Annotated in this window: 52 protein-coding genes, 1 tRNA gene and 1 pseudogene (1 of these 54 running past the window's edge); 22 read left to right on the top strand and 32 right to left on the bottom strand. The window is 62.3% G+C overall.

All coding sequences use genetic code 11. The annotated features are described in order from the left end of the window. From fabD to KY459_13765, 4 genes are all read right to left on the bottom strand, one after another. Positions 1 to 850: the 5' portion of an ACP S-malonyltransferase gene (gene fabD / locus KY459_13780; GenBank protein ID MBW3565784.1), read on the bottom strand. It extends 98 nt beyond the left edge of the window; only the first 850 of its 948 coding nucleotides appear in the window; the start codon lies at positions 848 to 850; its stop codon lies beyond the left edge, outside the window. Then, positions 847 to 1,869 carry a phosphate acyltransferase PlsX gene (plsX, locus tag KY459_13775; protein MBW3565783.1) on the bottom strand — a complete coding sequence of 341 codons (1,023 nt, stop codon included), beginning with the start codon at positions 1,867 to 1,869 and terminating at the stop codon, positions 847 to 849. Before plsX ends, fabD begins: the two co-directional genes overlap by 4 nt. Positions 1,870 to 1,938: 69 nt before the next feature. Continuing rightward, positions 1,939 to 2,127: a 50S ribosomal protein L32 gene (rpmF, locus tag KY459_13770; protein ID MBW3565782.1), complete on the bottom strand. Its 189-nt coding sequence runs from the start codon at positions 2,125 to 2,127 to the stop codon at positions 1,939 to 1,941. A gap of 15 nt (positions 2,128 to 2,142) precedes the next feature. Next, a complete protein-coding gene (locus KY459_13765) occupies positions 2,143 to 2,682 on the bottom strand; it encodes a DUF177 domain-containing protein (GenBank protein ID MBW3565781.1) in 540 nt (179 codons plus the stop codon). A gap of 319 nt (positions 2,683 to 3,001) precedes the next feature. Here KY459_13765 and recN point away from each other — a divergent pair, with 319 nt between their 5' ends. Together recN and KY459_13755 are read left to right on the top strand one after the other, a co-directional pair. Further along, positions 3,002 to 4,771 (top strand): DNA repair protein RecN, encoded by a 1,770-nt coding sequence (gene recN / locus KY459_13760; GenBank protein ID MBW3565780.1) that lies wholly within the window; start codon positions 3,002 to 3,004, stop codon positions 4,769 to 4,771. Further along, on the top strand, positions 4,768 to 5,394 hold the full coding sequence (locus KY459_13755; protein MBW3565779.1) for an L-threonylcarbamoyladenylate synthase: 627 nt from the start codon (positions 4,768 to 4,770) through the stop codon (positions 5,392 to 5,394). Before recN ends, KY459_13755 begins: the two co-directional genes overlap by 4 nt. A 246-nt stretch (positions 5,395 to 5,640) precedes the next feature. On the opposite strand, the gene KY459_13750 is transcribed toward KY459_13755, so the two are convergent. Further along, complete coding sequence (locus tag KY459_13750; protein MBW3565778.1) at positions 5,641 to 6,765, bottom strand: YihY/virulence factor BrkB family protein; 1,125 nt, start codon at positions 6,763 to 6,765, stop codon at positions 5,641 to 5,643. 63 nt (positions 6,766 to 6,828) lie between these two features. Here KY459_13750 and KY459_13745 point away from each other — a divergent pair, with 63 nt between their 5' ends. From KY459_13745 to KY459_13720, 6 genes are all read left to right on the top strand, one after another. Then, complete coding sequence (locus KY459_13745) at positions 6,829 to 7,107, top strand: hypothetical protein (protein MBW3565777.1); 279 nt, start codon at positions 6,829 to 6,831, stop codon at positions 7,105 to 7,107. Between the two features lie 19 nt (positions 7,108 to 7,126). Beyond that, on the top strand, positions 7,127 to 8,248 hold the full coding sequence (locus KY459_13740) for a D-alanyl-D-alanine carboxypeptidase (GenBank protein ID MBW3565776.1): 1,122 nt from the start codon (positions 7,127 to 7,129) through the stop codon (positions 8,246 to 8,248). 245 nt (positions 8,249 to 8,493) lie between these two features. Continuing rightward, positions 8,494 to 8,754, top strand: coding sequence for a hypothetical protein (locus KY459_13735; GenBank protein MBW3565775.1), 261 nt, complete (start codon positions 8,494 to 8,496; stop codon positions 8,752 to 8,754). Positions 8,755 to 9,055: 301 nt separating this feature from the next. Further along, positions 9,056 to 11,143, top strand: coding sequence for an ATP-dependent helicase (locus KY459_13730; GenBank protein ID MBW3565774.1), 2,088 nt, complete (start codon positions 9,056 to 9,058; stop codon positions 11,141 to 11,143). A 174-nt stretch (positions 11,144 to 11,317) separates the two neighbouring features. Beyond that, positions 11,318 to 12,679 (top strand): sigma-54 dependent transcriptional regulator, encoded by a 1,362-nt coding sequence (locus tag KY459_13725; GenBank protein ID MBW3565773.1) that lies wholly within the window; start codon positions 11,318 to 11,320, stop codon positions 12,677 to 12,679. Positions 12,680 to 12,738: 59 nt separating this feature from the next. Next, positions 12,739 to 12,814: transfer RNA gene (locus KY459_13720), tRNA-Gly, on the top strand. Positions 12,815 to 12,854: 40 nt separating this feature from the next. Here KY459_13720 and ispE read toward each other — a convergent pair. From ispE to KY459_13705, 3 genes are read right to left on the bottom strand one after another with little or no spacing between them, the layout of a single operon-like run. After that, positions 12,855 to 13,700, bottom strand: coding sequence for a 4-(cytidine 5'-diphospho)-2-C-methyl-D-erythritol kinase (gene ispE / locus KY459_13715; GenBank protein MBW3565772.1), 846 nt, complete (start codon positions 13,698 to 13,700; stop codon positions 12,855 to 12,857). Then, complete coding sequence (locus tag KY459_13710) at positions 13,697 to 14,428, bottom strand: hypothetical protein (protein MBW3565771.1); 732 nt, start codon at positions 14,426 to 14,428, stop codon at positions 13,697 to 13,699. The genes ispE and KY459_13710 overlap by 4 nt, the downstream gene beginning before the upstream one ends. Beyond that, positions 14,425 to 16,353: a tetratricopeptide repeat protein gene (locus KY459_13705; GenBank protein MBW3565770.1), complete on the bottom strand. Its 1,929-nt coding sequence runs from the start codon at positions 16,351 to 16,353 to the stop codon at positions 14,425 to 14,427. The genes KY459_13710 and KY459_13705 overlap by 4 nt, the downstream gene beginning before the upstream one ends. Positions 16,354 to 16,422: 69 nt before the next feature. Between KY459_13705 and KY459_13700 the strand changes: the two genes are divergently transcribed. Beyond that, positions 16,423 to 17,862 (top strand): DUF4388 domain-containing protein, encoded by a 1,440-nt coding sequence (locus KY459_13700; GenBank protein MBW3565769.1) that lies wholly within the window; start codon positions 16,423 to 16,425, stop codon positions 17,860 to 17,862. A gap of 128 nt (positions 17,863 to 17,990) precedes the next feature. Continuing rightward, positions 17,991 to 19,304: a glycosyltransferase family 39 protein gene (locus KY459_13695; GenBank protein ID MBW3565768.1), complete on the top strand. Its 1,314-nt coding sequence runs from the start codon at positions 17,991 to 17,993 to the stop codon at positions 19,302 to 19,304. Positions 19,305 to 19,660: 356 nt separating this feature from the next. Here KY459_13695 and KY459_13690 read toward each other — a convergent pair whose 3' ends face one another. From KY459_13690 to KY459_13670, 5 genes are read right to left on the bottom strand one after another with little or no spacing between them, the layout of a single operon-like run. After that, positions 19,661 to 20,293 carry an alpha/beta fold hydrolase gene (locus KY459_13690; protein MBW3565767.1) on the bottom strand — a complete coding sequence of 211 codons (633 nt, stop codon included), beginning with the start codon at positions 20,291 to 20,293 and terminating at the stop codon, positions 19,661 to 19,663. Beyond that, positions 20,290 to 20,580 carry a Rieske 2Fe-2S domain-containing protein gene (locus KY459_13685; GenBank protein ID MBW3565766.1) on the bottom strand — a complete coding sequence of 97 codons (291 nt, stop codon included), beginning with the start codon at positions 20,578 to 20,580 and terminating at the stop codon, positions 20,290 to 20,292. The genes KY459_13690 and KY459_13685 overlap by 4 nt, the downstream gene beginning before the upstream one ends. Before the next feature lie 37 nt (positions 20,581 to 20,617). Then, positions 20,618 to 21,409 carry an enoyl-CoA hydratase/isomerase family protein gene (locus tag KY459_13680; GenBank protein ID MBW3565765.1) on the bottom strand — a complete coding sequence of 264 codons (792 nt, stop codon included), beginning with the start codon at positions 21,407 to 21,409 and terminating at the stop codon, positions 20,618 to 20,620. 21 nt (positions 21,410 to 21,430) lie between these two features. Continuing rightward, positions 21,431 to 22,579 carry an alanine racemase gene (alr, locus tag KY459_13675; protein MBW3565764.1) on the bottom strand — a complete coding sequence of 383 codons (1,149 nt, stop codon included), beginning with the start codon at positions 22,577 to 22,579 and terminating at the stop codon, positions 21,431 to 21,433. A 47-nt stretch (positions 22,580 to 22,626) separates the two neighbouring features. Then, the gene (locus KY459_13670; protein MBW3565763.1) at positions 22,627 to 23,013 is read right to left on the bottom strand and encodes a hypothetical protein; all 387 of its coding nucleotides are present in this window, start codon (positions 23,011 to 23,013) and stop codon (positions 22,627 to 22,629) included. Between the two features lie 66 nt (positions 23,014 to 23,079). Between KY459_13670 and tyrS the strand changes: the two genes are divergently transcribed. Beyond that, positions 23,080 to 24,330: a tyrosine--tRNA ligase gene (gene tyrS / locus KY459_13665; GenBank protein MBW3565762.1), complete on the top strand. Its 1,251-nt coding sequence runs from the start codon at positions 23,080 to 23,082 to the stop codon at positions 24,328 to 24,330. Here tyrS and KY459_13660 read toward each other — a convergent pair. The 3 genes from KY459_13660 to KY459_13650 are packed head-to-tail and all read right to left on the bottom strand — an operon-like array spanning position 24,314 to position 27,107. Next, positions 24,314 to 25,648, bottom strand: a complete 1,335-nt coding sequence (locus tag KY459_13660) for a hypothetical protein (GenBank protein ID MBW3565761.1) — start codon at positions 25,646 to 25,648, stop codon at positions 24,314 to 24,316. The genes tyrS and KY459_13660 overlap by 17 nt on opposite strands. Continuing rightward, complete coding sequence (locus KY459_13655) at positions 25,645 to 26,079, bottom strand: hypothetical protein (GenBank protein MBW3565760.1); 435 nt, start codon at positions 26,077 to 26,079, stop codon at positions 25,645 to 25,647. Before KY459_13655 ends, KY459_13660 begins: the two co-directional genes overlap by 4 nt. Beyond that, positions 26,076 to 27,107 carry a deoxyguanosinetriphosphate triphosphohydrolase gene (locus KY459_13650; GenBank protein MBW3565759.1) on the bottom strand — a complete coding sequence of 344 codons (1,032 nt, stop codon included), beginning with the start codon at positions 27,105 to 27,107 and terminating at the stop codon, positions 26,076 to 26,078. The genes KY459_13655 and KY459_13650 overlap by 4 nt, the downstream gene beginning before the upstream one ends. 201 nt (positions 27,108 to 27,308) lie before the next feature. Between KY459_13650 and KY459_13645 the strand changes: the two genes are divergently transcribed. Beyond that, entirely contained in the window at positions 27,309 to 27,794 is a 486-nt protein-coding gene (locus tag KY459_13645) for a BON domain-containing protein (GenBank protein ID MBW3565758.1), read from the top strand. 2 nt (positions 27,795 to 27,796) lie between these two features. Here KY459_13645 and KY459_13640 read toward each other — a convergent pair whose 3' ends face one another. Next, positions 27,797 to 28,990 (bottom strand): hypothetical protein, encoded by a 1,194-nt coding sequence (locus KY459_13640; GenBank protein MBW3565757.1) that lies wholly within the window; start codon positions 28,988 to 28,990, stop codon positions 27,797 to 27,799. Between the two features lie 146 nt (positions 28,991 to 29,136). On the opposite strand from KY459_13640, the gene KY459_13635 reads away from it, so the two are divergent. Both KY459_13635 and KY459_13630 read left to right on the top strand, forming a co-directional pair. Next, positions 29,137 to 30,555: an OmpA family protein gene (locus KY459_13635; protein MBW3565756.1), complete on the top strand. Its 1,419-nt coding sequence runs from the start codon at positions 29,137 to 29,139 to the stop codon at positions 30,553 to 30,555. Positions 30,556 to 30,706: 151 nt separating this feature from the next. Next, positions 30,707 to 31,321 (top strand): thymidine kinase, encoded by a 615-nt coding sequence (locus KY459_13630; GenBank protein ID MBW3565755.1) that lies wholly within the window; start codon positions 30,707 to 30,709, stop codon positions 31,319 to 31,321. A gap of 72 nt (positions 31,322 to 31,393) precedes the next feature. Here the strand turns inward: KY459_13630 and KY459_13625 are convergent, their stop codons facing one another. Further along, entirely contained in the window at positions 31,394 to 32,029 is a 636-nt protein-coding gene (locus tag KY459_13625) for a hypothetical protein (protein MBW3565754.1), read from the bottom strand. Positions 32,030 to 32,033: 4 nt separating this feature from the next. Beyond that, the gene (locus KY459_13620; GenBank protein MBW3565753.1) at positions 32,034 to 33,197 is read right to left on the bottom strand and encodes a PilT/PilU family type 4a pilus ATPase; all 1,164 of its coding nucleotides are present in this window, start codon (positions 33,195 to 33,197) and stop codon (positions 32,034 to 32,036) included. 91 nt (positions 33,198 to 33,288) lie between these two features. Here KY459_13620 and ruvX point away from each other — a divergent pair, with 91 nt between their 5' ends. The 3 genes from ruvX (at position 33,289) to KY459_13605 (ending at position 36,886) form a co-directional block, all read left to right on the top strand. Further along, the gene (gene ruvX, locus KY459_13615) at positions 33,289 to 33,693 is read left to right on the top strand and encodes a Holliday junction resolvase RuvX (protein MBW3565752.1); all 405 of its coding nucleotides are present in this window, start codon (positions 33,289 to 33,291) and stop codon (positions 33,691 to 33,693) included. Further along, on the top strand, positions 33,668 to 34,777 hold the full coding sequence (gene mltG / locus KY459_13610) for an endolytic transglycosylase MltG (protein MBW3565751.1): 1,110 nt from the start codon (positions 33,668 to 33,670) through the stop codon (positions 34,775 to 34,777). Before ruvX ends, mltG begins: the two co-directional genes overlap by 26 nt. Positions 34,778 to 34,861: 84 nt before the next feature. Continuing rightward, positions 34,862 to 36,886 (top strand): TonB family protein, encoded by a 2,025-nt coding sequence (locus KY459_13605; GenBank protein MBW3565750.1) that lies wholly within the window; start codon positions 34,862 to 34,864, stop codon positions 36,884 to 36,886. Here the strand turns inward: KY459_13605 and KY459_13600 are convergent. Then, the gene (locus tag KY459_13600; GenBank protein MBW3565749.1) at positions 36,883 to 37,938 is read right to left on the bottom strand and encodes a DNA topoisomerase IB; all 1,056 of its coding nucleotides are present in this window, start codon (positions 37,936 to 37,938) and stop codon (positions 36,883 to 36,885) included. The two genes, KY459_13605 and KY459_13600, sit on opposite strands and share 4 nt — an antisense overlap. Positions 37,939 to 38,144: 206 nt before the next feature. Continuing rightward, positions 38,145 to 39,830 (bottom strand): glycosyltransferase, encoded by a 1,686-nt coding sequence (locus KY459_13595; GenBank protein ID MBW3565748.1) that lies wholly within the window; start codon positions 39,828 to 39,830, stop codon positions 38,145 to 38,147. Between the two features lie 80 nt (positions 39,831 to 39,910). Here KY459_13595 and KY459_13590 point away from each other — a divergent pair, with 80 nt between their 5' ends. Next, positions 39,911 to 40,924 carry an endonuclease/exonuclease/phosphatase family protein gene (locus KY459_13590; protein MBW3565747.1) on the top strand — a complete coding sequence of 338 codons (1,014 nt, stop codon included), beginning with the start codon at positions 39,911 to 39,913 and terminating at the stop codon, positions 40,922 to 40,924. A gap of 4 nt (positions 40,925 to 40,928) precedes the next feature. On the opposite strand, the gene KY459_13585 is transcribed toward KY459_13590, so the two are convergent. From KY459_13585 to KY459_13565, 5 genes are read right to left on the bottom strand one after another with little or no spacing between them, the layout of a single operon-like run. Beyond that, entirely contained in the window at positions 40,929 to 42,152 is a 1,224-nt protein-coding gene (locus tag KY459_13585) for an ABC transporter permease (protein ID MBW3565746.1), read from the bottom strand. 3 nt (positions 42,153 to 42,155) lie between these two features. After that, a complete protein-coding gene (locus tag KY459_13580; GenBank protein ID MBW3565745.1) occupies positions 42,156 to 42,815 on the bottom strand; it encodes an ABC transporter ATP-binding protein in 660 nt (219 codons plus the stop codon). 14 nt (positions 42,816 to 42,829) lie between these two features. Continuing rightward, on the bottom strand, positions 42,830 to 44,104 hold the full coding sequence (locus KY459_13575) for an efflux RND transporter periplasmic adaptor subunit (GenBank protein MBW3565744.1): 1,275 nt from the start codon (positions 44,102 to 44,104) through the stop codon (positions 42,830 to 42,832). Further along, a complete protein-coding gene (locus KY459_13570) occupies positions 44,104 to 44,919 on the bottom strand; it encodes a YIP1 family protein (protein ID MBW3565743.1) in 816 nt (271 codons plus the stop codon). The genes KY459_13575 and KY459_13570 overlap by 1 nt, the downstream gene beginning before the upstream one ends. A 24-nt stretch (positions 44,920 to 44,943) precedes the next feature. Then, positions 44,944 to 46,578, bottom strand: a complete 1,635-nt coding sequence (locus KY459_13565) for a TolC family protein (protein ID MBW3565742.1) — start codon at positions 46,576 to 46,578, stop codon at positions 44,944 to 44,946. Between the two features lie 164 nt (positions 46,579 to 46,742). On the opposite strand from KY459_13565, the gene KY459_13560 reads away from it, so the two are divergent. The 4 genes from KY459_13560 to KY459_13545 are packed head-to-tail and all read left to right on the top strand — an operon-like array spanning position 46,743 to position 50,914. Continuing rightward, positions 46,743 to 46,988 carry a hypothetical protein gene (locus KY459_13560; GenBank protein MBW3565741.1) on the top strand — a complete coding sequence of 82 codons (246 nt, stop codon included), beginning with the start codon at positions 46,743 to 46,745 and terminating at the stop codon, positions 46,986 to 46,988. Then, positions 46,909 to 49,005 (top strand): S9 family peptidase, encoded by a 2,097-nt coding sequence (locus KY459_13555; GenBank protein MBW3565740.1) that lies wholly within the window; start codon positions 46,909 to 46,911, stop codon positions 49,003 to 49,005. Before KY459_13560 ends, KY459_13555 begins: the two co-directional genes overlap by 80 nt. Positions 49,006 to 49,015: 10 nt before the next feature. Beyond that, positions 49,016 to 49,870 carry a class I SAM-dependent methyltransferase gene (locus KY459_13550; GenBank protein MBW3565739.1) on the top strand — a complete coding sequence of 285 codons (855 nt, stop codon included), beginning with the start codon at positions 49,016 to 49,018 and terminating at the stop codon, positions 49,868 to 49,870. Positions 49,871 to 49,915: 45 nt separating this feature from the next. Continuing rightward, positions 49,916 to 50,914, top strand: a complete 999-nt coding sequence (locus KY459_13545; protein ID MBW3565738.1) for an oxidoreductase — start codon at positions 49,916 to 49,918, stop codon at positions 50,912 to 50,914. 131 nt (positions 50,915 to 51,045) lie between these two features. Here KY459_13545 and KY459_13540 read toward each other — a convergent pair whose 3' ends face one another. From KY459_13540 to selD, 6 genes and pseudogenes are all read right to left on the bottom strand, one after another. Further along, entirely contained in the window at positions 51,046 to 52,008 is a 963-nt protein-coding gene (locus tag KY459_13540) for an aldo/keto reductase (GenBank protein ID MBW3565737.1), read from the bottom strand. A 158-nt stretch (positions 52,009 to 52,166) separates the two neighbouring features. After that, on the bottom strand, positions 52,167 to 53,015 hold the full coding sequence (locus KY459_13535) for a phosphoribosylaminoimidazolesuccinocarboxamide synthase (GenBank protein MBW3565736.1): 849 nt from the start codon (positions 53,013 to 53,015) through the stop codon (positions 52,167 to 52,169). A 47-nt stretch (positions 53,016 to 53,062) separates the two neighbouring features. Then, the gene (locus KY459_13530) at positions 53,063 to 55,321 is read right to left on the bottom strand and encodes a hypothetical protein (protein ID MBW3565735.1); all 2,259 of its coding nucleotides are present in this window, start codon (positions 55,319 to 55,321) and stop codon (positions 53,063 to 53,065) included. Positions 55,322 to 55,367: 46 nt separating this feature from the next. Continuing rightward, on the bottom strand, positions 55,368 to 55,535 hold the full coding sequence (locus tag KY459_13525) for a hypothetical protein (protein MBW3565734.1): 168 nt from the start codon (positions 55,533 to 55,535) through the stop codon (positions 55,368 to 55,370). Beyond that, positions 55,532 to 55,927, bottom strand: coding sequence for a DUF2007 domain-containing protein (locus KY459_13520; protein ID MBW3565733.1), 396 nt, complete (start codon positions 55,925 to 55,927; stop codon positions 55,532 to 55,534). The genes KY459_13525 and KY459_13520 overlap by 4 nt, the downstream gene beginning before the upstream one ends. A gap of 22 nt (positions 55,928 to 55,949) precedes the next feature. After that, positions 55,950 to 56,966: pseudogene (gene selD / locus KY459_13515) on the bottom strand (selenide, water dikinase SelD). Positions 56,967 to 57,386: the final 420 nt, after the last annotated feature.

The raw sequence follows: 57,386 nt of genomic DNA, 5'->3' as shown, positions 1-57,386 counted from the left end.
GACCGGTCAGTACGTTCCCCGGCCCGATCTCGACGAAGGTCGTCGCACCGGCGGCGATCATCGCGCGGACCGATTCGATCCACCGAACCGGAGCGACCACCTGATGCACGAGACCTTCGCGAACGTCCTCCGCTTTTCGAACCTCGCGGGCGTCGTAGTTGCGGACGAGTGGAACCTCGAGATCCGTGAACCCGGCGTCGCGAAGGACCGGCACGAGCTGTTCTTCCGCGGGAGCCATCAGCCCGCAATGGAACGGAGCGGATACCGGAAGGGTGACGGCTCGTCGCGCGCCGAAGTCCCGCGCGATGGCCACCGCGCGATCGACTGCTTCCTTCGTCCCGGCGATCACGATCTGGCCGGGGGCGTTCATGTTGGCCGGCGAGAGGACATCTCCGCCCGAAGCGGCTTCGCAGAGACGCTCGACGGCGTCCGGCTCGGCTCCGAGGATCGCGGCCATGGCGCCCTCGCCCGGGGGAACGGCTTTCTGCATGAACCGGCCGCGAAGCTGGACGATCGCCGCCGCCTCTGCCGGGTGGAGTCCGCCCGCGGCGCAGACCGCGCTGTACTCGCCGAGCGAGTGGCCGGCGACGAGTGAGGGCCGGACTTCGGACCGTTTCGCGATGACGGCCATGAAGGCACTCGACACCGTCAGGATCGCCGGCTGCGTATTCTCGGTCAGCGCGAGATCCGATTCGCTCCCGTCGAAACAGATGTCGCTGATCGAGCGGCCGAGCGCTTCGTCCGCTTCTTCGAAGACCTCCCGCGCCTCGCTGAATTCGTCATGGAGATCTTTCCCCATGCCCGGCTTCTGGCTTCCCTGTCCCGGGAAGACGAACGCGTACGTTTTCATTCGACCGCTGCGACCTTTCCGGACCCGTCGTCGAGACCCTCGGCGCGCTCCTCGGTGTGAAGCGTTCCGATCCGCTCACGGATTTTTTCGTTGACGCGGAGCGCGACGAAGTCGTGCGCGACACGGATCGCGTTCCGGATCGCCCGACGATCCGACCGGCCGTGACAGATGATGCAGCCGCCCTGAACTCCGAGAAGAGGTGCACCGCCGTACTCGGCGTAGTCGATCCGTTTCTTGAGACCCTTCAAGGCCGGCTTCGCGAGAAGCCCTCCGATCTGTCCGCGCAGCGAGCGTTCGAGCTCCTGCCGGATCGCAGAGATCATCGACTCGGCAAGCGACTCGCACGCCTTGAGGACGACGTTGCCGATGAAACCGTCCGTGACGATCACGTCAAAGTCCCCGCTGAACAGATCGTTTCCCTCGGCATTGCCCGCGAAATTGATTCCGGTGGCACCGAGGACGTGGAAGGTCTCCTTGGTGAGGACGTTCCCCTTGCCTGACTCCTCGCCGTTGGAGAGAAGGCCGATCCGCGGATTGTCGATCCCCATCAGCGTCTGGGCATAGAGGTCACCCATGACTGCGAACTCCCGGAGATTGTGAGGGCGTGAGTCGACATTCGCGCCGACGTCGAGAAAGACGGTGAATCCCTCCAGACGGGGGATGACCGCGACGAGCGCGGGCCGGTCGACCCCTTCGACCATTCGAAGGAGGCGGCGTGCAATGGTCCAGATCGCGGGGGTGTTGCCGGCGGAAACGAACGCTCCCGCGCGGCCTTCGGTGACCAGTCCGGCGGCGACGTGAATCGACGAGCCGCGCTTGCGGAGAATCGAACGGATGGAGGAGTCGTCCATGGCGATGACCTCGTCGGCGTGGACGATCTCGATGAGCGGGGAAAGCCTGGATCCGGCGATGCTGCGGAGCTTCGCTTCGTCGCCGGTCAGGATGACGGGGATCTGATCGGTGGTCGCGGCGAGGATCGCGCCGTGGACGATTTCTTCAGGTGCGTGATCGCCACCCATCGCATCGATGGCAATCGGTCGAACCTGAGAAACTGAGGCGGTCACCGGTTGAGGTTTCCTGACCGGGGGTTAAAACTGCGCGTCCTTGACCTCGATGACTTCACGGCCCTTGTAGAACCCGCACTTCGGGCAGACGCGATGCGGCAGCTTCGCCTCGTGGCAGTTCGGGCAGGTCGACAGCGACCTGGTGGTCAGCGCGTCGTGCGCACGGCGCGAGCGTGTCCGGGCTTTCGAATGTCTTCGTTTCGGATTCGGCATTTCCTTACTCCCTGTTCATTCGAGGGTTTCTCGAATCTTCCTGAGTGCTTCCCAACGCGCGTCCATCGTTTCGGACTCGCAGGCACATTCCTCGTCATTGAGGCTCGCACCGCAACTGCCGCAGAGGCCGCGACATTCCTCGCGGCAAAGCGGCTTCATCGGCAATGCCAGCCCGATCTGCTCGGCGACCAGGTCTTCGATCTCGATCCTGGGCTCCGCGTAATACTCGACGTCGAGGTCCCCCTGGGCGATCTCGACCTCGTCATGATGGCCTTCCGCCTCGGGTCGCGGTGCGTATCGTACCTCGAACTCCGACTTCCCCTTCAACGGGATCGGATCGAGACAGCGCGCGCATACCAGCTCGCCCTTGATCTCGAGCACCCCGCTGACGAGGAACTCGTCCGGATAGTCGGACCGCTTCCCCTCCAGCTCGGCGACGACCTCGACCGGCCCTTCCACCTCGTCGGCATCGAGCCGGTCGGGAGGAATGGTGATGGTCTCGTGGTAGCGCTGGGGGCCCTTCTCGGCGATCTCTTCGAAATTGATGAAGCTCATGACTCCGCCTTTCCGGCTCCGCCCGCGAGCCCGTTCAACGCCTCGGGAGCGGGAGGTATTTCGATTAGAAGCAGGGATTAGGGGTCAGGAGACAGGATTCAGGAGACAGGAGCCAGGAGACAGGGATCACGGGTCAGGCATTAGGGATCAGGAAAAGCAGGAATCAGGGGTCAGGGGGTAACAGCCGGAGACATCCTTTACATCAGACCGGAGACCCTGGCTCCTGGATCCTGAATCCTGGCTCCTGATCCCTGATCCCTGATCCCTAATCCCTAATCCCTGATCCCTGATCCCTGCGTCATCCGCTATGCTTCGAGCGGTGATCAGTTATCTTCGAATCGGCAATCTCGCGATCGTCGACCGGGCGGAAATCGAACCGGGAGAGGGGCTCAACGTCCTCACCGGCGAGACGGGAGCGGGAAAGAGCCTTCTGATCGATTCGCTCCAGTTTCTCTCGGGCGCCCGCGGCTCGACCGAGCTGATTCGATCGGGGGAGGAGAAGCTCACGGTTCAGGCGATCGTTTTCGCACCGGCGTCGATCCGCCCACTACTCGAAGAGCTGTCGATCGAGGCGGAAGGGAGCGAGGGCGAACCGGTCGAGCTCGTGATCCGGCGGGAGATCTCGACCAATGGCCGCGGCCGCGCACAGGTCAACGGGACGATCGTGACGATTCGCGATCTCGTGCGCACGCTCGAGGATCTGATGGAGGTCCATGGCCAGAATCAGTCGATCTCGAAGGTCGGCGGCCGTTCGCACCGGGAGATGCTCGACGAGTGGGCCGGCAATCAGCGCCTGCTCGCGCAAAGCCGCGAACTGTACGACGAATGGACCCGAAGCCGGGACGAGCTCGACCGGATCCGCGCGGCGGCGAGCAACCGGGCGCAGAGGACCGACATGCTGCAGTTCCAGATACGGGAGCTCGAGCAGGCGTCGATCAGCGAGGACGAGAAGGAACAGCTCGTATCGGAGCGCTCGATCCTCGCGCATTCGAACGATCTCGCGGAGGCGACCAATCTCGCGCTCGAGTGGATCTCCGAGGGGGATGATTCGGCCGTTTCGCTGCTCGGGCGCTCAAACGAGCGCATCGCGCCGCTCGCGCGAAAGGTCGAGCTGCTCGATCCGATCGACCGCGAGCTGAACGAGCTTCTCATCAGGCTCGAGGAGCTCGCTCGCGAGATCGCATCGATCTCTTCCGATCTTCGCAACGACCCCGAACGGCTCGAGGAAGTCGAAAGCCGGCTCGCTCTGATCGAGCGGCTCGAGCGGAAGTACGCGATGAGCTCGAGCGAGCTCGTGGCACATCTTTCGACGCTCCGCAGCGAGCTTGCCGAGCTCGAGGACTGGGAAGCCTCGGTCGACTCCGGGGCCCAGCGAGAGAAGAAGGCATTCGAAGAGTGGCAAGCGGTCGCCGCGGAGATTTCGGCACGGCGGAAGGCCGCCGCCGGCGAGCTGAGCCGCGCGATCGAAACGCAGCTCCACGAGCTCGCCATGGCGTCCACACGCGTGAAGCTCGAAGTGTCCACCAGCTCACGGAAAGATTCACGGCTCTCGATCGAGGACGAGCCGGTGGCGTTCGGTCCGGAGGGCTATGACCAGGTCACCATGTTCGTCGCGCCGAATCCCGGCGAGCCGTTCAAGACGATAGAGAAGACCGCATCGGGCGGCGAGCTCGCGAGAATCCAGCTCGCCGTGGCCGCCGCGCTCGCGGAACGACAGAGCGGTGCCACCTCGACGACCCTCATCTTCGACGAGATCGACGCCGGCGTCGGCGGACGCGTCGCCGACGTCGTCGCAAAAAAGCTCGCGCGGTTGAGCCACCGTTTCCAGGTCATCTGCGTGACCCATCTTCCCCAGATCGCCGCGGCAGGTTCGAGGCACTTCTCGGTTGCGAAGGAGATCGAAGGATCGCGAACGCGCGCGACGATCCGAGTCCTCGACGACGAGGCCGAGCGGGTCGAAGAAGTCGCACGAATGCTCGCCGGAGAATCGATCACCGAGTCCGCGCGCACTCACGCGCGAGAGCTGCTCGGACTTGCCACACCGAAAACCAGGCGATCTTCCCGGCCGGCCGCTCCGGCAAACCGATGAAACGCGTTCGACTCGTCGATCCGCCACCGGATGACTGGATCGAAGAAGTCGCCGCGGTCTTCGACCGCTCGAGTGTCGGGGTCCTTCCCACCGATACTGTGTACGGCTATCACGCGGTGCCGTGGGATGGCGAGGCGGTCGAAAGGATCTACAGAATGAAGAGTCGCGACGAGCGCCAGCCGCTGCTCGTCCTGGGTGAATCGCTGGCCGATCTCGATCGCCTCGGCGTCAGGGCCGACGCGCGGACTCTCGCCGCGCTCGACACGATCTGGCCCGCTCCCCTTACAGCGATCCTCCCGATCTCCAGACCGCTGCCCGTATCCGGCGGCGGATTTTCGCTCGGGGTCCGCATCCCTGACCTCGCCTGGCTCCGCAAGCTTCTGCGGCGGACCGGACCGCTCGCTTCGACCAGCCTCAATCGACGCGCCGAACCACCGAGTCTCGTTCTTCCGGACGATGGCGATCCGCTTCTGTCGGAGGCGGATCTGGTCGTCGATGCGGGGCGACTCGAAGGACAACCTTCGACCGTTGTGGACTTTACAAAAAGTTCACCGGAAGTACTCCGGAAGGGTGCGTTCGAGTTTACACAGAAACTGTGGAAAAAACTGTGGAATTCGTTGTGAAAAATGGCTGAAGTGCTGCGAGGTGGCCCTCCGGAGCGATCTGCACACGGTCGTGTGCGATTTACTTAGATCACTGAATCCAAAGAGTTTAAGTGCCACGTGCGATCGCCGGAAATGACTCTGGCGCGCGTCGCAGCGGCGAAACGGAGGATTGATTTTTATTCATTGTGCCGACCTGTTCAAAAGCCTGACGACTCGTATCCTGGAATGCACATCGCCCGCATCGTTGGGGATGACGAGTGAACGTCATCGGGGCCGCCAGAAGCGCCGGAGAATTGAACGGATCGCCATCAAAGCCCCACCGGTGACGGTCGCGACGCCGCCCAGGATGAGCCCGAGGCAGCCGGTGGCTCCGGCGATGCCAAAAGTCGCGACTCGTCCGGAGGAGGAGCGGTCTGGCGCACGATCCTGTTTTTCGCTGGATCCTGAATCCTTGTCTCCTGTCTCCTGGCTCCTGAATCCTGGCTCCTGGCTCCTGGCTCCTGGTTCCTGACTCCTGATACGGCTCGCCCCCGGGCCCCCCTTCTGGATGACTTCCATCAGCTCAGCGCCGAAGAAAAAGATCGAAGAGGAGTAGTAGATCCAGAGGATGAGGACGATCAGGGAACCGCCGGCCCCAAAGCTCGAGCCGATGTCGCTGATGCTGAGGTAGAGGGTGATCAGCACCTGCCCGAGAACGAAGAGAACCGTCGTGAACGCCGCGCCGATCCCCGCGACTCGCCAGGGAATCCGCTCGTCCGGAAGGTAGCGGAAGATGAGAGTGAAGGTCAGGAGGACGAGAGCGAGCGAAAGAACGAAGCTGACCGTCTGCCAGAGGTAGGGTCCGCCGGGGATATCGAAAGGGATGATGTCTTTCAGTCGGGACAGCGCGGCATTGATCACCACGGCGGAAAGGAGAATCAGACCGATCACCACCACGCCGGCGATCGCGACGAGCCTGTCTCGAATTGCCGCAACGAATCCGGTTCGCTGTTTCTCCTCGATGTCGAGGATCTCGTTCAGTGCGATCCGGAGCTGATGAAAGATCCGGGAGGCGCCCCAGGCGAGGGCAGCGAACCCGAGGACGCTGGCGAAAACGCTGCCGTCACCGCTTCCGGCGTTGGCCACGAGAGACTGGATCGCGCGTGCAGCTTCATTCCCGACGTACTGGGAGAGCTCGGCAACGATTCCACCTCGCGCGGCTTCCCGTCCGTAGAAGATGCCGGCAAGGGCGATCGCGAGAATCAGGAGCGGAGCGAGCGAGAGAATCGTGAAGAATGCCACGGCAGCGGCGAACTGCTGGGCGTTGTCGTCCCGGAAGTCGGCCCACGCCTCTCTGATGAGTCTCCAGAGACTTTTCCAGTCGAGCCTCTGCGTGAGTTTCGGTTCCATTCAGGGGCCCGTCCGGTTCAACCGTCATGCCGTCGGCAACGATCTTGCGTCTGTCAAACGGCGATGAGCCTCGTAAATTCGATGTGCGCGGAAGTGAATATCTTTCAGGGAATCGGGGAACGGACAGGAACGACCATCGAGCGAAAGGCGCTCCGGGGACGAAAAGGACTGTGCAAGAGCATGCGCGACCTCGCCTCGAAAGCCCGGGTACTCGGTGATGGCTTCTATTACGTTCCCGAGAATCTGTGGCCTGAAGATCAGGAAAGCGTCGTCCTCAATCAGCTCGAGTGGACGACCATGACATCGGTCTCCAGAGCTTCCAAACGTAGCCGGCAAGCCTGACCGAGACCGGGAGGTCGACATGATCAAGCGATTAACCTCGTTTGTGGTGAGTTGTATATCCGCGGTAGCTGCCTTCGCGCAGGCGCCGCCCCCCTACACCGGCGCAATCGTCATGGAACCGGAAACGCGGACCGTCCTGCTCGAGGAGAACGCGCACACGATGGTCCCGATCGCGTCGATGACCAAGATGATGACCCTCCTGATCACTCTCGAGGAGATCGAGGCGGGCCGGCTCGACTGGACGACTCCCGTCACCGTGAGCGCGAACGCCTCGAAGATGGGAGGCTCGCAGGTCTACCTGGCGCACAACGAAACCTTTTCCGTCGAGGATCTCGTCGCGGCGACGATGGTTCACTCGGCCAATGACGCCGCGATGGCTCTGGCCGAGAAAATCGGCGGCAGTCGCGAGCACTTCGTCCAGATGATGAATGACAAGGCGAAGGAGATGGGGCTCGAGGAAACGGAGTTTCACAGCCCGCACGGGCTTCCCGACCGTGGCGAGAAGGACGACATGAGCAGCCCCTGGGATCTGGCGATTCTCGGCGCGGAGTTGATGAAGCATCCGAGGATGCAAAAGCTCGCCGTGACCCAGGAGATGCCCTTCCGCGACGGCAAATTCATCATGTACAACCCGAATCACCTCATTCGCAATTACCCCGAGGCGACCGGCATCAAGACCGGATTCCACGACAAGGCCGGATTCTGCGTGACTGCCTCCGCAAAGCGCGGAGACCTCGAGCTCGTCGCCGTCGTCGTCGGCTCGAAGATCAAAGCGGACAACTTCGACAGCGCGGCCGCACTCTTCAACGAGGCGTTTCGCAAGTACGAAAAGCGAACGCTGGTGGCAAATGGAAAGTCGATGGCCGCGAATGTGCCGGTGCGCGGAGGAACGCGCGACGTCGTCGGAGTGATCGCCGGTGAGGACGTGAAAATCCTGAGCGAACGAAACGGCAGGAGCGGCTACAAGGTCTCGGTGAGTGGCTCGACCCCGACCGCACCGATCCGGAAGGGGCAACAGGTCGGCTGGATCATCGTGAAGAAAGACGGTCAGCCTGTGGCAAAGGCCCCCGCGCTCGCGGCCAGCGACGTCGAACGCGCCGGATGGTTCGCGAGGACGTGGGACCGGATCTGGCCGTTTTAGAAGCAGGAGCCAGGATTCAGGAGCCAGGATCCAGGAGAAGCAGGGTTCAGGAGCCAGGATCCAGGGGTCAGGGCAAGAAGAGGGTAGATTCGAGTCGGTACGCTCGATCTCTCACCTCGTCATCCTCAAGGATGACACGGGGGTGAAGCTTTCCAACCTCACATCCTCATATCCTCTCCTCAAATCTCACATCCCTGGCTCCTGAATCCTGCTTCCTGAATCCTGCTTCTCATACAATTGGCCGCATGGGTTTCCTCACCTGGGTTGCCGCGGGGTTGATCGCGTTCGGGCTGTCGCGGCTGGTGAAGCGCGGCCGGGTCCGGGCGGTTCCGGTCGAGCTGATGCTCGCCCTCTGCCCGGCCATTCTCGCCGGCATCGTGGCGACCGCGCTCGACTTCGGCGGGTGGGCGGTGTTCGATGTCCGGGCCGGTCTGTTCGCGCTCGCGACCGCATTCGCGATCCTCGGCTTTGCGCGCCGGCGCGGGCACGCGCCGCAGCCCGAGTGAAGCAGGAGCCAGGATTCAGGAGCCAGGATCCAGCGAGAAGCGGCGGCTCGAACGGACCGAAACTCCATGCACCGCGCCGCGAGGCGAGGCTTGGTTTTGAAATCACCGACGCCGTCACCGGCTTCCGACTCTCCGGTTCCTGTGCCCTCGGGAAACAGCGTCATGAGGACGATCGCGGTCATTATGGAGGGACAGAATTCAGTATCCTGAATCCTGCTTTTCCTGAATCCTGGATCCTGAATCCTGGCTCCTGCTTTTCCTGGATCCTGGATCCTGAATCCTGAATCCTGCTTTTCCGACCATGGTCCGCACGTACAAGCTCGACAAGACACCCCGGCGCGGCGAATATCTCGTCCGATACCACGAGGAGCTCAACGAGGAGCAGCTCGCGGTGGTCGAGGCGGGACGGGGCCCGGTTCTCGTCATCGCGGGTGCCGGCAGCGGCAAAACGCGCGCCCTCACCTACCGCGTCTCCAGGCTGATCGAGGACGGCACCCGGCCTTCCTCCATCCTCCTCCTCACCTTCACGAACAAGGCAGCACGGGAGATGCTGCGTCGGGTCGAGGATCTCGTCGGCGGTGACGGCCGCCAGATCCAGGGCGGAACGTTTCACTCCATGGGCAACCGGATCATCCGACCGAGAGCCGAGTCGCTCGGCTACGGCTCGAACTTCTCGATCCTCGACGAGGACGATGCCCGCACACTGATGGACTCAGTCGTGGAGGAGGCGGGCGTGTCGACGCTGGAGCGGCGCTTTCCGAAAGGAGAAGTGCTCCACGCGATCCACTCGAGGATGATCAACACTGGAGTCCTTCTCGAAGACGAGCTTGCGAAGAATCACGAACACTTTCTCTCCTATGCCGAGGAGATCGCCACGGTTTTTCGCCGCTACCGGGAGAAGAAGAAGGAGTCGAACGTGATGGACTTCGACGATCTTCTCCTCAACTGGTGGCACCTTCTCGCACGAGGCGACGAAAGGACTCTCGAGCTTCAGGGACTCTTCGAGCACGTTCTCGTCGACGAGTATCAGGACACCAACCGGCTGCAGGCGAAAATCGTCGACGAGATGGTCGCAGTCCGAAGGAACCTCGTCGTCGTCGGCGACGATGCCCAGTCGATCTACTCGTTCCGAGGCGCATCGTTCGAGAACGTGATCACGTTTCCGGTTCGGTATCCTGACGCTGCGGTGCTGAAACTCGAGAAGAACTATCGCTCCTCGCCGCAGATTCTCGAGCTTGCGAATGCATCACTGTCGATGAATCGCCATCAGTTTCCGAAAGAGCTGATCGCGGTCCGCGGAGAGGGACCTCTTCCGGCACTCGTGCCGGCGGAGGATGTTTTCGAGCAGGCTCGATTCGTCGGTCAGAGGATTCTCGAGCTGCGCGACGAGGGAGAGGATCTCTCGGAGATCGCCGTGCTCTACCGGTCGCACTACCAGGCGATGGAGCTTCAGATGGAGCTTCAGCGGCGAAACATTCCGTTCGAGATCCGCTCGGGTGTGCGGTTCTTCGAACAGGCGCACATCAAGGACGTCGTCGCACATCTGCGGATCACGGTGAATCCGCGAGACGAGCTCTCCTGGCGGCGGGTGCTCGAGCTCTATCCGAAAGTAGGAAAACGAACGGCGTCGGCGGTCTGGTCCAAGATCGGGACCGCCAGCGACCCGATCTCGAAGTTCACTTCCTCGGCCGGCTCGCTCGGCTCCGGCGGCGCGAAACGAAGCCTCGAGCGCGCAGGCCGTCTCCTGGGCGCCCTCGCATCTTCCGGGCTGCAGAGCGACCCCGCCGCCGCGATCCGGAAAATCGTCGAGGAGGACTACAGGGACTATGTTCGATCGAAATTCGCGAACTTCTCGGCGCGACTCGACGATCTCGAGCAGCTCGCGCAGTACGCTGCCGGGTGGGACGACGTCAGGATCTTCCTCGAATCGCTGACTCTCGACGGCACGGCGCTCGCCGGCGAGGACAGCGCGATCACCGGAAACGAGGACGAGCGCGTCGTGCTCTCATCGGCTCATCAGGCGAAGGGGCTCGAGTGGCGCAACGTATTCGTGATCGGGCTCAACGAGAGCCGCTTCCCTTCGGCCAGGTCGATGAGGGAAAGCCAGTTCGTCACGATCGAAAAACCGAAGAGCTCGCCGGTCTCGACGGAGGTCGCTGCGCTCGTACCGGCAGACGTCGAGCCCGGCGACACGGTGGAGCTCGAGATCCCGGGAGTCGAGGAGGAACGCCGCCTCTTCTACGTCTGCCTCACTCGGGCGAAGCAGGAGCTCCATCTCGTCTTTCCGCGATTCACCAAGGACCGGTGGCAGATGGACGTCATCCTCGAGCCCTCTCGGTTCCTCAAAGAGCTTCCGGCTGAGCTGATGGAGGAGTGGCGACTGAGCTGACGGAGGTTTGAGGTTTGAGGTTTGAGGACGGCGTGGAGCTGAAAGGTCCACATCGTCCACTGGTCCACGTCCACCTCGTCCACCTCGTCCACCTCGTCCACTTGGTCCACGTCGTCCACCTCGTCCACACCTCAAATCCTTACATCCTCAAATCCTTATATCCTTCTTCAAGAGATGGGAAAGATTCTGGTCATCGACGACGAGCCCTCGATCCGGACGACGCTCGGCAACATTCTCGAGGACGAGGGACACAGCGTCGAGACGGCCGGCTCCGCGGAGGAAGGGTTGCAGATGTACCGAAAGGGGATGTTCGATCTCCTGATGCTCGACGTCTGGCTCCCCGGGGCCGACGGGCTGTCGCTTCTCGAGCAGATCTCCTCGCGGAAGGGGGCACCGCCAGTGATCGTGATCTCCGGACACGGAACGATCGAGACGGCAGTGCGGGCGACGCGTCTCGGAGCCTACGACTTTCTCGAGAAGCCGCTCTCGCTCGACCGGGTCATTCTGACGGTGCAGCACGCGCTGTCGACTCGAAAGCTTCGCGACCGGGTGGCGCATCTGCAGCAGAACCTCTCGCTCGACGAGGTTCTCATCGGCGAGAGCGCACCGGTCAGGAAGCTTCGCGAACAGATGCACGCGGCTGCCCCGACGTCCTCACGCGTTCTGATCACCGGCGAGAACGGCAGCGGCAAGGAAGTCGTCGCGCGGACGCTGCATCGCGAATCGAAACGGTCCGACGAGCCGTTCATCGACGTCAATTGCGCCGCGATCCCCGAGGAGCTGATCGAGTCGGAGCTGTTCGGACACCGGAAGGGCTCGTTCACGGGTGCGATCGAGGACCGGAAGGGGAAGTTCGAGCTCGCCGACGGCGGAACGCTCTTCCTCGACGAGATCGGCGACATGAGCCTGAAGACACAGGCGAAGGTTCTCCGCGTCCTTCAGGAGCAGGAGTTCCTTCGGATCGGCGGCCAGGACGTCATCCGCACCGACGTCAGGGTCATCGCTGCGACGAACAAGAATCTCGAAAAGGAGATCGAGGAGGGCCGCTTCCGACAGGATCTCTATTTCCGGGTCAACGTCGTGCCTCTGCAGGTCCCGCCGCTGCGCGATCGCGGCGACGACATCGTTCTTCTGGCCCGCCATTTTCTCGAACGGTTCGCAGCCGAGACCGGACAGCGGCCGAAGACGCTCACAAGCGACGCGATCGATGCGCTGAAGCGCCACTCCTGGCCGGGCAACGTGCGAGAGCTGCGCAATCTGATCGAGCGGTTGACCATCCTCGTGCCCGCCTCGGAGATTCGTGCCCGCGATCTCGATCTCGGCTCGATGCGTTCGGCACTCTCCCCCAGCTCGGTCGACGGCCTCACCCTTCGAGATGCTCGCGATCGGTTCGAGCGGGAGATGATCGAAGCGCGCCTCGGCCTGCACGACGGAAACGTCAGCAAGACCGCCGAAAGCCTCGGGTTGGAGCGCACGCATCTGTACCGGAAAATGTCTCAGCTCGGCATCTCGACGGATCGTTTCCGGCAGGAATAGTTTCCCGCGAGCGCCGGGTTCTCGGGGTTCGCTGGCGGGCGAAAATCGTCCGCTCCTGCGCGGGAATAGCTCAGTTGGTAGAGCGCAACCTTGCCAAGGTTGAAGTCGCGGGTTCGAGTCCCGTTTCCCGCTCCATCCGATCGATCACCCGGACCGCCGCAAGGCGGTCCTTTTTTCATTCTCGAGCATCGGAGGGAGCCGCCGCTTCCACTCTCACCACCGAGCCCATCACCGACTCCGCCGATTCGCGAACCGACTCTTCGGCAAACCACCCGACGATCGTCGATCCCGATCCGGACATCCCCGCCCAGCCGGCTCCGCAATCGAGCAGACGATCGCGGTAGTCACGAAGCACCGGGAGCTCGGCGAACACGACGGCATCGAAATCGTTGGTCAGCTCTTCGGCAGAGGGGCCGACGCCTCGCGTGGCGATCTCATTTGCACGGGAAAAGCCGATCGCAGGAATTTCTCCGATGGGCCGGGCGAGCCGTTCGTACGCCTCGGCGGTCGAGATTCTCTCGTCGGGAATCACGAGGAGAAGCGTTCCGTCGGTCATCGAAGGAAGCCGCTCCAGGATTTCACCCCGCCCGCGTCCATAGCAGGTTCCTCCCTCGAGAAAGAAAGGGACGTCGGAACCGAGCCTCGCGGCGATCTCGTGGTACTCGTGGGAGCGTAAGCCGAGTGAGAACATCTGCTCGAGCGTCCGGATAGTCGCGGCCGCGTTGGAGGAGCCTCCGCCGAGGCCGCCGCCAGCAGGAATCCTCTTTTCGATGTGCACGCGAACCGGAGGACAGCCTGTCACATCGTGAACCTCTTTCCATGCCCGGTAGATGAGGTTTCTCTCCCCCATCGGCAGCGAGGGATCATCGGAGCTCAGACTGAAGGAATCCGCCCGCTCGAATTCGAGATGATCCGTCAGATCGATTGTCTGAAAGATTGTCTCGATCTCGTGAAAACCGTCAGCTCTCCTCCCGAGAACATTGAGGAGCCAGTTGATCTTGGCCGGTGATGCAACCCTCATCTGCTGGCGATGACTTCCAGCCAGTTGGCCGTTCGCCTGAAGCCATCCTCGATGGCGGGGCGCTCGACGACGACCGGCGCGAACTCGATCCGATCATGCTGGACAATGGCGGTCTCAGAGTCTTCCGGGTCGAGAATCGAGATGCGGGTTGGCGGATTCGAGGGAAGACTCAAGCGTGCTTTGACCGTATGAGGATTGCCGATGTCGGCGCTCGCAATTCCGTCGGGATGAATGAGCAGTCGCCGATCGCCACGCCTCGCTTCGAGAAAGCCTTCCGCGGGAATCGAGGTGGTCCATCCGCTGGGTTCCGGAGGGAGCCCCACGAGGAGAAATCCGATCCCTTCAATCTGCAGTCCTCCGAGCGGAAGGATCTCGCCGAGCTCGTCCACTCGTCCTTCCCAGTAGAGACGTGCGGCGCGATTCACCACGACGAGCTCGCCACTCTCGAGAAAGATCGTTCCGACGCGGGTGCCGAACGGGGAGATGACGGAGAGCTCGAGCCGGCCGCGCGGATCGAGCAGGAACGTGACGTCGAGACGCCGCCGCTGTTGCTGGATCAGCGTCAACTCCGACAGGCCGCGCGCCCCTTCGAAGGTCTCGCGCCGGGAGAGCAATTCCTCCCAGGTGCGCGCAGCCGTCGATGATGGCGGAGCCGAAGCACAGCCGGAGACCAGGAGCAGGGCGAGGGGGAGAAGTGTGAGCGGCCGGGACGGTCGCGTTCGGCTCATCGCTCCCTCGCGGCGATCTTTTCACGCAGCCGTTCGATCTTCTGGCGGAGCTCTGCCGGGTCCTCCGGATCCAGGGTGAGAGCATGCTGATAGGAATCGACGGCGCGGTCGAGCTTCCCGAGAGCCGAAAAGACGTCAGCGAGGTGGTGATGGACAACCGGATCATCACCGACGAGCTCGACGGCGTCGAGCATGTAGCGCTCGGCGAGATCGAGATTCCCGAGCCGGTAATGCACCCATCCGAGAGAATCGACGTACGCACCATTGCGCGGGTACTTGTCCACAGCCTTCTGGATCAGCGCGAGCGCTTCCTCGAGGTGAACCCCTTTGTCAGCCCACATGTAACCGAGGTAATTCTGCGAGGGGCTGTGGTCGGGATACGAAGCGAGAAGTCGCTGGAACGTCGCGACGGATTCGTCGAACTTGCCGGCGCGCTCCAGACCGGAGGCGAGCTGAAACAATCCGCTGACGGTGTCGCCCCATTTTTCGACCGAGCGACGCGCCGCCTCGACGACGTCGTCCCATCGTTCGAGCTCGCCGTAGATCTGCCCGGGAAAGAGCGACGCATCGGCGCTGTGCTCGACGAGCTCATTCGCCGTTTTCGCGGCGCCTCGCTCATCGCCCGAGAGAATCTGAAACTGCAGGAGCCGCGCGGTGAGGTGGACGGCGTCGGGCTCCTCGCGCATTCTCGAACGGATCAGCTCGATGGCTTCCTGCCAGTTCTCCCGATTCCTGAAAACCTCGAGAGCGATCGCGAGTGCCTGGCGGTTGGTCGATCCTTCGGACGAGACCGCGCCGCGCGCTCTCCGGAGTGCGTCCTCTTCATCGCCTCGCTCGAGCGCGATCGATGCGAGCTGCGTGGCGGCGACATTCCGCACGCCGGGAGGAAGGTTTCGGAGACTGAGGACGCGCTCGAACTGGCGTTCCGCGGAATCGAGCTTGCCGAGCCTGAGCTGGTTGAAGCCATAGCTGATCATGAAGTCCGGATCACCGCCTCGGAGCCGGACCAGATCCCCGTAGATTTTCTCCGCTTCCTGGTGCTCTCCTACGTCGGACAGCGCTTCGGCGAACAGGAATCGGAGACGGAGATCCTCCGGATTCTCGGACGAGAGAGCCTCGAGCTCGGCCCTGGCTTCGTCTGCTCGATTGGCGCGCAGAAGCGCGAGTGCGCGTCTGGTCGCGAGCTCCTGGTTGGCCGGCTCGAGCTCGGTGAGCTTCGTCAGGAGGTCCGCCGCCTCACTCCAGCGGCCCTCGTGCTGGTAGATCTCGACCAGCTGGTAGGCGGCGGGCGGGTAGAGCGGATCCTGTTGAACGACGATTTCGAGGGCACCGATCGCCTCTGCTCCGCGGTCGAGCTGGAGGAGCGCCTGCGCGTACTGGTAGTTGACCGTGCGATTGTCCGGAAGGCGTTCGAGGATCCCCTCGAGCACCGCGAGCGCCTGTTCTCCCCGTCCGAGTCCGCCGAGAATCTGGGCGACGGTCAGACCGGTGGAGACGTCGTTGGGGTTGGTCTGCCAGGCGATCGAAAGCTGTTCGAGCGCCTTCTCCACCCTGCTCCGGTCGTTGTTCGATCGATCGAGAAGAATCCTTCCGTAGAGTTTACGGGCGTCGGCGAACGCCGGATCGATCCGGATGGCAACCTCGAGATCGCGCTCGGCGTCGCGGAGCCGGCCGATCGACGAGAGCACCTGAGCTCGCTCGAGGCGGAGGACCGGATCTTCCGGCTCGTTCCTGATCAACTCATCGAAGAGCTCCAGAGCGACGGCGGCGTCGCCCTCAGACGCGGCCAGACGAGCCTCGAGGAATTTCGCGAGCTGCTCGCTCGTCGGCTTCTGATCGAGGTGTTCGGTGGTCGGAGCCTGGGCAAGAGCCAGCGGGGCCAGGATGGCGAGAGTCGCTACGAAAGAGCTGAGCCGATTCGACATGCCCCCGCTAACACTGCTCGAATGCCGGCTGTTCCGCGTAACCGTTTCGTGTAGGATTCGAGATTCGACATGGAACTGCATCGACTGGAAGTTACTCCCCTCACCAGGATTCTGGGGGAGATTCTGCGGGATCGGCGAAGCGGAATCCTCACGGTCGTGTCGGACGGAGCGCGCCGCCGGGTCCACTGGGCCTACGGTGACATCGGACTGGTGGAGTCGTCTCGGGAAGTCGAGCAGCTTCCCGCCTATCTGCGACAGCACGACCTGATCGACGACGATCAGGCGGCGCAGCTCGCGGAGTTCGATCCCACCGACGTCGCTTTACATTTCTCCGAGAGCGACTCGATCCAGCTGAAGAATCCGCTCTCCCATCTTCGCGATTGGATCCGCAATCTCTTCATCCCGATGTTTTCTCTCGAACAGGGAACCATCACCTTCGAAGACAGCGAGCTACTTCCGCACGAAAAGCGGGCAATGGTGCCCACCACGGCTCTCGTGATGGATGGGATTCGCTCGATCCAGAGCGGACTGATCCTCCGAAATGCACTCGGTGACCTTGCCCAGCGGATCGAGCCTGCGCCTGAGCCGCCCTTCGGCCTCGAAAGCCTCCCGCTGAACGATCAGGAGCGCGAAGCTATCGAGAAACTCGACGAGAGCAAGACACTCCAGGAGTACTTGCGAAACTTTCCGAAGGGCTCCACGGTGGCGGCGCGCTCCGTGATCGCGATGACGACTTTCGGCATTTTTCGTGTGCGGAGCGCGACCCCCCAGTCACAGACATCGTTCGACGAAACGGAGCGGGACCTGTCGATCCTCGCTTCGATCGGGGGCGACACCAAGGCGCTCGAAGTCCTCTCGCTCTCGAAGCGGCTCGACAAGCTCGATCATTACAGGTTCCTCGACGTTCCTCTGGCCGCGACGCGCGCCCAGATCGGAATGCGAATCGATGCTATGAAACAGAAGTACGAGACAGCGACGTACCCGGCGCCGGTCCATCCCGCGGTCCGCGAAATCCAGGCTCGCATCAACGAAGCCAGACAGGTACTCCTCGATGCCGATCAGCGGGAGGCGTACGACAATCTTCTGAAAACCCGAAGGGCGGCCACCCACAGAACCATTGCACAGCAGACCGCTCGCCGTTCACTCGCGATTCAGAACTACAAGAAAGCGGAGAACCTCAGCCTCTCAGGGGATAACTACACTGCGATCGTTCTTCTTCAGCAGGCAGTCAAGTTCGAGCCGGACAACGCCAAAGCGTGGCACCTGCTCGGAATGTGTCAGATGCAGAATCCCAAGTGGAAGCAAACTGCCGCGGAAAGTCTCGCCCGCGCCCTTTCGATCGACCCCAACCGGATCGAGACGATCATTGCTCTGGGCGACCTCTATCTCGAACAGAACATGTTCACGCGAGCGAAACACCATTACGAGGACGTCCTCCGGATCGACGCGAGCAACGAGCTCGCGAAGTCGAGGATGAAGCGACTCGCTGCCAAAGAGGGGAAGAAGTAGCGCCGCCGGCGCAGCGTAGAATCCGACGAGCGCACGTGACACGAACGAGCTCGTACAAACCTCCGATGACTGCGCCCGGCACCGTTGATTCCAGCAAGCCGCCGGAATCTCGATGGCGTCGATATCCCGTGCCGGAGCTACTGCTGGCCGGATTCGCAGTCGTCGTAATTTTCTATGGTCTCGGCTCGGAGGCGTTGCGCGACTGGGACGAGGCGATCTACGCGTCGGTCGCGCTCGACGTCGCGGAAAAGGGCCAATGGCTTTCGCTCACCCGGGCCGGTGAATACTTCCAGCACAAGCCGCCGCTTTTCTTCTGGCTGATCGCGGCGTTCTACCAGCTCATTGGAGTTGGCGAGCTCGCAACGCGCCTTCCGACTGCCTCGTTCGCACTGGCGGGGCTGTGGGGGGTCTGGCGGCTGACGTTCGAGCGGGCGGGCCGCGCTCCGGCCCTGCTGGCGACCCTGGTCCTTCTCGCCGCGCCCCAGTGGCTCGAGTTCGCGCGTCAGGCGATGCTCGAGGTTCCGCTCGCCACGATGCTCACTCTCGCGGCGCTCGCGGCGAACCGAAGATCATGGCTGTGGTGCGGGGTGGCGCTCGGCGCCGCGGCGATGATCAAGCCCCATCTTCCGATCCTGGCACTTGCGGTTGCCGCTGTGATCGCGCTGATCGAACGAGGTGACCTCGCGCGGCTCGTGGTCAGGGCAGGTGCCGTCGCAGTCGCAATCGCACTGCCGTGGCACCTCCATCAGATCGCTGCTCACGGATCGGATTTCGCCGGATATTACTTCGGCGTCAATTTAGTCGAGCGTATGACCTCACCCATCGAAGGTCACGCCGGGCCGTGGTGGTACTACCTGGAGGCGATTTTCGCCTCGGAATTCAATCCGTGGCACTGGATCGCGATCATCGCCATACCGGTGATCACCTGGCGGGCATTCCGCGAACGGACCGGCGAGCGTTGGATCGCGCTCTGGTTCTGGATTCCGCTGTTCGTCTTCAGTCTGGCCGGTACGAAGCTCATCTGGTATGCCGTTCCCGTCTATCCGCCGCTCGCAATCCTCACGGCCGAGTGGCTTGCGCCGGAGGTCGCGCGCAGGCGCTGGCTTCGCCACGTCGTGGCGATGATGATCGTCCTTACCCTGCTGCAGTGCGCAATTTATGGAGTCGTCCGCAATCGGCGGAGCGTCGCGGACGACACGCGGTGCGCACTCGATGCGCTTCCGCCATCTTCCGAAGCGCCCGTCGTGGCAGTCATGCAGCCGGTACCGGTGCCGACTGCTCGCTTCTACGCGCGCCACGCGACTCTTCTTCACCCGGCCCCGGATGACACCCCTCCGCCGGAGGCATGGGTGCTGGTTCAGCAAGGCGACGTCCCGGAAGGGCGGGCGATCGTCCGACAGTGCGGCCGACGGCTGCTGCTCGCACCCGCGTCCGGGAACTGACCAGTTGCCCGGTGGCCGGTGCCAGTTGCCGGTTGCCAGTTGCCAGTTGCCAGCTTTCGAGTTGCGGCTTCTTCGAGCCTGGTCCGCATACTTGAAATCGCCATTCTGTCGCCCGCTGAAGCGGGCTCGACACGATCTTGGGAACAAGCTCCTGTCCCCCGGCTGAAGCCGGGGGCTAAGATCTGTCGCCCGCGGACGCGGGCTGACCGGAAAAACGATACTTCCTCGAAGTCGCTTTTCCACTCCGATCACCGACCCGACTGGAAAGGATGAGCCTACGGAAGGGTAGAAAGGATCATCCGGGCCACTCGCAACTCCCAACCGGCAACCGGCAACTGGCAACTGGCCGCCGATCCTCAGTCCAGAAGCTCGTCGGCCCACAATTTCATCGTCTGTTCGACGACGTCGATCTGCCGCGCGAAGAAATGATCGGCACCGTCGACGACGATCAGCTCCGCGTCCGGCCACGACGACACCATCTCGCCGAGCTTTTCCGGATCGCCGAACTCGTCCTCCGAACCCTGAAGGATCAGCTTCCGCTTGTTGCAACCGTTCAGATAGGAAAGAGAGTACTTGTTGACCGGTGCGCCGATCATGAAAATGGCTGCAACTTCCGGCGCGTCGCACGCGTAGCGACTCGCGACCCACGATCCGAAGGAGAAACCACCTGCTATGAACGGGACGTTCGGGTGATGCTTTCTGATCCATCGCATTGCCGCTTCGAAATCGCGCTGCTCTCCCTCCCCCGAATCGTGACGGCCCTGGCTCGTCCCGACACCCCGGAAATTGAACCTCACCGTTGCGACTCCCGCGCTCTCGAGCCCTCGTGCGGCACGGAAAACGACCTTGTTGTGCAGCGTCCCCCCGTGAAGGGGATGCGGATGGCAGACGACCGCCGAAGCGCGCGCGTCGGGAATGTCCCGGTAGAGCGCCTCCAGCCTGCCTGCGTCGCTGAAAAGATCGACGTGTCTGAGTGGACGGGGGTTCATCGTTCTCCTTCTGTTGAAATCTCGATCATCAGGTCATCTCCCTCGAGCCGCGTAGCGTAGGAAGTCACTGCGAATCTTCCGCCGCTCGGCCTGTGCCTGCCCGTCTCGAGGTCGAAAGGCCAGAAATGCCAGGGACAGACCACTTCGCCATCGATCACATCGCCCTCGCTGAGGGATCCGCCCCGGTGCGGGCATTGGTCGTCGACCGCGAAAAAACCCTTCTCGGTCCGGAATAACGCAATTCGACGATCGGCCAGCGCAATGCACCGGCTCGTTCCGACCGGCATCGAAGTGGCGTTCAACACTCTGAACGATTCACCGCCATCACTCACCACGGAACTCCGGCTTGCGCTTTTCACGGAAGCCTTCCATCCCTTCACGTGCGTCGTCGGAGAGAAAAGCGCGGAGCTGGTTTTCGGTCTCGAGACGAATCTGCATCCGGAGATCGTTGCGGAATGCTTCGTAAACCGCCTGCTTGATGTCGCGAACGGGAATCGGAGGACCCTCTGCGATCGCTGTGGCGAGCTTCCTCGCTTCTTCCATCAGATCTGCGGCGGGGACGACCCTGTCGACCAGTCCGAGATCCATTGCTTCGGTCGGATCCACAATCCGTCCGGTCAGCATCAGCTCGAGCGCCCGGCTCGTGCCGATCAGCCGCGGCAGAAGCCAGGTTCCGCCCCAGTCGGGGTGCATGCCGATCCTGACGAAGGTCGAACCGAAACTGGACGCATCCGAGGCGATCCTGTAATCGCAGGCAAGCGCGAGATTGAGCCCGGCCCCCGCGGCGACACCGTTGACGGCAGCGATGAAGATCAGCGGCGAGTCCCGAATCGTCGTCACGACTTCCATGCCGGCGTTGAGCAGCCTGGTGAAGCCGACCACGTCGCGGCGCTCCTGGAGCTCGCTCATCGTGTCGACGTCACCTCCGGCGGAAAAACCCCGCCCCTCGCCGGTCAGGATGACGACTCGGATCTTCGACTTCCCCTCTTCCAGAGTTCGCAGCGCCTCGGCCAGATCCTGTCGCATCGAGCCAGTGAACGAGTTCAGCTTCCCCGGACGGTTGAGTGTGACGGTCGCAATGCCGCCGTCGATTTCGCTTCGAATGAATTCGGTCATGGATCAGAATTTTATCGCGGTCTATCGGGGAAGGTTCCACACTCGCGGAACTCTGGATGATACAGAGGTGAAGATTTCGTAGTTGATCGTACCCGCGAGTCCGGCGAGCTCTTCGGCAGTGATGACCGCGTCCCCCTGTCGTCCGAGGAGAACGACCTCGTCTCCCGTCGTGGCTCCCTCGATGTCGGTGACGTCAATGGTGATCAGATCCATCGAGACGCGACCGATCACCGGTGCGCTCTGGCCGTGGACGAGCACGCGCGACCGTCCGGAAAGCGCGCGGTGGTACCCGTCCGCGTAGCCGACCGGCAGCGTGGCGACGCGCGTCCTGCGCGAGGTCACGTATGCCTTGCCGTACCCGACCACTTCGCCCTCATCGAGCCATTTGACACGTGCGATTGCAGTGATCCAGCGCATCACCGGCAGAAGATCCATTTCGCGATTGTCATCCATCGGATTGCCGCCGTACAGCGCGATGCCGCAGCGCGCCCAGTCTCCATCGCGAACCAGTCCCGCCTCGGCTGCCGCGCTGTTGGCCGTATGATGCAGCGGAGCCTCGATTCCGAGCTTCGCCAGCTTCGCGACCATCTCGCCGAACCTCCGTTGCTGCTCCTCATTCAAGGGGTCCTCTGGTGTCGAAGCGTTCGAAAAATGCGTGTAGATCCCTTCGACGCGCACCGACTCCGTATCGAGAATCAGGGCAGCCGCGGGCTCCAGATCCTCGTCGACGAGACCCATCCTCCCCATACCCGAATCGAGCTTCAGATGGACTCCGACCGACTTCCCCAGACTCGAGGCTGCGCTTGCGACCGCATTGAGATTTTCGAGTCCGGTGATTCCGGGCGTGATGTCCCGGTCGACGGCCTCCCGGGTGCCATCGATTCCGATTGGCCCGAAGCATAGGATCGGAAGGCGGATTTCAGCCTCCCGCAGAATAATCGCTTCCTCGAGAATCGCAACGGCGAGCATCGCGACGCCTTCCCTCTCGGCGACACGGGCAGTCTCGATCGCCCCGTGACCGTAGGCGTTCGCCTTGACGACCACCACGAGTCTGGATCCGGGCGGAAGCCGGTTCCTCATCCTCGCGATGTTGTGAGACAGCGCGGACGCATCGAGCTCCACCCTCGTCGGGCGGAATCGCCGCGACGCGTCTTCCCTCAGTCTGACCATTCAGCGATCCCGGCCGTGAATCCCCGCCGGCTTCGTTCGGTCAGGGATCACCCTCTCACGTTGCGTACGAGTGTAATTGCACTCGCGAGGAACCGGCCATTCTGATTCTCGCCCTCCACGCGGATCACGTCACCGCGCTCGAGCGCGCTCACCGGATACATCTCGTTCTGATACTCGACTTGCACGCCTTCCCGGTACCAGATCGAGCTGTTCGCCCGATCGTCCCGCAGGTTGTTGATGTAGTTGACGTCGAGATCGATCCTCCGCTCGGCCGTGTCGACGGTCAGAACGGAGCCTTCGACGACAGACCCGTCACCGGGACCCGTCGAGCCGAGAATCTCCCCGAGGTCGATCCCACCGAGATCGAACCCACCGCCACAGGCGGCAACGAGCACTGCAATTCCGATCAATGACAGCAGATGTGGTTTTCTCATGATTGCCTCCCCCTCGGCACTCTCCGGAGCAAGCTTCGGGCCTCGCTCGCTATAATCGCCACCCGCATGGCATTCGACGAAATACCCCTGACCGTTTCCGGGTCGATCGACGATCAGCTCGGCTACCTCACCAAGGGCACGGTCGATGTAATCGAACGTCCCGAGCTCCGGAGAAAACTCGAGCGCAGCGGGCGTGAAGGAAAACCCCTGCTGATCAAGGCGGGCTTCGATCCGACCGCGCCCGACATCCACCTCGGACACACCGTCGTCATCCGTAAGATGCGCCAGTTTCAGCAACTCGGGCACCGTGTCGCCTTTCTCATCGGCGACTTCACCGGGATTATCGGCGACCCGTCCGGAAAGAAGTCGACCCGTCCGGAGCTGAGCCGGGACCAGATCCTCCGCAACGCCGAGACCTACCGGCGCCAGATTTTCAAACTTCTCGATCCCGAAAAGACCGAAATCGTTTTCAACTCGGAGTGGCTGATGAAACTGGGAGCGGACGGTATGGTCCGGCTCGCGGGGAAATATACGGTTGCACGGATCCTGGAGCGCGACGATTTCCGGAAGCGATACGAATCGCATCAGCCGATCTCGCTTCACGAGCTTCTCTATCCGATCGCACAGGGGTACGACAGCGTTGCGCTCGAGTGCGACGTCGAGCTCGGGGGCACGGACCAGCTTTTCAACCTTCTCGTCGGTCGCGACCTGATGAAAGAGTATGGACAGGAGCCCCAGATCGTCATGACGATGCCGCTGCTCGAAGGACTGGACGGCGTCGAGAAGATGTCGAAATCACTCGACAACTACATCGGTATCGACGAGGAGCCCGGGTCGATTTTCGGGAAGACGATGTCGATCTCCGATGAGCTCATGTGGAAATACCAGGAGCTCTGCACCGATGCGACACCCGCGAGTATCGAAAGCTTGCGCGCCGAGGTCGAGTCGGGAAAGCGACACCCGATGGAAGTCAAGAAGGCGCTCGCCCACTCGATCGTCCGCGACTTTCACGGTGAGGCCGCGGCGGATGCGGCACTCGCGGAATTCACGCGAGTCTTCAGCCGCGGCGAAAAACCGGAAGAGATCGAGGAATTCGTTCTCGACGGCTCCGACGAACCACTCTCCATCGCGAAAGTTCTCACCGCCTCGGGACTCGCTTCGAGCAACACCGACGCGAGACGGCTGATCGCTCAGGGGGGCGTCTCGATCGACGACGAGCGGTTCGACGACGTCCGCGGCACCATCGACGCCTCGCCGGGAAAATCCTACTCCTTCAAAGTCGGAAAAAGACGGTTCGGCATCATTCGGTTCGAGTAACCTTCTGCCTCGAGCCGGGCACCGCCACCCATCCGAAGGTCAGGGCCAGCGCGCTCGTCGCCACGACGATCATCAACGGCAGAAGATGCATCGTGAGCCTCGGCCAGGATGTCGCCACATGCCACGCGACCTCGTGAGGCGTCACCAGATATCCGCCGAGATAGAACGCCAGCTGAGCCGCTGCGAAGCACAAAATGCCGAGATCGCGGCCAGCCAATCGCCGCGCGAGGATGATCGCCGCCAGCACCGTGCCCCATTGCAGCGCGTGGGCTGGCGGAACGGCGGCGAGCGCGCTCAGGAGATCCCCGACATTCTCCGGCACCCTCGAAAATGGACTCCCGGCGCCGAGATCGGACTCCAGATCGAAAATCGCGCGAGGAATGATCCAGCACATCGCAATCGTGGCGGCGATGAGCGCTCTCCCCGCGAGCGCGCTCGAAAAGGCGCGCCTTCTCACGAGCAGCAGCGCCAGCGTGACGCTCACGACCGCGGCGATTCCCTCATTCTTCGTGAGAGCCGCAAAACCGAGCCAGAGCCAGGGAACGACGTTTTGATTCTCTCCATCGTTGTCGAAGATTGCGAGCACCGCTACGGTGAGAAAGCAGAGAAGAAGCCCGTCCGCGAGAGCCGGCGGCGTATCGAACAGCGCCCTCGTCAGCGCGAGCGTTCCCATCGAGACCAGAAGCGGACGACCGAGCCGGCGCTTCAGATGAGAACGAACGACCAGCAGAGCGGCAATCGCGACGACCGACACGATCAGAGCCAGGTGGCGATCCGACCAGCCCCCTCCCCACAAGGCGACCCACGCGTAAATCAGCGGAAGGAGCGGAGGGTAGTCGGGATGAGCAAACGCGAGCTCGGGATCGGAAAGCGCTCCGAAGTCGATCCCTCCGGCACTCGTGAACATCGCCCCTTTCAATCCCCATATCGCGGTGAAATCCCACTCCCACGGCGGCGCAGCCGTTACGTAGAGAAGCTGGCCGCCGATGAGAAACGCCGCACCGACGTCGAGGGCGATTGCGAGCGCCCGCTCGCTTCGCGTAGAGGTGCCGGTCTCCGCGCTATTCTCGGACGGGATCTCCGGAGGGATGAAGAGAGCGGCAATGACAGCGACGACAGCCGTCCCCGCGATCGTCGACCCGAGGGTCCAGGCCAGGCCGGCGAGCGAGAGGAGAAGCATCGCCATCCCGGCGAAGCCGAGCCCGGTCAGGATGCTTCCCGCAACGACCATCACCCAGCCTCGGGGACGAAACGCCCTGATCGCGACGGGAAGCCCGGCGAGCGCGGCTGCCGTGAGCGCGAGAGCGACGGCGGTCATCGGCTCGAATCCTCCGGGCGGTAGATCCTCCCTTCGCCGTGACTGAAGACGAGCCGGTACCCGGAAGGTCGCCACGACGTCTTCCACGTCGCGATTGCGTCGGCTCTCCCCGGCTCGCCTCCCGGGTCGGCCAGCGTCAGGTTGCGGTCGTGCAGCCGGTAGACCGCCCGCATTCGCGGCCACCCCTGATCCGACTCGGGATCCGCGACGAAGAGGAGGCGCTCTCCAGCCGCGGTCTCACTGAGCACAGATCCGAGGAACGGCTCGAGGTCCGGCGATCTCGTTTCGAGGTGGCGGTTCAGGGTCGCTTCGAGACGCAACCTGTCGAGACCCCATACGCCTGCAAAGAACGGCTGGATTCCGGTCAGTACGAGCAGAGCGAAGACGAGGGCACCGAGCCAGCCGTGCCAGGAGCGATGTTCGGACCTCACCCCGCCGCCGGCCGCCCGGCCTGCCAGCGCGACGGGACGAACAGCTCCTCGTAGAGGTTGATCGCGTACCGGTCGGTCATGCCGGCGATGAAGTCGATCGTCAGACGCTCGACGGTTTCGCCCTCTTCGACCTCGAGAAAACGTTCCGGATCATTGGTGACCGCTTCGAACAGAGCCTGCAGAAGACCCTGCGCCTTGATGAACTGCTCGCGGACGGTCGGCGTCAGATAGAGGTTCTCGAACATGTACTTCCTGAGCGTTTCCAGCGCTTCGTAAACTTCGGGAGACATGTCGATCGACTCGAGCTCCACGGCGAGCGACCGCGATACCACGTCGCGAACCATCCGGTCGATCCGTTCCGCCCCGGTATTGCCGAGCACCGAGCGGATTTCCTTCGGAATGTCTTCGGGTCCGAGGAGCCCGGCCCTGATCCCGTCGTCGATGTCGTGGTTGACGTAGGCGATGATGTCGGAGATCCGTACCACGTCCCCCTCGAGGGTCAGGGCTCGCGACTTCGGGCGGGAGCGGAGAAGCTCCCCATGCTGCCCTTTCGAATGTTTCAGGATCCCGTCGCGCACTTCAATCGTGAGGTTGAGCCCCGCGCCATCGTTCTCCAGCTTCTCGACCACCCGGACGCTCTGCCGGTAGTGATCGAATCCCCCGCGGATCAGTTTGTTGAGCGCAGCCTCGCCCGCATGGCCGAACGGCGAGTGACCGAGATCGTGGCCGAGTCCGATCGCCTCGGTGAGGGTCTCGTTGAGTCTCAGCGATCGGGCGATCGTCCTCGCGACCTGGGTCACCTCGAGTACATGAGTCAGCCGCGTCCGGTAGTGGTCCCCCTCCGGAGCGAGAAACACCTGGGTCTTGTGTTTGAGCCGGCGAAATGCCTTGCAGTGAACGATCCGGTCGCGATCCCTTGCATAAGAGGGACGGAAATCGTCGTTCGGCTCCTCGCGATCCCTTCCGCGAGTCTCCCGGCTCCGGGCCGCCCGGGGCGCCAGCGTTTCCGTCTCGATCTGCTCGAGCATCGTCCGGATGTCGGGGTAGTGGCGGGGATCTTCGATCACTGACCGCTCCGATGAGAGTTCATGACTCCAATCATAGAACGGAGCGAAACGGAGCAACGCCGTGGTAACCGCACGGATGGAATTCCACCGCTGGTTACGGAAAACCTGGCGAGTCCGCGGACTTTCCAAAAATGGCATCGATTTGGCTTAATAACATTGGTGATGAAAGACCAGATCCGCACCCGTCTCGGAATTGCCATCGGGATCCTCTCGATGTGCATCGCGCTGCCGGCCATCGGAGCCACGCCGGAACAGATCGAGGAAGAGCTCGCGAGCTCTCCCCTGATCATCGACGAGCTCCAGGTCGTGGAAGTCGAAGGAATCACGATCGTACGAGGGCGGGCCGCCGAAGAGAGTGTGATTGAAGCTGCGCTGGCGTTCGTACGGGCGCGGTCGGAACGTCCCGTGATCTCGGCGATTGAGATCGTCGAGAAGGTCGATGACGCCACGATCGAAAGGCGAGTCGAGCGCGCCCTCCATCTCAACGAGAATCTCGAGAATGCCTCCATCTCGGTCGCGGCGGTCGACGGAGTCGTCGAGCTGACCGGCACGGTCGAAAATGAGCTTCAGATCCTCGCAGCAGAGGACACGGCTGGAACGGTCAGAGAAGTGCTCAGTATCCGGAACCTTCTGCGGCTGAGGTCGTGAGCTCAGCGGCGCGTGCGCGCCGCAACGCGGAATTCGTCATTCTCGAACTCCTCGGGTCCAGTGACCACTCTGGCATAGATCGCGGTGAGGAAAATCTCGTAGTTGCGAAAGGTGAGTCCGGCCTCGAATCCGAGCCCCGCATCGACGCTCCAGTCCCCGATCGCAGTGAACACGTCGGAATCGAAACCGAGATTGCCGGTCCCGACGTAGCCGATCCCATAGAGGTCATTCCAGGAAAGCCTCCACGTGTCGTAATCACGGTCTCTGAAAATCGGGAAGAAATACTCGTTGCTCCAGTGGATCTCGTCGCTGCCGCGCATCCCGTCGTCGACTCCCTTGAGGGCATCGCGTCCGCCGAGCCTGAAGTACTCGTAGCGCGGAACGCTGAATTTCTCGACTTCCCTGTGATCTTCGCGCCCCGCGACCTCGTCCTTGACCAGAACCGACCCGACGTGGACACGGGAGATCAGAAATGTCTCGCCGAAGTCGTATCGCTTGAGCGCTTCGGCCTCGACTTTGGTGTAGGTGTAATCTCCGCCGATGGTATCGAGGCCCTGGGTGATCGCGCCCGCAAAACCGAGCCGGTCCGGACCGATCTCGCGGTAGGCGGTCAGGACGGGAGTGATTCTGCCGCGCGTCTCACCCGCGATCGAGTTCAGTCGCTCGTCGAAAGGGGTTCCGCGCTGATAGCCGATCTTCAGGTAGACGTTGTTCTGATCGTGATCGACATTGGTCACGTCGCCAAAAGAGAGCGAGTCGCCCTGCAGCAGGAAGACCCAGCGTCGGTTGTACTCTCGCGGCACATCGAAGAGCAGCAGCGTCCCCCGAACCCGGTCGAAATCGTCACTTCCCGAGTCGATCGAATCGAACTCGATCGTGTCGAACACGCCGATCTTGTAGGCGAAGTTCCGCGCGTAGTACTTGTAGCGAAGAAAGGTCGAGACGTCCCCATCGACGAAGTTGTAATTGACCTGCCCTTCGAAGAGCACGTTCTTGATGAGCTTGCGCACCCGGATGTCGAATTCCCCCTCGGGGAGGTAGAGATTGAGGTCGGGAAAGGCATCCCCCCGTTCGTCCCCCTCGGCCCCCCGGTCAGTCCCGGTCTGCGCGGACAGAGGAACCGCGACCGTGAAGAGGGTGAAAAGGGAGATGGCGAGCATCCGCAGCGCTGCAGATATCGCCCTGGATGTTCGCAAACGGGGGCCTCCCTATGCTAGATTAGCGTCTGGAACCGACTGGGATCCGAATGTGGCACGTCGCTTGTACCGCGATCCTTCGCGATGCACCGGCGATTATACCCATTCCAGATTCTCGCGGTGTGTTAGTGAGGAGGAGAGAGATGTTGGGTCCACGCAAGAAATCACTTCTGTTGTTTGCAGCCGTCATTCTCGCAGCTCCGATGTTGAGCGCGCAGATGACCATCACCTATGACGACCAGGTTTCTCTGGTCCATCCGACCGCAACCGGCGAGCTCGGACTTTTCACCACGATCGCCGGGACTACGCTCGAGCAGGGAGACTGGTCGTTCAGCATCTATTGGAACAACTATGACTATCTCGCCGCCCCTCCACTCGATTCGATGATCATTCCGAGTCGGCGATCCTTCCGGGAGATGGACATCGAAGAGGACGTGGTCAGTCTGTCGTTCGGATATGGTCTCACGGATCGCTGGGAGATCGCGTTCTCGCTGCCGTATCACATCATCGAGAACAACGCGGGAGATCTTTCGGGTTTCGTCAACGGTTTCCCGTACGCGGGCAAATTCGATGACAACGGCCTCGGAAAGCTTCACGTAGGAACCAAGATCGCTCTCCTCGATCCCGACACCAGCGATTCGAACCTCGCCCTTTCGATCTTCGCCGATCTTCCGACAGGCGACGATGACAGCGGCATCGCCACCGACGGTGTCGATTACGGGCTCGGTCTTCACTGGAATCGCGGGATGTGGTTCGTCGGAGGGCAGTACGAGATCACGGCCGATCGAGATCTCGACGCCGCTCTTACGAACGTAGGACTGGTGAGCGACGTCGACGTCGCGGACGAGCTTCGCGTCAACGTCGGTCTGAACACACCTTTGAACTTCTGGGAAACGACGAACTGGATCAACGAGATCAACACGATTCTCTACACCGGAGGCGACGACATCGGATCGCCCGACGACATCGTCTACTGGGTCACCGGCCTTCGCCACTGGTTCGGTGACAGCGGCTGGGCGCTCAACGCGGGGCTCAGGACGAACCTGACCATGCTTGGAAGCGACAACGGGAGCTGCCCGATCGGCGGCCTTCTCGGGCTTTCATTCGCCCCGATGTATCTGACACCGCCACCGCCGCCACCGGCCATTGTTCCGCCGCCGCCGCCGCCGCGACCCAGGGTCGTTCCTCCGCCGCCACCCGTCGTCGAGCCACAGGAACCGGTCGAACTGCGAGTGGACGAGATTCACTTCGAGCCGGGTTCGGCCCGAGTCACCAACATTGCCAAGGCGATCCTCGACGACGTTGCCCTCCGGATGAGGCAGGAACCGGCCGCAACCGCAATCGTGATCGGCTATACCGACAATCGTGAGGACACCGGTCCGAACCGTGACCTGGCCCGCCGTCGCGCCGAAGCAGCACGCGACTACCTGGTCAGCCGCCACGGCATCGACCCGTCGCGCATCACGATCGAAGCACGCGGTACCAGCGACCCGGTCGGCGACAACTCGACCGAGCAGGGACGTCAGCAAAACCGCCGCGTCGTGATCAGGCTGATCGTGCCGTAAGCCACGAACAATCGAATCAACAAAAAGCCCCCGCTGCAAACAGCGGGGGCTTTTTTCGTGCCCGCACACCATTGGGATATCCTTCGGCTCCGCACGAGCCCCTGACGGATTGACCCGTCGGAAATCACGAACATCGAGGAGGTCGGCCCTGATGGAGAGCCATCGAGGGGGAAGGATCGAGATCATTACCGGCGGTATGTTCTCCGGAAAATCGGAGGAATTGATCCGCCGGCTTCGGCGCGCGCTCATCGCCCGCCAGAAAGTCCAGGTCTTCAAGCCCCTGATCGACGACCGGTTCAGCCTCGAGGAAGTGGTGTCACGGGATGAGCGCCGCCTCAAGGCAGCCCCCGTGGCGAGCTCCGAGGAGCTTCGTGGCCGCATCGAGCTCGGAGTGCAGGTCGTTGGAGTCGACGAAGTCCAGTTCTTCGACCAGGGGATCATCGATGTTGCCATGGAGCTCGCCGACGCCGGAATCCGGGTGATTGCAGCCGGGCTCGACCAGGACTACCTTCGCCGTCCCTTCGGGCCGATGGCCGGGCTCCTCTCGGTCGCCGAGCTCGTCACGAAAGTCCACGCCGTTTGCGTCCGGTGCGGCGGTGTGGCGCACTACTCCCAGCGGATTGCGGGAGGAGAATCCCAGGTCGAGGTCGGAGACAGCTCCTACGAACCTAGATGCAGGGTCTGCTACGAGCGATATGTGCCGAAAAACGAGCCCGAGCCGGTCCAGTTGAAGTTCGGCCCCCGCCCAGAGAAGCAAAAGAGCTAGAGCGGTCCGATCGGTGCTCATCCCCTACCCAAACCGCCGGGGTTGGGGTGGCACCTGGCTCCACGAGGTTCGTCAGTCGGCTCCTGGAAATCCCGCGGCGAGACGGTCATGGTCCCGGCGTGCTTCCTTGTAGATCTTCGCAAACTGGCCGAGGTCCTTGGTCGCAACGGTCAGGTTCACCTGGTAGAGAAACGCAGCGTTCCCGTCCATCGTACGGAGCGAGTCGCCCACGAGAACGGCAAAGCCGCGTCGGCGATCGACCGAGTTCATAGAAAGGAGGGCGGCTACCCGTTCGTCGGGGGGCTGAGCGAGGTTGGGAGGATTGATCAGGATCAGCTCGGGGAACTCCTGCAGATAGTAGTCCCTCGCCTGTGAGAGATCTTCGAGATGAAATGGGTCGAAACCGATCGCGCGGGCGGCGGAGGCGATTGCATCGCTCGCCACCCCGGCGACCAGAGCGCGATCGCCTCCGCCACCCTGAATGATTCCCTGAGCTTCAGCCGGGAGGCGTGTTTCCCCGGTGGGAGTCGCGGCCCCTCTCGCGGGAGTCGCCCTCATCGTCTCGGGCCTGGCGGGATCGAGCTTTCTACGGTCGATCTCGACCTTGGTCTTGCAGAGGGGGCAGGGAAATGCCACCTCTTTCATCGGCAATTTGTTCTCGTCGATCGAGAGAGGTTTCTCGCACGCCCCACACGTGATCTTCACCATCGTTCTACTCCAGCATCGAGAGCATCGATCCGCTGTCTGACTCGTCCGAGCTCTTCCCCTTTTTCGGTGCGTTCGATGGCTCATCGGTCAACCGCAGAGCCAGATTCGTCGGATTGGTTGCGTATACCAGAGCCGTGTCCTTGTCGATCACTCCATTGTTCCAGAGTTTTTCGAGCTCGTCGTCGAACGTCTGCATACCGTCGACGCTTCCGTCGTGCATTGCATCGGTCAGCGAGCGCCCTTCGCTTTCGCCCTTCATGACGTAGTCGCGCGTCCGCATGGTCGACTTCAGAATCTCCAGAACGGCGACGCGCCCCCCTCCGATCTTCGGAATCAGTCGCTGCGAAACGACGTAGCGGAACGATTGCGAGAACCGGGTCCTGACCTGCTGTTCTTCATCCTTCGGGAACACGCCGATGATTCGATCGATCGTCTTCGATGCATCGATCGTATGGAGGGTCGAGAGAACGAGATGCCCCGTTTCGGCCGCTTCCATCGCGATCTCGATCGTCTCGACGTCGCGCATCTCTCCGATGAGAATCACTTTCGGAGCCTGGCGGAGAGCCGCGCGGAGCGCCAGCGCGAAGGTTTTCGTGTCTGCGCCGACCTCACGCTGATTCACCGTCGATTTCTGATGGCGGTGCATGTACTCGATCGGATCCTCGATCGTGACGATGTGGTATGCGTGCTCCTGGTTGATCTGATTGATGATCGCGGCCAGGGTGGTCGACTTGCCCGAACCGGTCGGCCCGGTCACCAGCACGATTCCGTTCTTCAATTTGGAAACGTTGAGCAGCTCCTTTGGAAGGCCGAGCTGTTCGAGACTCGGGATTCCCTCCGGGATGGCCCGCAGAACGATCGCGTAACTTCCCCGCTGCGAGAAGATATTCACGCGAAAGCGCGTCTTGCCGGAGATCGAGTAGGAAAGGTCGGTCGACCCGCTGTCGACCAGCGTCCTGATGAGCTCGCGGTCGCTCCGCAACATGTGAAAAGCGATCGTCTCGGTCTGGAAGGGAGTCAGACGCGGCAGGCCCGGAAAGTTGACCGGAACCAGCTTGCCGTCGACCTCGACCTGAGGCGGTCTTCCGACCGAGAAATTGAGGTCCGAGACCCGGTCAGAGACCTTCAGCATCGCTTCGAGAATCGCATCGAGATTGAAATTTTTCATCGTGCCGTTCCTGTGCGGCCGCCATTGTATCCGAACGTCATTTTCATGTTCGGCGAAGTGCGGCGATCCTCCCCCGCGCTACAATCCGGGCATGCCGACCCTTGGTGTGGACTGGGGTGCGAAGCGAGTCGGAATCGCGCTCAGCTCCTCCGACATGCTCGCAACTCCACTCGGAATCCTCCCCAACGCCGGCGATCTGGTGGCCACGCTGATCGAGATCGGCGAGCGCGAATCGGTCGACCGGTTCGTCGTCGGGATCCCCCGCGTGATCGCCGAGACTCCCGAGACCCGGCGAATTACGAGGATGGTGGACGAGCTGCGGCAACGGTCCTGCAAGGAGGTCCTCGTCTGGGACGAGTCGTACTCGACGGTCGAGGCCGAATCCCGTCGCAGGTCGAGAGGGGCGTCGCACCGGAAAAAACGGCACCTGGACGACGAGGCGGCTGCGATCATGCTTCAGGCATGGCTCGATGAAAAGGGAGGGTCGGATCGCTAAGAAGAAAGCCAGAAGTGGTTGCTCACGCATTTTCAGGCTGGGCCTCACTCTGTTCATCGCACTCGCGATCTTCGCAATCGCAGGTGGGATCTTCATTCAACGTGCGCTGACCACTCCGTGGAAGGGGTGGGAAGGCGATCGCACGATCGTCGAGATCGAAAAGGGGTCGTCCACCCGAGCCGCGCTCGCCCGGCTGGAGACCGAGGGGCTGCTGCGCGATCATTTCGTTCCGCTGATCTACATGACTGTCGTCCGACCGAATGCATCAATCAAGGCTGGCCGGTACGCTTTCACCGAACCCGCGACGCCTCTCGCCGTGGTCGACAAACTCGTACGAGGCGATACCCTGCTCGATTCGATCACCATCCGCGAGGGCCTCGACCGCTACGCCATCGCCGAGATCATGGAGAACGCAGGTTTTGGAACGCGAGACGAGTGGATTGCGGCAACCGACGATCCAACCGCCATCCGGGACCTCGCCCCCGAGGCTGAATCGCTCGAAGGCTACCTCTTTCCGGACACCTACAATCTCGATCCCGGGACCTCCGTCGCTACCATCGTCGGTCTCATGATCGACAACTTCCGATCTCAGTTCGGCCAGGAGCTCGCCTTCATCTCGACAGATCTCTCGGTTCACGAGACCGTGACCCTGGCGTCGATCGTCGAGCTGGAGGCACGCCTCCCCGAAGAGCGATCTCTCATCGCGGGGGTCTATTACAACCGGATCAACCGGGGGATGCGCCTGCAGGCCGACCCGTCCGTGATCTATGCGCTCAAGCTCGATCAGCGCTGGGACGGCAATATTCGAAAACCCGATCTGTCGATGGACTCGCCGTACAACACCTATCGGACAGCGGGCCTCCCCCCCGGACCAATAGGTAATCCCGGACTCGCCAGTCTCACCGCAGCCGCCCACCCGGAAGAGACCGAGTATTACTACTTCGTCTCGAGAAATGACGGATCCCACGTCTTTTCGAAGACTCTCGACGAGCACAACCGGAATGTGCAGGTGTATCAGCGCGACTACTGGCGGGATCGCCGACTCGCCGAAAGCGAGAGCGAGACGACGACCTCGACCCGGTGAGCATCTGGCGCCAGCCCGCTCGATGATGTAATTTGGTATGTTGTCGAGGCTCGCGGAGCACCGCGGAGAACCGGGGGAGGTGGGATGGCTTCACCAGACAAGCCTTACGCGAGGTACGGTCCCTACATCCTTCTGAGGATGCTGGAGGAGTCGGTTTGGACTCAGACCTGGCGCGCCGGCCGTCTGGTCAACCAGAACCTCGAAGAGAACGTCACGCTTCTCCGCTTCAATCACGGCGACCTCGAGGGTCTCGCTCACGCGATGAAGGCAACGCAGCCTCCGGCAGGGGAAGTCGCCGAAGCGGCGGTCGCCGGGGGCCAGCGCTACGACGTCATCGGTTTCGATCCGGTCATCACCTGGAATTACACCGGAGGTCGCTCCCTCCGTCATCTTCTCAGGATCGCCGGCGGCGATCAGAGCAACCATCCGAATCCGATTCCGATCGACCAGGCCCTCGCCATCGCGGAGCGTCTGGCGCAGGCGCTCGAGGCTTCCTCCCGCAAAGGAACACGCCATGGCGCCCTGCTTCCTTCTTTCGTCTGGATGGACGACGATGGCGGCCTCCACATCGTGGGGCACGGCCTTCACGCCGGCATCCTCGGCTCGCTTGCCGATCCTCTGATCCGGGATTCCATCGGCGGTTTCTTCGCGCCGGAGCTCGTCGAGTCGGGCGAACCGACCCCCTCCTCCGAGGTTTATGCCGTGGGAGCCATCCTCCTGACGATGCTCACCGGAAAAGACCCCGCCCCCGTAGCGGTCGAGACGCTCGGCTCGACGATGACGGCTAACGGCGAGGCGATTCCGGAAGACGTGCGCGAAATTCTCGAACGGAGTCTGGCGACGACCCCGTCGGACCGCTACGGCTCGCCCGAGCAGCTGAAGAAGGCGATCGGCAAATTGACCCACGGTGGGGCCTATGCACCGACGACGTTCAATCTGGCGTTCTACTTCCACAGTGTCTTCCGGGAAGAGCTCGACAGGGAGGCCGCTGAGCTCGAGAGGGAGAAGGGCCTCGACCCGAAGCTGGTACCACCTTTCAAAGCGACGACACCCCGACCATTACCCGGCGCCTCCAGAAAAACCGGAGACGAAGTTCGCGGGCCGTTCGCCGCTCACGCCGACGCGGCAGAAAACGCGAGCAAAGGACGCAGGACCGCGCTCGTCGCCGTCGCACTGCTCGCACTACTCCTCGCCGCAGGGGCCGCGGGCTGGTACTTCGTGGCCGGCCCGGGTGCCACCACGAAAGAGTCCCCTGCGACCGAAAGTGTCCCTGCCATCGCCGAAGCCACACCTCCGGAGCCCTCCGAAGACATCGGCCTAGTTGCAATCACAGATACCGGTCCGACGCCGTCGGAAATCGAACAGACCGACACGGCCGAGCCGGAGCCGACCGACACGGTCGAGGAGGAGCGGGAAGCAATGATCCGCGCGGAGATCGAGCGGCGTGTTCAGGCGGAGCTGGATGAGTACCAGCGCGAGCTCGACCGGCAGCTCGCGTCCGACCGTGCCGCACTCGCGGCGGAGCGTGCGCGGCTGGCGGAGCAGAATCAGCCCGAACCGAGCGCGCCGCGGCAGGCTCAGCCGCAAACCCCGGAAGAGAATCCGCCCGCAACCGGGACCGCCGAAAGGGAGCTCCGCCCGTCACCAGCCGAGGAGCTCGACCGCGCCACGCCTGAATCTTCCCGGCAGCAGCCCCCGGCGACAACGACCGCCCCCGCCACCACGACGACCGCGACGACCACTGCCCCGCCCCCGGCCCGCGAGACCGCGCCGGTCCAGCCCCCGCCCGAGCCTGCGGTCCAGGAGGGGGACCTCGTCGGATTCAATGAGCTCGACACGAAGCCGACCTTCGCGCGACGGGCACGGACCGAGTACCCCGCCATCGCACGGCGTCAGAAGATCGAGGAAACCATTCTCGTCAGTGTCCTGATCTCCGAGACGGGGAAAGTTCTCGAAACGAAGATCGTCAAGGGTGAAAGCCGGCGCCTCGGGTTCGACGGGTCGGCCATCCGGGCCCTCGAAGGTTCCACGTTCAATCCCGGCATCAAGGATGGCAAGCGGGTCCGGACCTGGTGGGTCGTACCCGTCAGCTTCCGACTCAGCAATTAGCTGGCCTCGGCATCCTCACGCGGCTCGCTGCGGCGATCCGCGATCGTCTCACGAAGGAATGTCACCAGCGCCCGCTCCTGAACCGACAGCTTCGTCATCGCCACGACCCTTCGACGCGATGGCAATCGCATCCCCTCGAACGACCGCCCCTCGGAAAATTCGACCAGCAGTCGCGGGCAGATGTAGGACGAGCGGCAGACCGCGGGCGTGTTGCCGAGAATCTCGGCGGTCGATTTCACCGCCTGAGTGATCTGCCGTTTTCGTTTGCTTTCGGTCTCAGCCGGCTCGATCATCGCGAGAACCGTCGACGCGACCAGCGTTCCTGCCCACGTACGAAAATCCTTGGCCGAGAAGTCGGGGCCCGCGACCTGCTGGATGTAGTCGTTCACGTGCCGGCCTTTCAGATCGTAAACGTTCCCGTCCCGCTCGTATTTGAAGACCTCGCCGCCGGCCACCGACATCATCTCTTCGATCAGTCTGGCGAGCTTCGGATCGCGAACTCCTCGCTGCTGTGTTTTTTTCCACTTGCCGGTGAACTCGAAGTGGACCTCATCCCCCTCGATCCTCACGTGCTCGGGCCGAAAGGTGGTCAGCCCGAATGTCTCGTCCTCCCGGGCGCTTCTCTCGTTGCCGACTCGAAAGAACGCCTGATCCAGCAGCCGCACCGAGCCCGCCACGACGCGATCCCAGGAAAGCCCTTCTCCACCAAGATCCTTCGATACCCGGCGGCGGAGCCGGGGGAGCGTCTCGGCAAACTCCACGATCCGGACGAATTTCTCCATTTCACGCTGCTGGCGATACGCCTCGCGATACAGATACTGCGTCCTGCCGCGGGCATCGGTCCCGACGGCCTGCAGATCCGCGTCCTCCTCCGGGGCAATGCGGACGTTCTTCCAGGCTGGCGGAATGACCAGAGCGTCGATCCGCTCGATGTGGCTCCGCCCGACGGACCTGCCGTCCGGCCATTCGTAACGGAAGCCACTCTTCTTCGATCCACGACGGCGGATGCCCTTCGTCTCGAGAATCTCCCTCCCTTCGCTCCACATCTTCATCACGAAGGCCAACTGCGAGAACAGTGCTAGGAAGCAGGATTCAGGGGTCAGGATCCAGGCGTCAGGATTCAGGAGCCAGGATGCAGGAGCCAGGATGCAGGAGCCAGGATGCAGGAGCCAGGATTCTAGGATTGTAGGATTTAGGATTTAGGACAGGAGCAGCGGGTCGTGGAACGGGGAAATTATCCGATTCACCTCTTCACTCTTCACTCTTCTTCACACCCCCTGGATCCTGAATCCTGTTTCCTGATTCCTGCTTCTCCCAGCGTCTCGCTAAGAGTCTCGGCAACGTTCCGCCAGTCGTGGTGCTCGACGGCAATCGAGCGGAGATCGCGGCTGTAGTGGCGGCTGCACTCGAGGGCGAGCGGAAGCTGGGACGCGATCGAGCCGACGACGCGCGATGGTTCCGGGTCGATCTGCATCCTTTTCCAGCCATCGTCGCCAATGAGCTCCCGGGTCGCGTCGATGCTCGCCTTCATCCCTCCGAAGTAGGTACCGAGGGGGAAAATCCCCGAGGCCATCGCCTCGAGGAAAACGAGCGGTCCGGCTTCCTTCACGAGCGAGGGGAAAATGGCTACGTCCGCGCATCCGAAGAGGTACCGGAGCTCGGCATGCGTGAGATAGCCACCAAAAATGATTCGTTCGGGCAAGAGATGCTCGCGACACGCGTCCCACCACTCCTCGAGCCTTCCCTCCTCCTCGAGGCTTCGCAGGTATGACGCGATCTCGTGAAATGTGAGATCGCCTCCGGAACCTTCGGGATGCTCTTCGAACCGCCGGCCCATCTCGACGATCGAACCGAAAAGGTCGCGCCTCCCCTGATGCATCGCGAGGACCATCGCTTCGAGCGGCTCGCGCAGCGGACCGTGACCGATCAGGATGAGCCGCAAACCGGGATGGTCCCGAAAAACGAAAGGGAGTGCGGCGATCACGTTCTGCGGCCCCTTCGCCGCGATGAGCCGTCCGACGAAGAGGGCGACTTCGTCCCTTGTCCAGTCTATCGACTCGAGCCGGGCCTCGATGTCTTCGTCGGGCTTCTTGAGCTCGTAAGTCGCGATCGCAGACGCGGACCGCGCGATCTCCTCGGCGCTCGTCGCGGAAGCGACCGCGTGGCGCATCCTCTCCGCTGCGTCGGCGGGCCGGCCCCGCACAACCGTCTGAAGTCCCTCGTAGAGCCGTCGAATCGACGCCTTTCGTTCCGACGGCTCTACCGGCTCGAATTTCGACGTATCGACGCCGAGAGGCAGACGGGTGAGTTTTTCCTCGAGCCCCTCGACATTTCCGAGCAGCTCGAGAACCCGCCCCTGCATCTCGTCCCCGATGACGAAGACACGTGAGGCGGCCGCGAACGCGCTTTCCGCGTAGCGCTTCATTCGGGGATCGGGTCTCACGGCATACTCGAGCCCCGAGCCGTGCGGCATGATCGCGAAGGGAACACCGGTCTCGCCGCTCACCCGTTCCGCCACGACGGACATCATCACAGCGTGGTTCGCATGCATTGCCGAGATTTTGTGCTCGCGCACGACGCGTCTCAGCACCTCGACATTCGTTTCGACGTACTTCTCGATCTCGTATGTCTCGAGCTCGACGAGCGGAATCACGCGGTCGAATTCTTCGTATCGATCGCGGACATACACGGGGAGGAGGTCGCCGAGCACAGGCTTGTGAAGGACACATCCCCCCTCGCCCGCGGGAGCTTCGTGAAACGTCTCGACCGAACCGTCGGGACGATAGCGGATCGCCTTCCGGATGAACGGATAGATCTCGGGGTGGTTCTCCTGCGCCAGGAGATGCACGGTCCTTCCCTGCCGAACGAGCGCTTCGATGACCGATCTCGTCCAGAGATTGCTGCCCGATCCCTCGAGCAGATAGCCATGAAGAATACAGATCACGAGGACCTCCGCGTTTCTCGCTCAACAAGTTCCCTGCCATGGCAAGCCGGCTCGTCCGCAAAAAGGGATAATCCACGACCGTGAAAGCCGAAACCGGTCACGATCGTTTCCTCCGTTTAGCCGGAGCCGCGGAACGATGGGTCTATCGGGCGAGCGTGCTCGTGACTCTCGTCGCGTTCTTCGCCGTCATCGCTCATTTCTTTCTGCTGGACCGTTTTCCGCTCTTCCGAACGATCTGGTACGCGCTCCCCCGACCGGTGCTCGCACTCCTGATGATGATTCTCGCGGCGTGGTGGATCGGTCAGAACCGCATTTCTCTCGGGATCGCGTGCGGGCTCGCCTCGGTGATGTTCGCCGTCCTCTGGTTTCGGTCGGATTTCATCAGAACGGACCTGCCTGAATGCGGGGCGGAAGAGAGCCTGAGAGTCGTCTTCTGGAACGTCGCACGTCCCGGATCGCCAACGGAAATCACGCCGCGCGTCGCCGAGATCCTCGCGGCGAGACCGGACATCATCGGAATCGTGGAGGGTACGACGCAAGTGGGGACGAACCGCCGGCGGTCGTACAACGAGGCGGTGCGGCTCGGGGAAACCTTCCGGGCGACGTGGAGGGATCTGCTCCCGGGATGGGAGATCCGCGTGCTTCCGGAGGGGATGATCGTCGCCGCTAAGCACCCGATCCGCCTCATCGGGTGGAACGAGATCGCGGAAAAGACGCAGTTCGCCGCTGTGCACGTCGCCACTTCACGAGGAGTGGTCCGGGTGCTGCTCGCCGACGTCGACGCGAACCCTCTGCTGTCGAGAGCGCCTGTGATCGATTCACTCCTCGCAGAGGCGAAAGCGCCGGATGAACCGGTCGTGATCATGGGTGACTTCAATCTGCCGCGCGACTCGGTGCTGTTCGACCGCTTCGAAGATGCCGGCTTGGAGCATGCCTTCGACGTGGCCGGTACCGGGAACCGTTCGACCTGGCCTGTGCCGGTGCCGGTGATGGCGCTCGATCACGTCTGGATACGAGGCCTCGAGCCGTGCCGGACCCGGCTCGAATCGTCGCAAATCTCGGATCACAAGCGGATCGTGGTCGATCTGCGCTGATGCTTCACTCGTAGCGGAGAGCCTCGATCGGGTCGAGCTTCGAGGCCTTTGCGGCCGGATAGATGCCGAAGATGATCCCGAGAGCCGCACAGAAGCCGAAGGCGAGCGCCATCGCCCAGATCGGTGTATGGACCGCCGGAAAGTCGATTTTGTTTGCGAGGAATATCTGAACGGCGCGGGCCAGGAGCATCCCCGCCGCGATTCCGAGGACGCCGCCAATACCGGAGAGCGTGATCGCCTCGATCAGGAACTGCATCAGGACGTCCGAGCGACGCGCTCCGATGGCCTTCCGGATCCCGATCTCCCGAGTTCGCTCGGTGACCGAGACGAGCATGATGTTCATGATGCCGATCCCCCCGACGATGAGGGCGATACCGACGACCGCCCCCATGACGACCGAAGTCGTGGTCAGGACGCTCGAGACGGTCTTGAGAATCTCTTCCTGGAGGATGATCCGGAAGTCGTCGGGGTCGTCCTCGTCGAGCTGATGGCGCGCACGCAGAATCCCTCGTATCTGATCCTTCGCGAGATCGATCTGATCGGAGCTTCGGGCCTGGAAGTCAAGCCGGATCGACCTCATCCGTTCGGTCCCGTAGACCGAGCTCGCCGTGGTGAAGGGAATCAGAACGATGTCGTCCTGATCCTGTCCGAATGTTCTCCCCTTCTCCTCCATGAGCCCGATCACGGTGAAATTGGTTCCGCTGATCTGGATCGTCTCACCGATCGGATCGGCCGCGATCCCGAGCTTATCCGCGACCTGAGTGCCGATGAGAGCCACCCGCTTGTTGCCCTCCACGTCGATGATCGAAAAGAACCGTCCGCGTTCGACCCAGTGATTCACGACGTCCTGGTAGGACTCGCTGACGCCGAGAAGCTGGCTCGGATGCCGGACGTCACGACGCTTGAGCTCGACACCGGTGAAGAAAATCGGGGTGAACTCCCGGATCTCCGATGCGCCCCGCACGACGGCGAGCCCGTCCTCGTAGGTGAGATCGGGCTGGCGCAGGCCCATCGCATTCCGGTTCTCGCCGGCATCCGGGACGACGAGGATGTAAGTCGCGCCAACACCCTCCAGCTCGCTCGAGATGTTGTACTCCATCCCCTGGACCAGTGAGACGACGGCGATCACCGAGGCAACGCCAATGATGATCCCGAGGGTGGTCAGGAATGAGCGGAGCTTGTTCGCCCAGAGCGATACCAGCGCGATTCTGAGATTCTCGCCGAACACGGCTCAGCCCTGGCTCTCGACCTTCCCGTCCCGGATTCGAATCACGCGTTTCGCTTCCTGTGCGACGTCATCTTCGTGCGTGACCAGGATGATCGAGTTGCCGGCCTCGTGGAGATCCCTGAAGAGATCGAGGATCTCCCGGCCGGTCTTCGAGTCGAGGTTACCGGTCGGCTCGTCGGCGAGCAGGAGCGAGGGCTTATTGACCAGAGCGCGTGCGACGGCGACACGCTGGCGTTGCCCCCCCGAAAGCTCGTTCGGCTGATGATTGACACGATCCTCGAGCCCGACCCGCCGAAGTGCTTCCATCGCGCGCTCGTGGCGCTCGGCTTTCGAGACCTTGGAGTAGATCAGGGGCAGCTCGACATTCGCGAGTGCCGAAGTTCTCGAGAGGAGATTGAAGGTCTGGAACACGAATCCGATCTTCCGGTTGCGAATCTCCGCAAGCTGGTCGTCCGTCATGCTCTGCACCGGAACTCCGTCCAGATGATAGGAGCCCTCGGTCGGGGTATCGAGGCAGCCGACGAGGTTCATGAACGTCGATTTCCCCGACCCGGATGGTCCCATGACCGCAACATACTCCCCGTGCCCGATCTCGACGTCCACGCCGTTGAGCGCGTAGATTTTCTGCGGCCCGAGATCATAGACGCGCGTAACGCCCCGCATCGATATCAGCTCGCTCACGCGTCCTCGCTTTCGCCGTCGTCCTCGTCGGAGCTCTCGGCAGTCACGACGACACGATCACCCGATCGGAGCGTACGCAGAGTCCGGAAGGGTCCGGTCACCACCAGATCTCCCTGATCGATTCCCGAAACGATCTGGACGTGAGTGGCATCGCTGATTCCGGTCTCGACCTCTTTGAGCTCGATCACGCCATCGACGACGACGGGCACCATCGAGATCCGCTCGTCGGTCGGCGATCCGCTGGCGATCGGTTCCCCAGCGGGCCCTCGTTCCACCACGCTCTGCACCGGAATCCGGATCGAACCGCTCACGCTGTTGGTCACGATCTCGACGTTTGCCGTCATTCCCGGCCGGAGGCGGTCGTCCTGCTCGTTCAGCAGCACTTTGACGTTGAAGAAGCGGAGTCCGGCGCCGGCGGCGGCGGAAGCTTCGGCCGAGCTTCCGATCTCGGCGACCTGCCCTTCGTAGGTATGGTCGCGAATCGCATCGACCTCGACGCGGGCGCGCTGTCCGAGGCTGACCTCGACGACTTCCGTCTCGGAGACGAGGGCCTCGACGAGAATATCGGAGAGATCGGCGATCGTGGCGATCACCGACCCGGGATTGTTCATGGTTCCCGTGACGACGACCTCTCCCTCCCGTGCATTCAGCGAAACGACACGGCCGGAGATGGGGGCGACGAGCGTGGTCCGGTTCAGGTCGTCCTGCGCTGAATCGAGTGCGGCCTGCGCCTGCCGGACCCCTTCATTCGCCGAAGCCACCGCCGCTGCCGCATTCTCGTAGTCGAGTCGCGCTCGCTCGTACGCCTCCTCGGTGAGCACACCCTCCTTGTGAAGTTGCCGGGCCCTGTCGAGCTCGAGCTTCCTCTGGTCGAGGTTGACCTGTGCCCGCCGTACCTCGATCTGCGCGTTTCGGAGCTGGGCGGAGGTGCGGTCGCGAACCGCCTCGATCGCGACCCTCTCGAGCTCGACCAGCTTCTGCCCCTTCTCGACCCAGTCCCCCTCGTTGAAGTAGAGCTTCTCGATCTTCCCGATGACGTGGGCGCTGATGTTCAGCTTCACCTTCGGGTCGATGGCGCCCGTCGCGGAGACGACCGATTCGATCTCACCCGTTTCGGCGGTCGTCGCGTAGACCTTCTCACCATGCTCGCGATCGCCCATCAGGCTCGCGATCACGATAACGGCCAGCAGTGCGAGCCCGCCGATGACCGCGATGACTTTCGGTTTTTTCCTGCGCGGACCGGACTCTCCTGGAGGGGCAGTAACACTCATCACATGAATTTCTGCTGAAGGATGACCAGCCCGACTCCGATGGCCGCCGCGATGAGATAGAGCAGCACGACGAATACTCCCACTTTGGCTTTGGAGAAACGGTTGATGACCGACAGCCCGATCACCAGCAGGACGATCGTCCAGATGTTGAAGATCTCGAACCACGAGAGCGCGGAGCTGAGAACCGGAGAGGTGATCGGATCGACGAAGGCGCCGGGATGCGATTTCAGGATCGTCCCCATGAGTCGCATGTCGACCGAGCTTCTCGGAATCATCAGAGCCATCAGGACCAGCGATTTGATCAGCTGCGGCATCCAGCTGTAGAGAGTCACCGAGAAGGTCTGCATGAACGACGTGCTCCCCCCTGCGGCTCTCATCGAGCCCCAGAGGATCAGACTGACGATCGCCAGAACGGCCGGCACGGAGAAGAGGACGATCAATATGTTCTGTCCGCCGCTGGCGCGCTCCAGCATCTGGTCCAGCTGCGCCCGCCGCTGCTCCTCCGTCATCCCGATCCGATCGGCCATCCGGTCGGTCAGGTCCTCGAAATACGGTCCCATGTCGATTTTGGGCTGGACGAGGAAGTTGAACAGCAGCGCGATACCGATGAGCAGCAGCAGCGGAATCAGCCAGTCGGGCTTCTGCCGGACGCTCTCGAACGTCGCCTCCGGCTCGTACAGCACCGTTCCGACGCGGGCCGCATCGGCCACCGGTGTCGAGCGGGGTTGAATATCGTCCTCGACCGCCCCACCTGCATCGGCGTCGGGTCGAGAAACGGACTCGTTCTCACGGATTTTCGGGTCATCCGAATTCATGGGGTGCCTCCAGCGGTCAGGATCTTACTCGTCCTGGAAGTCGTCTGACCAGAATCCGTAATTGAGCATCTTCACCCGCTGCCAGCTCGAGAACGGTGCCTTTTCCAGTTCGGGCTCATCGACTTCGATCCCATGATACTGGAGCAGATTACCCACGGAGCGATGGAAAAACGAGACTGCCTTCTGGAAGTTCACCTGCGCGGCGATCTCGCGACTGCGCGCATCGGCGAGCTCCTGCTGGACCTCGAGGACGTTGAAGTTCGTCGTCATGCCGTTGTCGAAGCGCTTCCTTTCGGCATCGACGTTCTGCTCGGCCGCTTCCCGGGCCGCACGCGCCGCCTCGATCTGCCTCTCGAAGCGCTCGATGTCGCGAAGAGCCTGTCTCACCTCGACCGCGATGTCCTGCCGCAGCTGCTCCTCCGACTGAGCGAGTCTTCGCATTTCCAGCTCGGCCCGTCGCGCTTCCGCCCGAGCTCCGATGTTCCGGACCGGCATCGCGAAGTTCACCCCCACGGTCCACCCGGGAAGATCGAATCCGAGTACCTGGTCCACGGCATCTCCGAGCCCTCCGCCGGGAAGCCTGTTGATGACCTCTCCGGTAACGGGATCGCGTTCGAGCTCGGTACCCGACACGCCGGTGAGTCCGTAGTCGATCTGAAGGTCGACCTGCGGCAATACCTGATTCCGGGCGAATCGATATCCGATCTCGCTGCTCGCGGTCTGCAGCTCGGACTGCCGCACCTCCGGCCTGAGCTCCCAGGCGAGAGCGACTGCGCTGACCGTATCGAGATCGACGTCGTGAACTTCGAGCTCCTCGGTGGGGATGATCTCGCTGGCCCACTGGTCGGCCGGCAGGTTCATCAGGGTCCGCAACCGGTCCTCGGCATCACGAACGGAGGCCTCGGCGACGATGATCTCCTCCTGCCGGGTGGCGACGGCAACCCTAGGCTGCAGGATGTCGAGCGGAGCCGAGGCCCCGACGTCGATCCGGATCTGGGTAATCCGCTCCTGGTCACGAGCGAGCCCGAGCGACTGACGCCGGACTTCGAGATTCTGTCTGGCGAAGATCAGATCGTAGTAAGCCTGCTCCACGCTCAGAACGGTCTCGATCATCGCCCTCCGAAACTCCTCGCGGCTGATGCCGAGGTTGTTCCGGGCGATGCGGATATTGCGCGTCGTGACGTCGACCCCGAAATCACGAAACAGCGGTTGTGTGAAGTTGAAGTCGAGCCCGCTGAAAAAGACCGGATCGAACCGTGAGAACCGGCTGTTGGTCGATCGTTCGACAGTCGTGAATCCCACGTTGTAACTTCCACCCGTCGGGAGCAGTTGCGACACTCCGAGACGCAAAAGATCCTGCTCTTCGAGGGAGGCGTCGAATTCGGACTGAGGAATCGTTTCGTCCGTACTCGTCTGAACCAGAGCAGTCGTGAACCAGTCGAACGGACCTTCCGATCCTTTCAGTCGCTGCCGGGCTTCCATGTACTGGAAATCCTGGATCTGGACTCCCAGATTCGCCCGGGCGGCCCGGCTGATTGCCTCGTCGAGCGAAAGCTGGATCGCGGGGCCCTCCCCCGATGGTTCCGGTATCTCCTGGGCCTGTCCGGCGGCCGCCGCCGACACCATCGTCAGCGCGATCGCAATGATCCTCGTCTTCATCGGGTGATAACCTCCTCGTCAACGCCTGATACGACGCAGCCGCCTTCAGGTTTCGTCTCGGTGTCGAGAACGCGCGTGATTCTACCTTCTGGAAGCGGGTTTCGACGAAACCCGGGCCCTGTTGTTGCGTAGACTTTTCCGGAAGAGACGGAAGGAGTACGGGAATGAAGAGTTTCGGAACCACATTGGGTGCAGCGTTGGTGCTGGTCCTCCTGACCGGTTGCATCACCGCCACGGATGCCGAGGGGATGCGGGTGGCCGTGGATGGCCAGACGACGATCATCAACCCCGAAGTCTCGGAGCCGCCGCCGGTGACGAGTATCGACATCGATGAACCCGAAAGGTACGACGCCGAGTTTGAATCAAGCGACCGAAACACTTCCAATCCCGGCCCCGCCGAGACCCGATAAGCGTTCTCACCGGCTCGAAATACACGATTCCGTCCGAGCGGATGACTACTACTGGCTGCGCGATCGCGACGATCCGGCCGTCATCGCCCACCTCCATGCGGAAAATGCCTACACGAAGGAAAAGCTCCGCCACACCGAGGATCTCCAGCAGACGATCTTCGACGAGATCGTGGCGCGCATCCCCCAGCAGGACCAGTCAGTACCCTGGCGGCTCAACGGCTACTGGTACCACCACCGATTCGAAACGGGACGCGAGTATCCGGTCCACCTCCGGCGCCTCGATTTGCCCGATGCGCCCGAACAGGTCATGCTCGACGTCAACGTGCTGGCTGCCGGCCACGAGTACTATTCGGTCGGAGCGCTCGCGGTCAGCTCCGGGAACGACACCCTCGCCTTCGCTGTGGACACTGTCGGCCGACGCTTCTACGAGATTCGTTTCCGGAATCTCGAGACCGGCGAATTTCTCGACGAGGTGATCCCCGCCACCACCGGCAACATCGCGTGGGCCACCGACAACCGGTCCCTCTTCTACAGCCGGCAGAATCCCGACACGCTCCGGTGGGATCGAATCTACCGCCACACCCTCGGTACGGACGCCGCAGAAGACCTTCTCGTGTACGAGGAGACCGACGAGACCTTCTCGACCTTCGTCTTCACGACGCGCTCGCGAAGCTTCATCGTCATCGGCTCTTCGCAGACCCTGACCGACGAATACCGCTATCTCGATGCGAGCAATCCGACGGGACCGCTCCGGATTCTCGAGCCGCGCGATCGCGGCCACGAGTATTCAGTCGAGCACTTCGGGGATCATTTCTACATCCGCACAAACTGGGATGCGCGAAACTTCCGGGTGATGAAGGCACCCGTCGCGGCGCCCGGCCGGGAGAACTGGGTCGAAGTGATCCCCCATCGCGACGAGACGCTCGTCGAGGACATCGAGGTTTTCCGCGATCATCTGGTGATCGCCGAGCGGACCGCCGGGCTGACGCGGCTTCGCGTTCGCCGCTGGGAGGGCGACCAGGATCACGAGATCGAGCTCGACGAGCCGGCCTACGTCGCCTTCCTCGGAGAGAATCCCGAGCTCGACACCGAAAACCTGCGATTCAACTACAGCTCGATGACGACTCCATGGTCGGTCTACGAGTGGGACATGAACGCGCGGACGAAGACGCTGCTGAAACGCGACGAGGTGGGTGGCGGATTCGACTGCAACCGCTACGCGACCGAAAGGCTCTGGGCGACCGCGCGCGACGGCACGCGGATTCCGGTCTCGATCCTCTACCGTGAAGGGGTCGAGCCGGACGGTACGAACCCGCTGCTTCTGTACGGCTACGGCTCGTACGGGCTTTCGATGGACCCCGACTTCGCCTCGCCGCGGCTGAGCCTCGTCGATCGCGGGTTCGTCTATGCGATCGCGCACATACGAGGAGGGCAAGAGCTCGGCCGCGAATGGTATGAGTCGGGAAAGCTGCTCTCGAAGAAGAACACCTTCACCGACTTCATCGACGTTGCCGAGTTTCTCGTCGCGGAGAGGTGGGCCGATCCGGAGCGGCTGTTCGCCTTCGGCGGCAGCGCCGGGGGGCTTCTGGTCGGTGCAGTCGTCAACATGCGGCCTGATCTCTGGAAGGGAGCGGTCGCTTCGGTACCGTTCGTCGACGTCGTGACGACGATGCTCGATCCGTCGATTCCGCTGACCACGGGCGAGTACGACGAGTGGGGAAATCCGAACGAGCGAGCCTTCTTCGACTACATCCTCTCCTACTCGCCGTACGACAACGTCCGGCCGCAGGACTATCCGGCAATGCTGGTGATGTCGGGCCTGCACGACTCGCAGGTGCAGTTCTGGGAGCCCACCAAGTGGGTGCTTCGATTGCGAGATCTGAAGACGGACGAGAACGACGTGCTCCTTCACACGAACATGGAGGCGGGGCACAGCGGCACGACGGGACGCTTCAGGCGTCATCGCGAAACGGCGCTGATGTACGCGTTCCTCCTCGATCAGGCCGGTCTGGCGTGAGAGGTTCGGCATGATCAGCCGGATACGCGACCGTATTCGATGGCTTCGGCTTTACGGAAGAGCGTGGTTCTCTGACGCGGCAGACCTGTTTCGTGCGCGCCCCGAGTACGGACTGCCTCCTCGTCGAAAGAGAGCCATCGTCGGAGCTGGAGATTTCGAGCCGGTAGGCCGGAAGCTCGCCGATCTTGCGGTGCGTTTCGGCGAGGTCGATTCAGGAAGCCACGTTGTCGACTGGGGATGCGGCTGGGGACGGGCCACGATCCCTCTCGCCCGGATCATCACCGATGGTAGCTACCTCGGTGTCGACGTAGATTCGGAAGCCATCCGATGGTGCCGCAGCTCGATCGGAGCCATCAATCCGCGATTCGACTTCTTCCACCTGGATGTTCCGAATGCGTACTACCATCCCGACGCTACTGGCAATTCTGAGTCGTTCTCGATTCCCGTTCTCGACGAATCGGTCGACGTCGTTCTCGCATTCAGCCTCTTCACCCATCTCAGACCGCACGATGCCATCGCATGTCTCGACGAGATTCGACGAGTCCTTCGACCGGGGGGCCGGCTGGTCATGACGCACTACCTGCTGACGGAAGACCGAATCGAGAAGGCGAAGTCCTGCCCGAACGCCCCCCAATTTCGCTACCGGCTAGACGACAGCCATCGTTCGACCAATGACCGGGTACCGGAATCCGCCATCGGCGTGCATCGCGATACTCTCGAAGCGACGATACGCGGCCGATTCGCTCGATTCGAGATCCGCGACGGCGCCTGGGACTGCACGCCGGACACTGTCAGCTATCAGGATCTAATCGTGGCGCAGCTCCGAGCTCGGCCACACTCCCCGGAGGGTCATTCAGGAACATGACTGCCGGATCTTTTATGAAGTCATTTCGACGATAGAATCCCGCTCATGTTTCGAGCCCTCATGATCGAGCCCGCCGAACCCGAAGGAATGAGTGCCGGAGTCGTGAAAATCGACGACGACCAGCTCCCCGAGGGAGACGTGACGATCGACGTCGCTTACTCGAGCATCAACTACAAGGATGGGCTGGCGGTCACCGGCGCGGGGCGGGTGATTCGTGGAGACTTCCCGTTCGTACCCGGAATCGATCTCGCCGGAACGGTCGCACAGAGCAGTTCTCCCCGCTTCCGCGACGGAGATCGCGTCCTTCAGACGGGATGGGGTCTCGGGGAGTCGCACTGGGGAGGATTCTCCGAGCGCGCCCGCGTCCGCAGCGACTGGCTCCTCCCGTTACCCGAGAGTCTGTCACCTCTCGATGCGATGATCATCGGAACCGCCGGCTATACCGCGATGCTCGCCGTGATGACCCTCGAAGAGCACGGGCTCAATCCAGGCACCGCCCGGGATGTCGTCGTCACCGGCGCCAGCGGCGGTGTCGGCAGTTTCGCCGTCGCAATCCTCTCGAGACTCGGATATGAAGTCACCGCAATCTCTGGCAAGAAGACCGCCATCACCTACCTGACCGAGCTCGGCGCCGCAAGCGTCGAACCACGGGAACATCTCACGAGCGGCCGCGAGCAGCCGCTGGAAAAGGCGAAGTGGAGCGCCGGTGTCGACACCGTCGGAGGCGAGCCGCTCGCGAGACTGCTCGCCCAGACCGAAACGCATGGCACGATCGCCGCCTGCGGCAATGCCGCCGGGATGGAGCTCCGCACCACCGTCCTCCCCTTCATTCTGCGAGGAGTGACACTCGCCGGTGTCGACTCGAACACCTGTCCCAATCCGAGACGGCGCGTCGCCTGGAAACGGCTCGCGAGCATCTGCGATCGGGACGTGCTGAGCCGCATCCATTCGCGCACGGTCGAGCTCGAAGAGGTCCCCGGCGAATGCCGCGGCATCGTCGCTGGCCATGCCCTCGGTCGCGTCGTCGTCGCGTTGAACCGGTAGACCTCGGCGATTCTCGGCCGCGAAGAACCTCAGGCGGGCGGGCGAGCGACGACTGACTCTCGAATCCTCAAATGCTCCCATGCCCAAATCCTCATATCCTCACATCCTCATATCCTCATATCCTCATATCCTCAGCGCTCGCGATAGACGTGGCGAACCCATGCGGCGTCCGGCTTCGAAAGCGGCTCCCCCACTTTCGATGCAGCCAGAGCCTGCGCCTCGTTGCGCTGACCCAGCAGAACGCTTCCGGTCGGTGAGTCCGCCAGGAGCGCACCGGTGAGGGCGTGAAGAACCGCCTCTTCCCTTTCGAACCGCGTTGCGATCTCACCGGCCGCGATCCGGTACCGCTCGAGGGTCGGAGCGTGTCGAAAGTCCTCGATCCCGCTCCTGAAGTCGCCGTCGGGAAACGTCACCGGCAAATCGTATTTGCCGAGAAGGAGTCCATGCTTGAGGGGGGAGAAGAAGGCGACTCCGAGATCCCGCTCCTCGACGATCTCGCGCAGCCCGCTGGTGACGTACTGATCGTCGACGACGTTGCGGTAGGGCTGGACGACGTCGGGATCGATCCGATCGACCAGCCTGACAATTTTCGAGGCATCCCAATCGGAAAGGCCGATGAAGCGAATCTTCCCCGCCTCTTTCGCCTCGAGGACGACCTCCAGAGCTCCGTCGAGCGCGTGATCGCCCTCTCCGAAGTCACAATGATGAAAGTAGTAGAGGTCGATCACGTCGACGTTCAGGTTCTCGAGTGATTCGTCGAGCTTGCGACGGACAACACCCGGCTCATAGAAGTGATCGGCCCCGCCGGTGTCCCAGCCGACTTTGGTCGCAAGAAAGACCTGCTCACGCGAGACGCGGTCCCACACGCTGCCGATCAGGCGCTCTGCCCGCCCGTTCCCGTAGACGTCGGCGGTGTCCCAGTGAGTGATGCCGTTCTCGAACGCGGTGACGATCGCCGCGATGGCAGCATCGTCGTCGTGACCGCTCCATCCGACCGGAGATCCTCCGGCCATCGTGGCGCCGCTGTACGCCCAGGTCCCGAGGCCGATGGCCGAAACGTCTTCCCCCGTCCGCCCGAATCTGATTCGTCTCACCGGGGAATCTTATGATGGAAGAGGTTGGAGGTTGGAAGTTGGAGGTTTGAGGTTGGAGCTGGGATGGTTTGCGAATGACGAGATCGACGTCCTGAGGTTCTGTCGTCTTTCATCGTCCACGACGTCCACATCGTCCACATTGTCCCCCTCCTCCAACCTCAAACCTCCAACCTCTTCGTCAGCCTTTCCCACGCCTCGCGATATCGGGCCGCGGTTCCGGCAACGACGTCTTCGGGGAGGGGCGGAGCGGGAGATACTTTGTCCCAGCCGGTCGTTTCGAGATAATCGCGGACGTATTGCTTGTCGAATGAAGGGGGAGACACGCCGGGGCGATAGCTCTCGAGGGGCCAGAAGCGTGACGAATCGGGCGTGAGCGCTTCGTCGATCCAGACGAGCCGGCCGTCCAACAGCCCGACCTCGATCTTCGTATCCGCGATGATGATGCCTCGCTCGAGCGCGAGCTTCGACGCGCGCGAGTAAAGCGAAAGCGTCATGTCGCGCAGCGTCGTCGCAGTCTCCTCGCCGACGAGATTTGCAACCGTTTCGAAATCGATGTTCTCGTCGTGCCCGGTCTCGGCCTTCGTCGCCGGTGTGAAAATCGGCTCAGGAAGCGCATCCGCCATCCGAAGACCCTTCGGCAATTCGATCCCGCAGACCGTGCCCTCGGCCTGGTAGTCCTTCCAGCCGGAGCCGATCAGGTAACCCCTCGCGACGCACTCGACCGGAATCACATCGCATTTCTTCGCGATGACGCTCCGGTCTCGCAGCTCGGGAAATCGTCGAAGCTCGGGAGGAAATTGCTCGAAGTCGGTTTCGACGAGATGGTTGACCCACGTATCGGAAAAGCGCTCGAACCAGAAGTTCGACATCTGCGTCAGGATGATTCCCTTCCCCGGAATCCCCGGCTCGAGAATCGTGTCGAATGCCGAGATCCTGTCGGTCGCGACGATGAGCAGCAGATCCTCGCCGATGTCATAGACGTCGCGAACCTTTCCTCGCCGAAGCATTCGCAGCGGGAGCGACGTCGACGTGAGCGCGCTCGGAGCACGTGAGCTCAATGGAGCTCCCTGACCGGAGAGCCGAGGACGAACGCGTGGAAATCCTCGCGAAGGCGCAACGGTCCCAGCGGCAGATCCGATCTCTCGTCGGTATCCGACAGGCTCGCGTAGAGTTGTACGAGCGAGCTTCGCCGCGATTCGAGCACTTCGGGACCGAGCGGAAATTCGAGCCCGAGCAGCCTCTCGAGCTGGGAACCCGGCAGCCGGACCGGACGAAGAATCGAATCCGAAGAATCCGAGACGCGCCCGATCACGACCATTCTGTCATCGGAGGTCGAGAAGGCACAGATCGCGAGATCCTCGGTCTGTTCGATTGCCGCGGGCGTGACCGGAAGTGTCATCTCCCGAATCGAGGCCGCAAGCGTATCGGTTCGGGGAGTGGTATTCGAGATTTCGTCCTGGCCGAATCCCGCAACCTCGAGAACGTCCACGCTCGATAGCCCTTTGAGATTGAGCCTGCCGAGAGGACGCAGCCCGATCACACGACCAGCACTCTCGAATCCTGCCCACCTCGCTCCCGCCATATCGAACTCCATGATGCCGGATCCGCCGGAGACGAGCTCCTCATCGAGCTGTTCCATGAGCGAAAAGGTTGCGGTGATCCCCTCGTTGATCAGCTGGCCGTGCTCGTCGATGTGCGCAAAATGACGACGAGGCTGCCGCGCGGGAGCCCGGGTCGCTTTTTCAAGCGGCGCGAAGAATCGACGAACCTCATCGGGATCGTAACCGTGATTGACCAGATACTGATGCAGTTCATCGAGGTCGCGCGAGACCTTCCCGGTCGTCAGCCGGGACAGCTCGACGATTCCGGGTCCGTAGAACTCGACCAGAGATTCGCGCTCTGCCGTCCCTACGTTCAGCGGAAGAAGGCGGTAGTAGCCGTAGTTCAGCGCAATCCGGATCCCACGATTGAAGACGAAGCCGCGGTCCGCCATCTGATCGTAAAACTTCTGCAGGTCGAGCGCCGCGAGAATCAGACGAAGAGCGCGCCGGGTCGTGTAAAACGCACCGTCGCCGAGAAACTTCTCGAAGTTGAGCCTGTGCCCCGTGGTGATCCGATCGAGCCGCCTCTGAAACAGAAACATCTGGCGATAGGAAAGGATCTCTTTTCGAACTCCCGCTTTGGCGATTTCCCCGAGAGTTCGTGTGAATTCGGTGAGGTCGTAGACCATCCCGAAGCGATGGACGAGGGGATCGAGGATCCCCGCTCGCTCGAAGTGAAGGGGACGCGTCGAGCGGGAGAAGAACTCGTTTTCGTCGCCGGCCGCGAGGATCTTTCCCGAGGGAGCTTCCTCCATCCAGACGATGCCGCGGCGCAGCCGGTCGAGAATCTCGAAGCAGACGAGACGATCGGCGAGCCTTTCGAGCGTCGCCATCGTCGCGCGATCGGGGGCTTTGCCGAAGGAGGGATGACCTGTGACGAATCGCCTCAGCCGCCGGTCGAGGATCGCAAAGTCGCCGATCTCGGCGGCTTTCCAGCCGAGGGCTTCGAGCGACCAGGCGAAACCGGGCTCGGACTCGGCCAGTTTCCGGGTCCGCTCGGCGAGAGTGGTCATCATCGCGAAGACCGCCTCCGGCTTGCGCACGCGCTCTCCCTCGAGCAGGAGTCGCGCGCCCTTCAAATCCGGCTCGAGGCGCGGCGTCGTGAAGATCAGCTGATTCTCGGCGAGCACATTGAACAGCTCCACTCCCCGAAGCTGTTCACCACCGAGAACCTCGTCGAGTTTTTCACCGGCCTGTTTCAGACTCGAGCGGACGGCCGAGCACCATTCGGTGAAAAGGACGCTCTGCAGCCTCCCGACGGTCGAGCCGAGGGTTCCTCTCGCTCGCGCAAGTTTTCGGGTCATGGACGAGAACACCGCCGAAACGTCGATGGAGTGAGCGAGCCAGAAGATCCCGTGGTAGTCGGCCAGAAAGTTGGAGAGCAGCGCATTCTCGCAAATCGAGCCGACGCGATTCGCGTACGCTTCGAGAAGATTCGCCGATCCGGACACCCGCTCGCCGCTCCGTTCGGCGATCCAGACGTCCACCCACTCGTCGAGCTGTTCCGCGAGACCGGCGAATACGCCGCTGCGCGAGACCGGAAATCCGAGCTGGGGAGGAGCTTCCTCGTCGAGCGAATAGATCTTGTAGGGGCTCGGAAGCAGCCATCCTCCCTCGAACCGTTCCTCGAGCACAGCCATCATCTCCGATTCGGGAATCGGATCCCACCGCGGCTTCTGGCTGGCGAGATACGAGACGAGGCTGCGAGGCATCGCCGGATTCTATTGGACCGGGGTCGGGTGGGGAAACGGTCGAAAGTTAATTCAACGCTTTCCAGATCGCGCCCGCCAGCAAAGCGAGCAGGATCAGCCCGGTCAGCAGCGGAACCCAGGCCGGCAGGACCAGACTCTCGTGCGGAAAGTCGTCCTCGTGACCGCCGGAGGAGGCTTCCGGAACCGCTTGCGGGCGGTCGCTACCCTCACTCACTCATCGATCCGAACCGGGCCGTCGTCGGTCTCGAGCTCGCCCTCCCTGAGATCGTCGGCTTCATCCTCCCGGTCCTGGAGCAGCTGGAGCGCGCGTTTTTCGTTCTCCGAATTGACGTAGATCCGGATATCGCCGAGCTGTCCGAAGTTCGCCGGCATCTCGTCAAACTTCAATGATTCGATCTCCGCCGGGATGCCTTCCGAATCGAGATAACCCTGCATGAGCCTCGCTTCATCGGAGGTCCCGACGCTGGCGATCTCCACCCAGACATTTCCGTCAGGACCCTGAATCGTCTGGTAGGGCAGTTCCTCGACAAGCTCCCCGCCGTCGTCAGGGCAGACCTTCAGACTGTCGTCTTCGAACTCTTTTCGACAAACCGTGCAAATCGGCATCAGCTCTTCTCCTCCCGTCGGCTCAGCCGCGGTGCAACCGGATGATTTCCTTCCGGTCGTTGAAACGTCCAATCTTTGCAAGGTAAAGGCCCTCGCGCTCGAACGCCCCTTCCAGGTGCAGTTCCTGCTCCGGTGCCACCGCGATCAGCAGGCCCCCATTGGTCTGCGCATCGCACGCGAGCGTGTAGTCCAACTCGGTTGCTTCATTTTCGACCGACGAACGGAATTCGGCCATGTTGCGAGCCGTACCTTCGGGAAGATAACCATCCTCGATGAGCTCGATCGCACCAGCCATGGCCGTGACCTTCGTCATGTCGACGTCGACACCGATTCCGGCGCCACGACACATCTCCCGCAGATGTCCCACCAGCCCGTAGCCGGTCACGTCCGTCGCCGCGGTGGCGCCGATCTGCGTCATCAGCTGAGAGGATCTCCTGTTCAGCAGCATCATCCAGCTCACGACCTCGTCGAGCGCCGGAAGCGTTCGCGAGAAGAGCCGGCGGAGGCGCGTGTTCATCGAGCGATGGGCGGCGATCAGAATGCCCGTCCCGATGGGCTTGGTGAGATAAACCGCATCACCGGGACGCGCAGTCGAGTTGCGCACGAGCTTGTCCTTCGCGACTCTCCCCGTGACGGCCAGCCCGTATTTCGGAACGTCGTCGATGATCGTGTGGCCACCGGCGACGGGAAAGCCCGCCTCCGTGGCCTTCCTGATCCCACCCCGGAAGATCGCCTGCAGCACTTCGATCGGAAGCACGTCGGAGGGGAACCCGGCGATTGCGAGACCGAGAATCGGCGTCGCTCCCATCGCGTAGATGTCCGAGATCGAGTTTGCTGCTGCAATAGCGCCGAACGTTTCCGGGTCGTCGACGATCGGCGTGAAGAAATCCACCGTCTGCACGAGGACGAAGCTCCCCTCGACCTCCAGGGCAGCCGCATCGTCGGAGCTGTGATATCCGATCAGCAGCGCTTCCTGAGGATGTTCATGGCCGGACAATCCGGCGAGAACCGTGCGCAGGTCATCCTGACCCAGCTTGCAGGCTCACCCTCCGGATGTGGCGAACGACGACAGCGGCGGATGACGCCGCAGCTTCGCCTTCATGGCCGGATCATATCGCAGCGGGGCAGGGGTCAGGGATCAGGGATCAGGGATCAGGGATCAGGATTCAGGATAAGTGTGATTTACGCTCGCCTGACGTTTCTGTCGCCCGCTGAAGCGGGCTCGGTATTTTTTAGCACGAGCGCATTCTGTCCCCCGGCTGAAGCCGGGGGCTAAGTTCTGGCGCCGCCTTCGGCGGCTTTGTCGGCTTCATCGATTTGAGCGAGCCTGCGACGATCTCCTACTCGTCTGCATTCTGACCCCTTTCTCGGACTCTGCGTCCAACGCATAACTTCTGAGAGCCCGCTTCAGCGGGCGACAGAACGACCGGCGCTCTTCGAGGCGTTGAAACTCGCGAGG

The sequence above is a fragment of the Acidobacteriota bacterium genome (assembly GCA_019347945.1).
GTDB lineage: Bacteria > Acidobacteriota > Thermoanaerobaculia > Gp7-AA8 > JAHWKK01 > JAHWKK01.
Note: the sequence above shows the minus strand (reverse complement) of the source record. Positions and strands in the feature narration are given on the sequence as shown.

Bases quoted from the DNA above. Each gene is read 5' to 3' on its own strand.
- KY459_13550 (MBW3565739.1), top strand. From the start codon at position 49,016: ATGATCAGCCGGATACGCGACCGTATTCGATGGCTTCGGCTTTACGGA.
- plsX (MBW3565783.1), bottom strand. From the start codon at position 1,869: ATGGGTGGCGATCACGCACCTGAAGAAATCGTCCACGGCGCGATCCTC.
- KY459_13755 (MBW3565779.1), top strand. From the start codon at position 4,768: ATGAAACGCGTTCGACTCGTCGATCCGCCACCGGATGACTGGATCGAA.
- KY459_13700 (MBW3565769.1), top strand. From the start codon at position 16,423: ATGGAACTGCATCGACTGGAAGTTACTCCCCTCACCAGGATTCTGGGG.
- KY459_13750 (MBW3565778.1), bottom strand. From the start codon at position 6,765: ATGGAACCGAAACTCACGCAGAGGCTCGACTGGAAAAGTCTCTGGAGA.
- KY459_13690 (MBW3565767.1), bottom strand. From the start codon at position 20,293: ATGAACCCCCGTCCACTCAGACACGTCGATCTTTTCAGCGACGCAGGC.
- tyrS (MBW3565762.1), top strand. From the start codon at position 23,080: ATGGCATTCGACGAAATACCCCTGACCGTTTCCGGGTCGATCGACGAT.
- KY459_13580 (MBW3565745.1), bottom strand. From the start codon at position 42,815: ATGCGGGGCGTTACGCGCGTCTATGATCTCGGGCCGCAGAAAATCTAC.
- KY459_13530 (MBW3565735.1), bottom strand. From the start codon at position 55,321: ATGCCTCGCAGCCTCGTCTCGTATCTCGCCAGCCAGAAGCCGCGGTGG.
- KY459_13730 (MBW3565774.1), top strand. From the start codon at position 9,056: ATGGTCCGCACGTACAAGCTCGACAAGACACCCCGGCGCGGCGAATAT.
- KY459_13570 (MBW3565743.1), bottom strand. From the start codon at position 44,919: ATGAATTCGGATGACCCGAAAATCCGTGAGAACGAGTCCGTTTCTCGA.
- KY459_13725 (MBW3565773.1), top strand. From the start codon at position 11,318: ATGGGAAAGATTCTGGTCATCGACGACGAGCCCTCGATCCGGACGACG.
- KY459_13535 (MBW3565736.1), bottom strand. From the start codon at position 53,015: ATGCTTCGGCGAGGAAAGGTTCGCGACGTCTATGACATCGGCGAGGAT.
- KY459_13645 (MBW3565758.1), top strand. From the start codon at position 27,309: ATGAAAGACCAGATCCGCACCCGTCTCGGAATTGCCATCGGGATCCTC.
- KY459_13735 (MBW3565775.1), top strand. From the start codon at position 8,494: ATGGGTTTCCTCACCTGGGTTGCCGCGGGGTTGATCGCGTTCGGGCTG.
- KY459_13630 (MBW3565755.1), top strand. From the start codon at position 30,707: ATGGAGAGCCATCGAGGGGGAAGGATCGAGATCATTACCGGCGGTATG.
- KY459_13600 (MBW3565749.1), bottom strand. From the start codon at position 37,938: ATGAAGATGTGGAGCGAAGGGAGGGAGATTCTCGAGACGAAGGGCATC.
- KY459_13520 (MBW3565733.1), bottom strand. From the start codon at position 55,927: ATGCCGATTTGCACGGTTTGTCGAAAAGAGTTCGAAGACGACAGTCTG.
- KY459_13555 (MBW3565740.1), top strand. From the start codon at position 46,909: ATGAACCCGAAAGGTACGACGCCGAGTTTGAATCAAGCGACCGAAACA.
- KY459_13765 (MBW3565781.1), bottom strand. From the start codon at position 2,682: ATGAGCTTCATCAATTTCGAAGAGATCGCCGAGAAGGGCCCCCAGCGC.
- KY459_13660 (MBW3565761.1), bottom strand. From the start codon at position 25,648: ATGACCGCCGTCGCTCTCGCGCTCACGGCAGCCGCGCTCGCCGGGCTT.
- mltG (MBW3565751.1), top strand. From the start codon at position 33,668: ATGAAAAGGGAGGGTCGGATCGCTAAGAAGAAAGCCAGAAGTGGTTGC.
- KY459_13710 (MBW3565771.1), bottom strand. From the start codon at position 14,428: ATGAGCCGAACGCGACCGTCCCGGCCGCTCACACTTCTCCCCCTCGCC.
- KY459_13565 (MBW3565742.1), bottom strand. From the start codon at position 46,578: ATGAAGACGAGGATCATTGCGATCGCGCTGACGATGGTGTCGGCGGCG.
- ruvX (MBW3565752.1), top strand. From the start codon at position 33,289: ATGCCGACCCTTGGTGTGGACTGGGGTGCGAAGCGAGTCGGAATCGCG.
- KY459_13745 (MBW3565777.1), top strand. From the start codon at position 6,829: ATGAGCCTCGTAAATTCGATGTGCGCGGAAGTGAATATCTTTCAGGGA.
- KY459_13650 (MBW3565759.1), bottom strand. From the start codon at position 27,107: ATGCTCGAGCAGATCGAGACGGAAACGCTGGCGCCCCGGGCGGCCCGG.
- KY459_13605 (MBW3565750.1), top strand. From the start codon at position 34,862: ATGGCTTCACCAGACAAGCCTTACGCGAGGTACGGTCCCTACATCCTT.
- KY459_13685 (MBW3565766.1), bottom strand. From the start codon at position 20,580: ATGCCGGTCGGAACGAGCCGGTGCATTGCGCTGGCCGATCGTCGAATT.
- KY459_13620 (MBW3565753.1), bottom strand. From the start codon at position 33,197: ATGAAAAATTTCAATCTCGATGCGATTCTCGAAGCGATGCTGAAGGTC.
- rpmF (MBW3565782.1), bottom strand. From the start codon at position 2,127: ATGCCGAATCCGAAACGAAGACATTCGAAAGCCCGGACACGCTCGCGC.
- KY459_13575 (MBW3565744.1), bottom strand. From the start codon at position 44,104: ATGAGTGTTACTGCCCCTCCAGGAGAGTCCGGTCCGCGCAGGAAAAAA.
- KY459_13670 (MBW3565763.1), bottom strand. From the start codon at position 23,013: ATGAGAAAACCACATCTGCTGTCATTGATCGGAATTGCAGTGCTCGTT.
- ispE (MBW3565772.1), bottom strand. From the start codon at position 13,700: ATGAGGGTTGCATCACCGGCCAAGATCAACTGGCTCCTCAATGTTCTC.
- KY459_13680 (MBW3565765.1), bottom strand. From the start codon at position 21,409: ATGACCGAATTCATTCGAAGCGAAATCGACGGCGGCATTGCGACCGTC.
- KY459_13545 (MBW3565738.1), top strand. From the start codon at position 49,916: ATGTTTCGAGCCCTCATGATCGAGCCCGCCGAACCCGAAGGAATGAGT.
- KY459_13625 (MBW3565754.1), bottom strand. From the start codon at position 32,029: ATGGTGAAGATCACGTGTGGGGCGTGCGAGAAACCTCTCTCGATCGAC.
- KY459_13560 (MBW3565741.1), top strand. From the start codon at position 46,743: ATGAAGAGTTTCGGAACCACATTGGGTGCAGCGTTGGTGCTGGTCCTC.
- alr (MBW3565764.1), bottom strand. From the start codon at position 22,579: ATGGTCAGACTGAGGGAAGACGCGTCGCGGCGATTCCGCCCGACGAGG.
- KY459_13705 (MBW3565770.1), bottom strand. From the start codon at position 16,353: ATGTCGAATCGGCTCAGCTCTTTCGTAGCGACTCTCGCCATCCTGGCC.
- KY459_13740 (MBW3565776.1), top strand. From the start codon at position 7,127: ATGATCAAGCGATTAACCTCGTTTGTGGTGAGTTGTATATCCGCGGTA.